This window comes from Cedecea sp. AS113, assembly GCF_037152415.1.
Lineage (GTDB): Bacteria > Pseudomonadota > Gammaproteobacteria > Enterobacterales > Enterobacteriaceae > Cedecea.
In genome coordinates this window covers 398,392-454,838 of the sequence record NZ_JBBCMI010000001.1, presented here as the reverse complement: position 1 = coordinate 454,838, position 56,447 = coordinate 398,392, and the positions used below count along the sequence as shown (strand labels likewise).

Below are 56,447 nucleotides of genomic sequence, written 5' to 3'. Positions count from 1 at the left end.
GCACGGCTGGGACGGAAGTCGCTGTCGTTCTCAAAATCGGTGGAGCTGCATGATAAAGTCATCGGGCATTATCTGAACATAAAACACTATCAATAAGTTGGAGTCATTACCGTCTTTTATTATAGTGTGTGGCTGACTTCAAAAAACTTTGTAAATAATCAACAGAGTGGAAACCACAAAAAGAGAATAAGATCAGATAATTCGCAATAAGTGTTATAAAACATCATGTTTTACTGTAAGATACACTACGAAAAATGGTAGGTTTTGGATGCCAGTAGCTGTGCCAACGACATGGCTTTGCCGGAAAATTAAAATATTTCCATTATTATTCAGCTGGTTGTGTGTTTTGGCCGGTTTAAGCCTGCCGCTGCACTCCAGCCCGTTAAATAATCATATAAAAGCTTATTAAAAGTCGTTTTTTGAAGCTGACTTACCTTTCTAACGCAGTTTTAAAATAGTCGACTGGTACGATGAGTTAGTGGTTTTTTTCTTATCCTGACCTGCTTAATATCCCGTTTGGGTGTGTTTTAGATTATTGGGACATGCCGGGGAATACAAAAATAACAAACAGAACCGTCGCTAACGTATGCGGCCAAGACTACCGGAGACATTCGGTAAAAGGAATTGCTTTATCTCTTTGATAAATCATAGCAATACAACCAGGGCAGACTCGAAAGAGCAACCTATTAGTGAATAAATTATGATTAACGCAAATCGTCCGATACTGAACCTCGACCTCGATCTGCTGAGGACATTCGTTGCGGTCGCCGATCTCAATACCTTTGCGGCAGCGGCGGCGGCAGTGTGCCGTACTCAATCCGCTGTAAGCCAACAGATGCAGCGCCTCGAGCAATTAGTTGGAAAAGAGCTTTTTGCCCGACATGGCCGCAATAAACTGCTCACCGAGCACGGCATTCAACTGCTGGGCTATGCGCGTAAAATCCTACGCTTTAATGATGAAGCGTGCTCTTCGCTGATGTTTAACAACCTGCAAGGGTCGCTTACCCTTGGCGCCTCCGATGAAACGGCGGACACCATCCTGCCGTTCCTGTTAAACCGCATCAGTTCGGTTTACCCCAAGCTTGCGCTGGATGTCAGGGTCAAACGCAACCCCTTTATGATCGAAATGCTTAATCAGCATGAGGTCGATTTGGTGGTGACGACATCAAACCCTTCTAACTTTGATGCCATTGTCCTGCGAACCTCGCCTACGCTGTGGTACTGCGCCGCTGATTATGTTTTTCAAAGTGGGGAAGCGCTGCCGCTGGTGATGCTGGACGATCCAAGCCCGTACCGCGATATGATGCTGGAACATCTTGATGCCAGCCAGACGCCATGGCGTATTTCTTATGTCGCCTCTACGCTTGCCGCGGTCAGGGCCGCCGTAAAAGCGGGATTAGGCGTAACGGCCAGGCCGGTTGAAATGATGAGTCCGGAACTTCGTGTGCTGGGGGCGTCAGAAGGACTGCCTATTTTACCTGAAACCCAATATCTGCTGTGTAAAAACCCCGAAAGTGGTAATGAGCTGGCGCAAGCGATCTTCAGTGCGCTGGCGACGCCGGAAAACCCATACCGTTATAACACCGTGGGAAGTGAAGGGGACGACACGTTGCTGGTTGAAGGGGATTTTGAGTAGCTGCAGGTCGACTAGTTAGTAACAAAATATTAAAGATACAAAATGGGTCGTTGGTGGTTTTTTTTACGCCAACGGCCCATTTTTTATACCTGATTTTCATTAAATCACATGGGTGCTCATCTTTTCTAACAAATTCAATATATTGGTTGCATGTTTATTTTCGCTCGTTTTATGCGCAAAAACTTCATGCAAAGGCCAGGTAATGTTAAAAAACGCATAACAATGTTGCTTCTTTTTGAAGTGGATTAACAAAAGCGTGTCTCAGATCAAGAAAATACTCCCTCTTGGGGGGAGGAATAGTTGTAATTTCCTGCCAAAATATAGGGGCTGTTTATTTTTTCACACGGAACGGACACGATTCACCCTCATCTAAATCTGGTCTTTACGCGAGTGTTGATGAGTTTTAACGCATTAAATGTTAATGAATTGCTGTCGGTGTAAATTAATGTGTGGATACTTTTGTTAAAGTTGACAAAAGGTTATAGAAAGGAGTAAAAAACCCCATCAATTGGCTGCCTACGTATTATTTCCGGTAGTTATTGTACGGTTGATTGTTCCTCCCCATGAATCGATGTGGCGTTCATCTGCCAACAAGAGCAGAGACTTTGGCGCCACTTTTGATGAGTAAGCAATGAGTATGTCAACATCCACTGAAGTTATCGCTCATCACTGGGCGTTCGCTGTCTTTCTTATTGTCGCCGTTGGCCTGTGTTGTTTGATGCTTGTCGGGGGCTGGTTCCTTGGCGGACGAGCTAAGGCACGGCACAAAAACACCCCCTTCGAGTCGGGCATCGACTCCGTTGGTACGGCGCGTCTACGTCTCTCCGCCAAGTTTTACCTGGTCGCCATGTTCTTCGTTATTTTTGACGTGGAAGCCTTGTATCTCTACGCGTGGTCAACTTCTATCCGTGAAAGCGGCTGGATTGGCTTCGTCGAGGCCGCAATTTTCATTTTAGTGCTACTGGCTGGTCTGGTTTATCTGGTGCGCGTTGGCGCTCTGGATTGGACTCCTGCGCGTTCGCGTCGTGAGAAAATCAACCCGGAAACAGACAGTCTCACTAACCGTCATACGCAGTAATAGCGAGGCAATAAGATGGACTATACGCTCACCCGCATAGACCCCAACGGTGAGAATGACCGTTACCCCCTGCAAAAGCAGGAGATCGTAACCGATCCCCTCGAACAAGAGATTAACCGCAGCGTTTACATGGGCAAGCTCGAGCATGCTATGCACGATGTGGTGAACTGGGGTCGCAAAAACTCAATCTGGCCATACAACTTTGGCCTTTCCTGCTGCTATGTAGAGATGGTGACCTCGTTTACCGCTGTACATGACGTGGCGCGTTTCGGTGCAGAAGTTTTACGTGCTTCTCCTCGTCAGGCTGACCTGATGGTGGTGGCCGGTACCTGCTTCACCAAAATGGCTCCGGTAATCCAGCGCCTTTACGATCAGATGCTGGAGCCGAAATGGGTCATTTCCATGGGCGCCTGCGCTAACTCTGGCGGCATGTACGACATCTATTCCGTTGTGCAAGGTGTCGATAAATTTATCCCGGTTGATGTGTACATCCCAGGTTGCCCGCCGCGTCCGGAGGCTTACATGCAGGCGTTGATGCTGTTGCAGGAGTCTATCGGTAAAGAGCGCCGCCCGCTGTCGTGGGTCGTTGGCGATCAGGGCGTTTACCGCGCCAACATGCAGTCCGAGCGTGAGCGTAAGCGCGGCGAGCGTATCGCGGTCACCAACCTGCGGACGCCGGACGAGATTTAATTAGCGCCTGCGGTCAGTGAGCGTCTTTGTATATCAATAATATAAAAACAAAGACACTGAACGCAGTCACCACAGAACCATTTGCAATGGTGAGAACTATGACCGATTTAACCGCGCAAGACGCCGCTATGCCAGCCTGGCAGACAAGGGATCACCTGGATGATCCGGTCATTGGCGAATTGCGTAACCGTTTTGGGCCGGATGCCTTTACCGTTCAGCCAACCCGCACCGGGGTGCCCGTCGTTTGGGTTAAGCGTGAACAGTTACTGGAAGTGGTCGATTTCCTAAAGAAATCACCAAAACCCTACGTTATGCTGTTCGACCTGCATGGCATGGATGAGCGTCTACGCACACACCGCAACGGTTTACCGGCTGCGGATTTTTCCGTTTTCTACCACCTGATTTCCATTGAACGCAATCGCGATATCATGCTCAAGGTGGCGTTGTCTGAAAACGATCTCAACCTGCCGACGCTGACAAAACTCTTCCCGAACGCCAACTGGTATGAGCGTGAAACCTGGGAGATGTTTGGCATCACCTTTAATGGTCACCCGCACCTGACGCGCATCATGATGCCGCCGACCTGGGAAGGCCACCCGCTGCGTAAAGACTACCCGGCGCGCGCCACCGAATTCGATCCGTTTATCCTGACTAAACAGAAAGAAGATCTGGAAATGGAAGCGCTGACCTTCAAGCCTGAAGAGTGGGGCATGAAGCGCAGCAGCGAACATGAAGACTTCATGTTCCTGAACCTGGGGCCGAACCACCCCTCCGCGCACGGTGCTTTCCGTATCATCCTGCAGCTGGACGGCGAAGAGATCGTCGACTGCGTGCCGGATATCGGCTACCACCATCGTGGTGCTGAGAAGATGGGTGAGCGTCAGTCCTGGCACAGCTACATTCCGTATACCGACCGTATTGAGTACCTCGGCGGTTGCGTCAACGAAATGCCTTACGTGCTGGCGGTTGAAAAGCTGGCTGGCATTGTCGTGCCGGAACGCGTTGAAGTTATCCGCGTTATGCTCTCTGAGCTGTTCCGTATCAACAGCCACCTGCTGTACATCTCCACCTTTATTCAGGACGTGGGCGCCATGACGCCGGTCTTCTTCGCGTTTACCGATCGTCAGAAAATCTACGATCTGGTGGAAGCAATTACCGGTTTCCGTATGCACCCGGCCTGGTTCCGTATTGGCGGCGTTGCACACGACCTGCCGAAGGGCTGGGAACGCCTGCTGAAAGAGTTCCTGGAGTGGATGCCGAAGCGCCTGGATTCTTATGAGAAAGCCGCGCTGCGCAACACCATTCTGAAAGGCCGTTCCCAGGGCGTTGCAGCCTATACCGCGAAAGAAGCGCTGGAGTGGGGCACCACCGGTGCTGGCCTGCGCGCCACCGGTATCGACTTCGACGTGCGTAAGGCTCGTCCTTACTCCGGCTACCAGAACTTCGATTTCGAAGTCCCGGTTGGCGGTGGCATCAGCGACTGCTACACCCGCGTTATGCTGAAAGTTGAAGAGCTGCGCCAGAGTCTGCGCATCCTTGAGCAGTGTCTGAAAAATATGCCAGCCGGCCCGTTCAAAGCGGATCATCCGCTGACTACGCCGCCGCCGAAAGAGCGCACGCTGCAGCATATCGAAACCCTGATCACTCACTTCCTGCAGGTTTCCTGGGGCCCGGTCATGCCGGCCAATGAATCCTTCCAGATGATTGAGGCAACGAAAGGGATTAACAGTTACTACCTGACCAGCGACGCTAGCACCATGAGCTATCGTACCCGTATTCGTACCCCGAGCTTTGCGCACCTGCAGCAAATTCCGGCGGCGATCCGCGGCAGCCTGGTTTCTGACCTGATTGTCTATCTGGGTAGTATCGATTTTGTAATGTCTGATGTGGATCGCTAACTATGCACGATAACCAACAAAACCAGGCTGAAGCTTTTGAGCTGAGTGCGGCAGAGCGTGAGGCGATTGAGCACGAGAAACACCATTACGAAGATGCCCGTGCGGCCTCTATCGAAGCGCTGAAAATCGTTCAGAAACAGCGCGGTTGGGTGCCAGATGGTGCCATCTACGCGATTGCTGACGTGCTGGGTATCCCGGCGAGCGATGTAGAAGGTGTGGCCACTTTCTATAGCCAAATATTCCGCCAGCCGGTTGGCCGCCACGTGATTCGCTACTGCGACAGCGTGGTTTGCCATATCACCGGTTACCAGGGCATTCAGTCGGCTATCGAAGCCAAACTGAACATCAAGCCGGGCCAGACTACGTTTGACGGCCGCTTTACCCTGTTGCCAACCTGCTGCCTGGGGAACTGCGACAAGGGGCCGACCATGATGATTGATGAGGACACTCACAGCCATCTGACGCCGGAAGCCATCCCTGACTTGCTGGAGCAGTATAAATGAAGACGATTATTCGTACTGCCGAAACCCATCCGCTGACCTGGCGTCTGCGCGATGACAAACAGCCGGTCTGGCTTGACGAATACCGTAGCAAAAACGGCTATGAAGGCGCGCGTAAAGCGCTGACCGGCATGGCGCCAGATGAAATCGTGACTGCGGTAAAAGACGCTGGCCTGAAAGGGCGCGGCGGCGCGGGCTTTTCCACCGGTTTGAAGTGGAGCCTGATGCCGAAAGACGAGTCCATGAACATCCGTTACCTGCTGTGTAACGCCGATGAAATGGAGCCAGGCACCTATAAAGACCGCCTGCTGATGGAGCAACTGCCTCACCTGCTGGTGGAAGGCATGCTGATTTCCGCTTTTGCGCTGAAAGCATACCGTGGATACATCTTCCTGCGTGGTGAGTACATCGAGGCGGCAGACCATCTGCGTCGCGCGATTGCCGAAGCCACCGAAGCGGGCCTGCTGGGTAAGAACATCCTGGGTTCCGGTTTCGATTTCGAACTGTTCGTACACACCGGAGCCGGGCGTTATATCTGCGGGGAAGAAACCGCGCTGATTAACTCCCTGGAAGGCCGTCGTGCGAACCCACGTTCTAAGCCACCGTTCCCGGCATCAAGCGGCGTTTGGGGTAAACCGACCTGTGTAAACAACGTCGAAACCCTGTGTAACGTCCCGGCTATTCTGGCTAACGGCGTGGAGTGGTATCAGGGCATTGGCGGCGGCATGAGTAAAGATGCCGGCACCAAACTGATGGGCTTCTCTGGCCGCGTGAAAAACCCTGGCGTCTGGGAATTGCCGTTCGGCACAACCGCTCGCGAAATCCTGGAAGAATACGCCGGCGGCATGCGTGATGGCCTGAAGTTTAAAGCCTGGCAGCCGGGTGGGGCGGGGACCGACTTCCTGACGGAAGCTCATCTCGACCTGCCGATGGAATTTGAAAGTATTGGTAAAGCAGGCAGCCGTCTCGGTACGGCGCTGGCAATGGCGGTTGACCATGAAATTGGTATGGTGCCGCTGGTGCGTAACCTGGAAGAGTTCTTTGCCCGTGAATCCTGCGGCTGGTGTACACCGTGCCGCGATGGTCTGCCGTGGAGCGTAAAAATCCTGCGCGCGCTTGAGCGCGGCGAAGGACAGCCGGGGGATATCGAAACCCTGGAGCAGCTTTGCCGCCATCTGGGTCCAGGTAAAACCTTCTGTGCCCACGCGCCGGGTGCCGTTGAGCCATTGCAGAGTGCGATTAAATATTTCCGCGACGAATTCGAAGCAGGCATTGCCAAACAGGATTACGGAAATCTGCGTGCCATTAATGGTATTCAGCCGAACCTGTTAAAAACGCGCTGGTGATAGACAGCTTTTCACCCTCACCCTAACCCTCTCCCTGAGGGAGAGGGGATAGACCGGTGATTTTCTCCCTCTCCTGGGGGAGAGGGCCGGGGTGAGGGCGAAGGTGGTTCGCACAAGAATTTTTGATTAACGCCTGAAGTTATTCAGGCCAACTGGAAGCATGCTGACTATGGCTACGATTCATGTAGACGGCAAAGAATACGAGGTCAACGGAGCAGACAACTTGCTGGAAGCTTGTCTCTCCCTCGGTCTTGATATTCCTTATTTTTGCTGGCATCCGGCGCTGGGCAGCGTCGGTGCTTGCCGCCAGTGTGCGGTGAAGCAATATCAGAACGCGGAAGACACTCGCGGTCGCCTGGTGATGTCCTGTATGACACCGGCCTCCGACGGGACCTTCATCTCTATTGATGATGGCGAAGCGAAACAGTTCCGTGAAAGCGTTGTGGAATGGTTGATGACTAACCACCCGCACGACTGTCCGGTCTGTGAAGAGGGCGGCAACTGCCACCTGCAGGATATGACCGTGATGACCGGTCATAGCTTCCGTCGCTACCGCTTTACCAAGCGTACTCACCGCAATCAGGATCTCGGTCCGTTCATCTCTCATGAAATGAACCGCTGTATCGCTTGCTACCGCTGCGTGCGTTACTACAAAGACTACGCAGACGGTAAAGACCTGGGCGTTTACGGCGCGCACGACAACGTCTACTTCGGTCGTCCGGAAGACGGCACGCTGGAAAGCGAGTTCTCCGGTAACCTGGTAGAAATTTGCCCGACCGGCGTATTCACCGACAAAACGCATTCCGAACGCTACAACCGTAAGTGGGATATGCAGTTCGCACCGAGCATCTGCCAGCAGTGCTCGCTGGGCTGTAACACCAGCCCGGGTGAACGTTACGGCGAACTTCGTCGTATCGAAAACCGCTACAACGGCACCGTGAACCACTACTTCCTGTGCGACCGCGGCCGTTTCGGTTATGGCTATGTGAACCTGAAAGACCGTCCGCGTCAGCCAATTCAGCGCCGTGGTGATGACCTCATTACCCTGAACGCCGAACAGGCAATGCAGGGTGCGGCGGATATCCTGCGTCAGTCGAAGAAAGTGATCGGCATCGGTTCTCCGCGCGCAAGCGTGGAAAGCAACTTTGCTCTGCGCGAGCTGGTTGGCGCTGAAAACTTCTACACCGGTATTGCGGCAGGTGAGCAGGCTCGCCTGCAGCTGATGCTGAAAGTGCTGCGTGACAGCGGCGTTCACACGCCTGCGCTGCGTGAAATCGAATCTTACGATGCGGTGCTGATCCTGGGCGAAGACGTTACCCAGACCGGCGCTCGTGCTGCTCTGGCTATCCGTCAGGCGGTCAAAGGCAAGGCGCGTGAAATGGCAGCGGCTCAGAAAGTGGCTGACTGGCAGATCGCCGCAATCCTGAACATCGGTCAGAACGCTAAGCATCCGCTGTTTGTCACCAACGTGGATAGCACTCGCCTGGATGATATCGCCGCATGGACTTACCGTGCGCCGGTTGAAGATCAGGCTCGCCTTGGTTTTGCGATTGCCAATGCGCTGGACATCAACTCTCCGGCGGTTGAACTGGATCGTGACCTGAAAAACAAAGTGGACGTTATCGTGCAGGCGTTGGCCGGTGCGAAGAAGCCCTTGATTGTTTCCGGGACGAACGCCGGTAGCGAAGCGGTGATTCAGGCGGCAGCCAACGTGGCTAAAGCGCTGAAGGGCCGCGGTGCAGACGTCGGCGTCACCATGATTGCTCGTGCGGTTAACAGCGTTGGCCTCGGCATGATCGGCGGTGGCTCTTTGGAAGAGGCTCTTAGCGAACTGGAAAGCGGCGCTGCCGATGCGGTAGTGGTGCTGGAAAACGACCTCCATCGCCATGCTTCCGCTGCCCGTGTAGATGCGGCGCTGAGTAAAGCCCCTCTGGTAATGGTTATTGACCATCAGCGCACGGCCATCATGGACAAAGCACACCTGGTACTTTCCGCGGCGAGCTTTGCAGAAAGCGACGGGACGGTGATCAACAACGAAGGTCGCGCCCAGCGTTTCTTCCAGGTTTATGACCCGGCTTACTACGACACCAGCGTGACGATGTTCGAAAGCTGGCGCTGGCTGCACTCGCTGCACAGCACCGTGCAGAGCCGTGACGTTGACTGGACGCAGCTTGACCATGTGATTGACGCCTGCGTGAAGGTATTGCCTCAGTTAGCCGGTATTAAAGATGCCGCGCCGGATGCTTCCTTCCGTATCAAAGGTCAGAAACTGTCCCGTTCTCCTATCCGTTCGAGCGGACGCACCGCTATGCGCGCCAATATCAGCGTGCACGAACCGCGTCAGCCGCAGGATAAAGACACGATGTTTGCCTTCTCAATGGAAGGGAACAACAGCCCGCTGGCCGACCGTCAGCAGATTCCGTTTGCCTGGGCTCCAGGCTGGAACTCCCCGCAAGCATGGAACAAATTCCAGGCCGAAGTGGGCGGTCATCTGCGCCACGGCGATCCGGGCGTGCGCCTGATCGAAGCCTCTGAAACGGGCCTGGACTACTTCACTTCCGTGCCGGATACCTTCCACGCGGAAGAGGGCAAATGGCGAATCGCGCCGTACTACCACCTGTTTGGTAGCGACGAGCTGTCCCAGCGTTCTCCTGTGTTCCAGAAGCGTATGGTTGAGCCTTACATCAAGCTGAACCCGGCCGATGCCGCGAAGCTTGGCGTTAACGCCGGAAGCCTGATCTCCTTCAGCTACGAAGGCCAGACGCTGAGTCTGCCGCTGCAGCTGTCCGAAGGTCTGGTTGCAGGGCAGGTTGGTTTGCCGATGGGGATGCCGGGGATTGCGCCAGTGCTTGCCGGTGCTCGTCTTGAAAATCTGCAGGAGGCTGCGCAATGAGCTGGCTGACACCGGAAGTTATCGACATTCTGCTGAGCATCCTCAAAGCGGTTGTCATTCTACTGGTCGTGGTGACCTGTGGGGCATTCATGAGTTTCGGCGAACGTCGTCTGCTCGGTCTGTTCCAGAACCGCTACGGACCGAACCGCGTAGGCTGGGGTGGTTCACTCCAGCTGGTTGCGGACATGATCAAGATGTTCTTTAAAGAGGACTGGATCCCTAAGTTTTCTGACCGCGTGATCTTTACGCTTGCACCCATGATCGCGTTCACCTCGCTGCTGCTGGCCTTTGCTATTGTGCCGGTCAGCCCAAGCTGGGTGGTGGCGGATTTGAACATCGGGATCCTGTTCTTCCTGATGCTGGCGGGCCTGGCGGTGTACGCCGTGCTGTTCGCTGGCTGGTCCAGTAACAACAAATACTCCCTGCTTGGTGCGATGCGTGCTTCCGCGCAGACCCTGAGTTATGAAGTGTTCCTGGGGCTTTCCCTGATGGGCGTGGTGGCGCAGGCCGGTTCCTTTAATATGGCCGACATCGTCAACAACCAGGCACATCTGTGGAACATCATCCCGCAGTTCTTCGGCTTCGTGACCTTTGCGATTGCCGGCGTTGCGGTTTGCCACCGTCACCCGTTTGACCAACCGGAAGCCGAGCAGGAACTGGCCGATGGTTATCACATCGAATATTCCGGTATGAAGTTCGGTCTGTTCTTCGTCGGGGAATACATCGGCATCGTCACCGTTTCTGCACTGATTGTGACGCTGTTCTTTGGTGGCTGGCATGGCCCGTGGTTACCACCGTTCATCTGGTTCGCGCTGAAAACCGCGTTCTTCATGATGATGTTCATTTTGATTCGCGCCGCACTGCCTCGTCCACGTTATGACCAGGTGATGTCCTTCGGCTGGAAAGTTTGCCTGCCGCTGACGCTAATCAACTTGCTGGTGACCGCCGCGGTCATTCTTTACCAGGCACCATAAGGGGTGAAAAAACCATGACATTGAAAGAGTTAGTGGTTGGTTTCGGCACCCAGGTACGCAGTATCTGGATGATCGGCATGCACGCTTTCGCCAAGCGCGAAACCCGCATGTATCCGGAAGAACCAGTGTATTTGCCGCCGCGCTACCGTGGCCGTATCGTGCTGACGCGCGACCCGGACGGTGAAGAGCGCTGCGTTGCCTGTAACCTGTGTGCGGTAGCCTGCCCGGTAGGCTGTATTTCCCTGCAGAAAGCCGAGATGAAAGACGGTCGTTGGTATCCGGAGTTCTTCCGCATCAACTTCTCACGCTGCATCTTCTGTGGCCTGTGCGAAGAAGCCTGTCCAACCACCGCGATTCAGCTTACCCCGGACTTTGAGCTGGGTGAGTATAAGCGCCAGGATCTGGTGTACGAGAAAGAGGATCTGCTGATCTCCGGTCCGGGCAAATACCCGGAATATAACTTCTATCGGATGGCAGGTATGGCAATCGACGGCAAAGATAAGGGCGAAGCGGAAAATGAAGCTAAGCCTATCGACGTCAAAGGCCTGTTACCTTAAGGAGTCAGGAATGGAATTCGCTTTTTATATCTGCGCCATTGTGGCCGTCCTGACGACCCTTCGGACGATCACTCACACCAATCCAGTGCATGCGCTGCTGTACCTGATCATCTCGCTGCTGGCGATCTCCGGGGTGTTTTTCTCCCTCGGAGCTTACTTCGCCGGTGCGCTGGAGATCATCGTGTACGCCGGGGCTATCATGGTGCTGTTCGTCTTCGTGGTGATGATGCTTAACCTCGGTAACGCGGTTCAGCAGCAGGAACGCGAGTGGCTGAAACCGCAGCTGTGGATTGGGCCTGGCGTCCTGTCTGCAGTCCTGCTGGTGGTTCTGATTTACGCCATCCGCACCGTTAACGACCAGGGTATTGATGGCACGTCCATCGATGCGAAGCAGGTCGGTATCGCGCTGTTCGGGCCTTACGTACTGGCGGTGGAGCTGGCCTCCATGCTGCTGCTGGCGGGTCTGGTCGTTGCGTTCCACCTGGGTCGTGAAGACCGTGCCGGTGAGGTGCTGAGCAATCGCCCTGCTGACATGGCCGTGAGAAGAAAAACGGAGGAGAACGTATGATCCCGCTGCAACATGGACTGATCCTCGCCGCCATTCTGTTCGTGCTGGGACTGACCGGGCTGGTCATCCGCCGCAACCTGCTGTTCATGCTGATCAGCCTGGAAGTGATGATTAACGCCGCCGCGCTGGCCTTCGTGGTTGCCGGCAGCTACTGGGGCCAGGCTGACGGTCAGGTGATGTATATACTCGCGATTAGCTTAGCTGCTGCCGAAGCCAGTATTGGCCTCGCGCTGTTACTGCAGCTCCATCGTCGTCGCCAGAATCTGAATATCGATTCAGTAAGTGAGATGCGTGGATGAACCTTCTCTGGTTAACCATTGTTCTGCCATTGATTGGCTTTTTACTGTTGGCATTTTCCCGCGGCCGCTGGTCAGAAAACCTGTCCGCAACCATCGGGATGGGCTCTGTAGGTCTGGCGGCGGTAGTCACCGCCATTGCTGGGGTTGATTTCTTTAACAACGGGCAGCAGGCGTTCACTCAGCCGCTGTGGACCTGGATGGCGGTCGGTGATTTTAACATCGGCTTCAACCTGGTGCTGGACGGCCTGTCCCTGACCATGCTTTCTGTGGTTACCGGTGTCGGCTTCCTGATCCACATGTTCGCTTCCTGGTACATGCGCGGTGAAGAGGGTTATTCCCGATTCTTCGCCTACACCAACCTGTTCATCGCCAGCATGGTGGTTCTGGTCCTTGCCGACAACCTGCTGCTGATGTATCTCGGCTGGGAAGGCGTGGGCCTCTGTTCTTACCTGCTGATCGGTTTCTACTACACCGATCCGAAGAACAACGCGGCGGCAATGAAAGCGTTCGTGGTGACTCGCGTCGGGGACGTGTTCCTGGCCTTCGGCCTGTTCATCCTCTACAACGAGCTGGGCACGCTGAACTTCCGCGAAATGGTTGAGCTGGCACCGCAGCACTTCGCTGCCGGCAACCAAATGCTGACCTGGGCAACCCTTATGCTGTTAGGCGGTGCGGTCGGTAAGTCTGCACAGCTTCCGCTGCAAACATGGCTTGCGGATGCGATGGCGGGCCCAACCCCGGTTTCTGCGCTGATTCACGCGGCTACCATGGTTACCGCGGGCGTCTACCTGATTGCCCGTACCCATGGCCTGTTCCTGATGACCCCGGAAATTCTGCATCTGGTGGGTATCGTAGGTGCGATCACGCTGGTGCTGGCAGGCTTTGCCGCGCTGGTACAGACCGACATCAAACGCGTACTCGCTTACTCCACCATGAGCCAGATTGGCTACATGTTCCTGGCGCTGGGCGTGCAGGCGTGGGATGCGGCAATCTTCCACCTGATGACCCACGCGTTCTTTAAAGCGTTGCTGTTCCTGTCATCCGGTTCGGTGATTCTGGCGTGCCATCACGAACAAAACATCTTCAAGATGGGTGGGCTGCGTAAGTCTATTCCGCTGGTGTATGTCTGCTTCCTGGTTGGGGGCGCGGCGCTGTCCGCTCTGCCGCTGATTACCGCAGGCTTCTTCAGTAAAGATGAAATTCTTGCCGGTGCGATGGCGAACGGCCACATCAACCTGATGGTTGCGGGCCTGGTCGGGGCGTTTATGACCTCGCTCTATACCTTCCGCATGATTTTCATTACGTTCCACGGTGAAGAAAAAATTCACGCTCACGCAGGGAAGGGGATTACCCACCACCTGCCGCTGGTTGTTCTGCTGGTGCTGTCCACCTTCGTTGGCGCAATGATTGTGCCACCGCTGCGCGGCGTACTGCCGGAAACCACTGAACTTGCGCACGGCAGCGTGCTGACCCTGGAGATCATCTCCGGCGTCGTCGCCATTGCCGGTATCCTGATTGCCGCCTTCCTGTGGCTGGGTAAACGTACTCTGGTGACGTCGCTTGCGAACAGCGCACTGGGGCGTTTCTTCGGTACCTGGTGGTTCAATGCCTGGGGCTTCGACTGGCTGTACGACATGATTTTCGTCAAGCCATTCCTCGGTATTGCGTGGCTGCTGCGCCGTGACCCGCTGAATGCTTTGATGAACATTCCGGCAGTTCTCTCCCGCTTTGCTGGCCGCGGCCTGCTGGTGAGCGAGAACGGTTATCTGCGCTGGTATGTTGCGTCCATGAGCATCGGTGCCGTTGTAGTTCTCGGCCTGCTGCTGGTTCTGCGTTAACAGGATTTCTTCCATCCCCCTCTCTCTGTTGAGAGAGGGTCGGAGTGGGGCTTAATACCTCCTCTGGCGCTGGGAAGTGAGCGATGTTTAAGAATTATTTTGACTTAGGGACTCAAACGCCATGCTATTACCCTGGCTAATACTAATCCCCTTTATCGGCGGCTTCTTCTGCTGGCAGACCGAACGCTTCGGCGTGAAAGTGCCTCGCTGGATTGCGCTGATCACCATGGGGCTGACACTGGCACTGTCTCTGCAATTGTGGTTGCAGGGTGGCTATTCTCTGACGCAGTCGGCGGGTTTGCCGCAGTGGCAGTCAGAGTACATTCTGAAATGGATCCCACGTTTTGGCATTGATATTCACCTGGCGCTCGACGGTCTGTCGCTGCTGATGGTGGTGCTGACCGGCCTGCTTGGCGTGCTGGCAGTGCTCTGTTCCTGGAATGAAATCGAAAAATATCAGGGCTTCTTCCACCTCAACCTGATGTGGATCCTCGGCGGCGTTATCGGCGTGTTCCTTGCCATCGACATGTTCCTGTTCTTCTTCTTCTGGGAAATGATGCTGGTGCCGATGTACTTCCTGATTGCGCTGTGGGGCCACAAAGCCTCCGACGGGAAGACGCGTATTACCGCCGCGACCAAGTTCTTCATCTATACCCAGGCGAGCGGCCTGGTGATGCTGATTGCTATCCTGGGTCTGGTGTTTGTGCACTACAATGCGACCGGCGTGTGGACCTTTAACTATGCGCTGCTGCTGAAAACGCCGATGTCCCACGGTGTACAGTGGCTGCTGATGCTGGGCTTCTTTATCGCCTTTGCGGTAAAAATGCCGGTGGTTCCTCTTCACGGCTGGCTGCCGGATGCGCACTCCCAGGCACCAACGGCGGGTTCCGTTGACCTGGCAGGTATCTTGCTCAAAACTGCGGCTTACGGCCTGCTGCGTTTCTCTCTGCCGCTGTTCCCTGAAGCGTCTGCTGAATTTGCACCAATCGCCATGTGGCTGGGTGTCATCGGCATCTTCTACGGCGCGTGGATGGCCTTTGCCCAGACCGACATTAAACGCCTGATTGCTTATACCTCCGTTTCCCACATGGGCTTCGTGCTGATTGCTATCTACACCGGCAACCAGCTGGCTTATCAGGGTGCGGTGATTCAGATGATCGCTCACGGTCTGTCCGCGGCGGGTATGTTCATCATCTGTGGTCAGCTTTACGAGCGTCTGCACACGCGTGACATGCGCATGATGGGCGGCCTGTGGAACAAAATTAAATGGCTGCCTGGCCTGTCGATGTTCTTCGCTGTTGCCACTCTGGGTATGCCCGGGACCGGTAACTTCGTCGGTGAATTCATGATCCTGTTCGGCAGCTTCCACGTTGTGCCGGTCATTACCGTGATTTCAACCTTCGGTCTGGTCTTTGCCTCTGTTTACTCTCTGGCGATGCTGCACCGCGCGTACTTCGGGAAAGCTAAGAGCGAAATCAGCGATAAACAGCTGCCTGGCATGTCCATGCGCGAGTTCTTTATCATTCTGTTGCTGGTGGTGCTGTTAGTTCTGCTGGGCTTCTTCCCGCAGCCGATTCTGGATACTTCGCATTCTGCGATGAGCAATATTCAGCAGTGGTTTACCAGTTCACTTTCTACTACAAGGCCGTAATTCGCCATGACAATAACTCCTCAACATTTGATCGCGCTGCTACCGCTGTTGATCGTCGGATTGACGGTGGTGGTTGTGATGCTCTCCATTGCGTGGCGACGCGACCATTTTCTGAATGCGACGCTGTCGGTTATCGGCCTTAACGCCGCGCTGATTTCACTGTGGTTTGTCGGTCAGGCAGGGGCGATGGATGTCACCCCGCTGATGCGCGTTGACGGCTACGCCATGCTCTACACCGGGCTGGTACTGCTGGCGAGCCTGGCAACCTGTACCTTTGCTTATCCGTGGCTGCAGGGCTACACCGACAACCGCGAAGAGTTCTATCTGCTGGTCCTGATTGCTGCCCTGGGCGGTATTCTGCTGGCTAATGCGAACCACCTCGCGGCGCTGTTCCTCGGCATTGAGCTGATCTCTCTGCCGCTGTTCGGTCTGGTTGGCTACGCCTTCCGCCAGAAGCGTTCTCTGGAAGCGAGCATCAAGTACACCATTCTGTCAGCGGCGGCATCGTCCTTCCTGCTGTTCGGTATGGCGCTGGTATACGCTGATTCCGGTAGCCTGTCGTTTGTTAGCCTCGGCAAGAGCCTGGCGGACAACATGCTGCACGAACCTCTGCTGCTGGCGGGCCTGGGTCTGATGATCGTCGGTCTTGGCTTCAAGCTTTCTTTGGTGCCGTTCCACCTGTGGACCCCAGACGTATACCAGGGCGCGCCTGCCCCGGTTTCCACCTTCCTGGCAACCGCCAGCAAAATCGCCATCTTTGGCGTGGTGATGCGTCTGTTCCTGTACGCCCCAGTGGGCAACAGCGAAGCGGTTCGCGTCGTGCTGGGTATTATCGCCTTCGCGTCAATCCTGTTCGGTAACCTGATGGCGCTGAACCAGTCCAACATCAAGCGTCTGCTGGGCTACTCTTCCATCGCGCACCTTGGTTACCTGTTAGTGGCACTGATTGCGCTGCAAACCGGCAATATGTCGATGGAAGCGGTAGGCGTTTACCTGGCGGGTTACCTGTTCAGCAGCCTGGGTGCATTCGGCGTGGTTAGCCTGATGTCCAGCCCGTACCGTGGCCCGGATGCCGACTCGCTGTTCTCCTACCGCGGTTTGTTCTGGCACAAGCCGGTGCTTTCTGCGGTGATGACCGTGATGATGCTTTCCCTGGCAGGTATCCCAATGACCCTGGGCTTCATCGGCAAGTTCTACATCATTGCCGTGGGCGTTCAGGCTCACCTGTGGTGGCTGACCGGCGCCGTGGTTCTGGGCAGCGCCATCGGCCTGTACTACTACCTGCGCGTGACCGTGAGTCTGTACCTGAGCGCACCTCAGCAGCTTAACCGCGACACCCCATCTAACTGGGCGTTGACTGCGGGCGGCGTGGTGGTGCTGATCTCCTCCCTGCTGGTGCTGTTGCTCGGTATTTATCCGCAGCCGCTTATCAGCCTGGTGCAGCTGGCGCAGCCGCTGATGTAATCGGGTTAACAAGACAGTTCAAAACCGCCACTTGCTGGCGGTTTTTTTATGGGCTTAGTTTTTGGCTAGCTCGAGGATAAAATCCAGAAAACAGCGGGTGCGTGCGGCGGGATTGATACGTGAAGGGTAGTAAGCATAAAGCGGAAAACGCTCGTCCGGCCAGTCGGGAAATAAATCCACCAACAGTCCCTGTTTCACAAGATCGTCAGAGCCAAACGTCATCATCTGGGCAATCGCGTGCCCGCTCAGGCAGGCCTCATGCAAAGTGCGGGCGTCGTTCAGCGTCAGGCGCCCGCTGACCGGGACTTTAATCACTTCTCCTTTACGATGAAACTCCCATTCAAACGGCCTGCCGGTTTCCGGATCGCGGAAATGAATGCAGGTATGCCCCAATAGCGCCTGTGGTGTTTCAGGCCTGCCGTGCCGCGCCAGATAGGCCGGGGTAGCAACCGTCATGATGCGAGTTTCCAGCAGCTTGCGTGCCACCAGCGTGCTATTTCGAGGGACGCCAAAACGAACAGCCAGATCGAAACCATCACCAATCATATCCCCCAGCCGATCGCTTGTGACCAGATCCAGTTCAAGATCGGGATAGCGGGACATAAACGTTTCCAGTTGAGGCCCCAGGATCAGGCTAGAGAAGAACGGATCGATGTTGACCCGAAGTCTGCCGGTAATGGCTTTAGTAGCGAGCGACGCGGTGCTGGTCACATCTTCCAGCGCGGCCAGCAGCGGCAGGATCTGACGATAAAACGCTTTGCCTTCAACGGTCAATGCCACTGCGCGGGTGGTGCGGTCAAAAAGGCGGATGCCGAGGCGTTTCTCCAGGCGGGCAATCGCCCGGCTGACCCCCGGCGGTGACATATTGATCACCTCCGCGGCGGCGGCAAATGTGCCGCTTTCCACTACGGCGGTAAACACGGACAGACCATCAAAGGTCCGATCGTTAAAAATCATATTAGTGCTCCGCAGTCATCAGTGAATTGTCTTAGGTGCTATCGATACAACATAGCTGCATCCGCATAATGCCGTCCACACCCTGCGGGGGATCTCAAACTGGAGAAACATTATGTTCGCAATTACAGGTATTACCGGACAAGTTGGCGGTGCGCTGGCAGAAGCATTGCTTGCTCAAGGGCATGAGATTCGGGCCGTCGTCCGCTCTGAAGCTAAGGGACAGCCCTGGGCACAGCAGAGCGCAGACGTTGCGCTGGCTGAAATGCACGATGGCGAAGCGCTGGCACAGGCCTTCAGCGGAGCCGAAGCGGTCTTTATCCTGCTGCCGCCGGTGTTCGATCCTTCCGGCGATTTTGCTGAGCCGCGTGCAAATATTGCGGCCATCAGGCACGCTCTGCAGGCGGCACGTCCACAGCACGTAGTTTGCCTTTCAACCATCGGGGCGCAGGCCACCCAGCCAAATCTGCTGAACGCATTAGGAATGATGGAAAAAGAGCTCACGGATGTTTGTGATTCCGTCGCGTTCCTCCGCGCGGGCTGGTTTATGGAGAACTTCCTCTGGGATGTAGAAAGTGCCAAAGAGACCGGGACTATCTACAGCCACCTGCAGCCGCTTGAGCGCGTTATCCCAATGATTGCGACAGTCGATATCGGCCAGCTTGCCGCCGAATTATTGACTCAGCCAGAATCAGGCACCCGGATTGTGGAACTGGAAGGACCGCAGCGCTACAGCCCGCAGCTGGCAGCCGAAGCGTTCTCTCAAGTTTTGGGGCGGCCGGTAACGGTAAAAGCCGTGCCGCGGGAAAACTGGGAGGCAGATTTCCTTGCTCAGGGCATGAAAAACCCGCTCCCACGCATGCAGATGCTGGACGGCTTTAACGAAGGCTGGATTGATTTCACCGGCGACACGGTGAAAGGTGCCACGCCTCTGGAAACTGTGCTAAAACAGTTGCTTGAGCGGCACCAGTAATCCGTCAGGTGGCGCCTGAATCAAAAGGAGTTTTTCAATGCTTAACTGGCAGGATTTACACCATTCTGAACTGAGCGCCACCGACCTTTATGCCCTTTTGGCCCTGCGCTGCGAAGTCTTTATTGTTGAGCAGCGTTGTGCATATCTGGATGTTGATGGTGAAGACTTGGTGGGAGAGAACCGCCATATCCTCGGCTGGCGGGACGGCAAACTGATTGCCTATGCCCGCATTCTAAAGAGTGACAACGAGCTGGAGCCGGTGGTCATTGGCCGGGTTATTGTTGATGCGTCGGTGCGCGGCGAAAAGCTTGGGCAACAGCTCATGACTCAGGCGCTTGCCGCCTGCCAGCGCCAATGGCCTGACCGTGTAATTTACCTGGGCGCTCAGGCGCATTTACAGGCGTTTTATGCCCAGTTCGGCTTCTACCCGGTCACCGAAGTGTATGACGAAGATGGTATCCCGCATATCGGGATGGCCAACGGCTAACGCAGGCGAAATCAGCTCCGGTTGTCTATAGTTAGCGGACGAGGAATTTTTTAACACGGAGAACAGTGATGCAACCGTATGAATCTCGTCTCGATGATGACCTCGCACTTTTAAGCGACACGCTTGAAGAAGTGCTTCGCGCCTCCGGCGACCCGGCTGACCAGAAGTACATTGAGCTAAAGGAAAAGGCCGAGCAGGCGCTGAATGACGTCAAAGCACGCATCAGCAACGCTTCCGACACTTACTATTACCGCACCAAAAAAGCGGTCTACCGCGCCGATGATTACGTGCATGAAAAGCCCTGGCAGGGTATTGGCATCGGGGCTGCAGTCGGGTTGGTGGTTGGGCTTTTGCTTCGCCGATAATCTTGACCGCGCCTGCAAATGGCAAATAAAAAATCTTACCCCCTGGGTAGGATTTTTTTTTGTGGGAACGACCACGTATAATCAGGGGTTTTTACGGGGCGTGAGGTAAACGTGAATTCAGTAGCCGTCGCACTGCAGCAAATGCAGCAGGAATTAGCAGGGGAATTTGCGGATAAGCCGGGCCTTCAGCGCCTGTGCGTGCCGGTCACGCTGAGTGACGCCTCCGATCCTCTCGCCTGGCTCACGGCTCAGTCACGTTATCCCCAATTTTACTGGCAGCAGCGTAACGGTAACGAAGAAGTGGCTGCCCTGGGGGCATTGCTGAGTTTTTCTGCGTTGGAAGACGCCCAGGCTTTTCTGCAGTCCTACCCGGAACAGCCTTTCCTGCGCGTCTGGGGATTAAATGCCTTTGATCCGTCCCACGGTTTTCTTTTTCTCTCGCGGCTGGAATGGCGGCGAGTAGGGGGGGAGGCGTTTCTTTGGCTGCATCTGTACAGCGAAACTTCCTTGAAGCAGGATGCGTTGGCGGCTGCGGCTTTTATTGAGCAGCTTCTGCCGGCGAAACTTCTCCCGCAGCTCAATCTCAAATGCCTGGGTGAAAGCCATCTGCCGGAGCAGCCCGAATGGAACCGCCTGGTGGATCAGGCCGTCAGCGCCATCAGCCAGAAAGCGCTGGATAAAGTCGTGCTCGCCCGGGCCACCGATCTGGCGTTTTCTTCCCCGGTTTCTGCCGCAGGATTCATGGCCGCCAGCCGCCGGGTGAACCTGAACTGCTACCATTTCCTGATGGCGTTTGATGCGAAAAATGCCTTTCTTGGCTCCAGCCCGGAACGCCTGTGGCGAAGAATCGACGATGCGCTGCGAACGGAGGCCCTGGCCGGAACGGTAGCTAACCACCCGGACGATGCTCAGGCCGCTACACTAGGCCAGTGGCTGCTGAAAGATGACAAAAACCAGCGTGAAAATATGCTGGTGGTCGAAGACATCTGCCAGCGCTTACAGGCTGCGGTTGGTGCACTGGATGTGCTGCCGCCGCAGGTTATGCGGCTGCGCAAAGTGCAGCATTTGCGTCGCTGCATCTGGACGCAGCTGAAGCGTCAGGACGATGCGCTTTGCCTTAAACAGCTGCAGCCTACCGCCGCCGTGGCGGGGTTACCGCGTGAGCTGGCTCGGGCATTTATTGCCGCGAATGAGCCTTTTGCGCGTGAATGGTACGCAGGTTCGGCGGGTTATCTGTCCCGCCATCAAACGGAGTTTTGTGTGGCGCTGCGCTCGGCAAAAGTGAGCCATACCGGCGTTCGTCTTTATGCCGGGGCGGGCATTGTCGCCGGCTCGGTTGCCGCAGAAGAGTGGCAGGAAATTGAAAACAAAGCGGCCGGTTTGAAGACGTTACTGATCGGCAGTGGTAACTGAATAAGCTATTCACGACGCAAATCAATTTAACCCTTGCCATAGTATTTATAATCGAAAGTCGAAATTGACTGCGGACAATATTATGTCGATAAGCTCATTTAACCGCCGCTGGGCGGGCGTCATACTCGAAGCATTAACCCGACATGGGGTGCGGCATGTGTGTATCGCGCCCGGCTCCCGCTCCACGCCGCTGACGCTCAGCGCGGCGGAAAACCGCAGTTTCATTTGCCATACTCACTTTGATGAACGGGGCCTGGGCCATCTGGCGCTTGGGCTGGCAAAGGCCAGCGGCGAGCCGGTGGCAATCATTGTCACCTCCGGCACCGCCGTGGCCAATCTTTATCCCGCCGTGATAGAAGCCGGATTGACCGGCGAAAAGCTGATTTTGCTGACGGCAGATCGCCCGCCCGAACTTATCGACTGTGGTGCGAACCAGGCGATTCGCCAGCCGGGACTGTTTAACTCCCATCCTTCCGCTGCACTCAATCTGCCTCGCCCAACGCATGATATTCACGCCAGCTGGCTGGTCTCTGCCATTGACAGCGCCGTCGGCCAGCTCAACGGGGGCGCACTGCATATCAATTGCCCCTTTGCTGAGCCACTTTATGGCGCGCCGGACGATACCGGCGTCGACTGGCAAAACCAGCTTGAAGGCTGGTGGGAAGGCAACACGCCCTGGCTGCGTGAAGTGCACGACAATGCCGTGCCGAAGCAAAGAGACTGGTTCTTCTGGCGGCAAAAACGCGGCGTGGTAGTGGCCGGACGGCTTTCTGCCAGCGAAGGTGAGCAGGTCGCGGCCTGGGCGCAAATGCTTGGCTGGCCGCTTATCGGCGATGTGCTTTCACAGACTGGACAGCCTCTGCCGTGTGCGGATCTGTGGCTAAGCAATAGCCAGGCCGTGACTTGTCTTGAACAGGCGCAAATTGTCATCCAGTTTGGCGGCAGTCTGACCGGAAAACGGGTTCTTCAGTGGCAGGCCGCCTGCAGGCCGGAAGAGTACTGGCTGGTGGACAAGCAGCCCGGGCGTCTCGATCCTGCCAACCACCGTGGCCGCCGTCTGGTTGCCAGCGTTGAAGCCTGGCTGGAAAAACATCCGGCAGAAAAACGCCTGCCCTGGGCCGAAGCGCTAACGTCTCTGGCCTGGCAGACGCTGGAAAAGGTTGAGCAAGGAACCCGAGAATTTGGTGAGGCACAGGTTGCACAGCGCCTGTCACAGCTGCTGCCGGAAGGCGGTCAGCTGTTTGTTGGCAACAGTTTAATTGTGCGTTTGATAGATGCTTTTGCCCAGCTTCCCGTGGGGTATCCGGTGTACAGCAATCGAGGGGCGAGCGGCATTGATGGCCTGCTGTCAACCGCCGCAGGCGTTCAGCGGGCAACGGCGCGCTCCACGCTCGCGATAGTCGGCGACATTTCGGCGCTCTATGATCTTAATGCCCTTGCACTGCTGCGTCACGCCTCGGCACCGTTTGTGCTGCTGGTGGTCAACAATAACGGTGGCCAGATCTTCTCACTTTTGCCGACGCCTGCCGAAGAGCGTGAGCGTTTTTACTGTATGCCGCAAAACGTGAACTTCTCCCACGCAGCCGCCATGTTTGAGTTGGGGTATCAGAACCCTGAAAACTGGCAGGCGCTTGAAGAGGCCGTTCGTCGGGCCTGGTTGCGCCCTGGCGCGACGGTGATTGAAATTAGCGTGCCGGAAACCGCCGGCGCTCAGACGCTGCAGCATTTGCTGGCCCTGGTTAGCCAGGCATGATCCTTCATGCCGCGGCGCATTCGGGCCACCGTTCAACTCTGCCACACATAGTCTGGCTGCACGGTTTTCTTGGTAGCCATCATGAGTGGCAGGCGCTTAAGCCGCACTTTTCCGACTGGCCGCAGCTGTGCGTGGACCTGCCCGGCCACGGTGGTTCCACCGATCTTCACGTGCAGAGTTTTGCCGAGGTTGATAACGCGTTACGAAATACCCTCAAACATCACGGTATAAATCACTATTGGCTCGTGGGCTACTCCCTGGGCGGGCGCATCGCGATGTATCACGCCAGTCGGGCTGAGTCGAAAGGGCTGCGTGGCCTGGTGGTAGAAGGCAGTCATCCTGGCCTGATAAGTGGGGCAGATCGCGAGGCGAGAGCGCTGAACGATGCCCGCTGGGCGCAGCGTTTGATGCACGAAGATATCCAGACCGTGTTGAACGACTGGTATCAGCAGCCTGTTTTCCGTTCCCTCAGCCGCGCGCAACGCACTGACTTAGTCGCCCTGCGTGCGCAAAACAATCCCGAGACGCTAGCCCGGATGCTTGAGGCAACGTCGCTTTCCCGACAGCCCGATTTACGTGAGCCACTTGGCCAGCTAGCCGCGCCGTTTCATTTTATTTGCGGTGAACGAGACGAAAAGTTTCGCGCCGTTGCCGCCGAGCTTAACTGTTCTCTGGCTATTATTTCCGGGGCAGGACACAACGCCCACCGTGAAGCTCCCGCCGCGTTTAGTTCCGCTCTGTTAACCCTCTTTCGTCAATATGACCTGTAAGGATCTTTCATGATTTATCCTGATGAACAAATGCTTTATGCCCCGATTGAATGGCTGGATTGCTCCGAAGGTTACACCGATATTCGCTACCACAAATCCAGCGACGGTATCGCCAAAATCACCATCAACCGCCCGGAAGTGCGTAATGCGTTTCGTCCGCTGACCGTCAAAGAGATGATCAATGCCCTGGCCGATGCGCGTTATGACGACAACATTGGCACCATTATTCTGACCGGCGAAGGAGAAAAAGCCTTCTGTGCGGGCGGTGACCAAAAAGTGCGTGGTGACTACGGCGGCTACCAGGACGCAAGCGGCGTACATCACCTGAACGTGCTCGACTTCCAGCGCCAAATTCGCACCTGCCCTAAGCCAGTTGTGGCGATGGTGGCGGGTTTCTCCATCGGCGGCGGCCATGTGCTGCACATGATGTGTGACCTGACTATCGCGGCGGAAAACGCCGTATTTGGCCAGACTGGCCCGAAAGTTGGTTCTTTCGACGGCGGCTGGGGCGCTTCCTACATGGCGCGTATTGTCGGCCAGAAAAAAGCTCGTGAAATTTGGTTCCTGTGCCGCCAGTACGATGCGAAAGAAGCGCTGGATATGGGCCTGGTGAATACCGTTGTACCGATTGCCGATCTGGAAAAAGAGACGGTTCGCTGGTGCCGTGAAATGCTGCAGAACAGTCCGATGGCGCTGCGTTGCCTGAAAGCGGCGCTGAATGCTGACTGCGACGGTCAGGCGGGGCTGCAAGAACTTGCCGGGAACGCCACGATGCTGTTCTACATGACCGAAGAAGGTCAGGAAGGGCGCAACGCGTTTAACCAGAAGCGTCAGCCGGACTTCAGCAAATTTAAACGGAATCCGTGATGCGGAGCGCGGCGCTGTGGCGCTTTCAAATCCCGATGGAGGCTGGCGTAGTGCTTCGCGACCAGCGTCTCAAATTTAGAGATGGGCTTCTGGTGCGCCTGACAGTGGGCGAACGCAGCGGATGGGGCGAAATTTCCCCTCTGCCGGGATTTAGCCAGGAAACACTCGTGGAGGCTCAGGCGCAGGTCGACCGCTGGCTTGAACAGTGGCTGGCAGATGAATCGACTCCGTTACCCGAGTTGCCGTCGGTCGCTTTTGGCTTGAGTTGTGCGCTGGCTGAGGCTGAAGGTACGCTGCCACAGGCCGCTGACTACCGCGCCGCCCCGCTGTGCACCGGCGACCCCGACGAGCTGATCCTGGCACTGGCAGAAATGTCGGGCGAAAAAATCGCGAAGGTGAAAGTGGGGCTGTACGAGGCCGTTCGCGATGGCATGGTGGTTAATTTATTGCTTGAAGCCGTGCCTGAACTTCGTCTGCGTCTGGATGCTAACCGCAGCTGGACCCCGCTCAAAGCGCAGCAGTTCGCTAAATACGTCAACCCGGATCATCGCTCGCGCATCGATTTTATTGAAGAGCCGTGCAAAACCCGCGAGCAGTCCCGAGAGTTCAGCCGGGATACGGGAATTGCAATTGCCTGGGACGAAAGCCTGCGGGAGGCTGATTTTACTTTCACCGCTGAGCCGGGCGTTTCAGCAGTGGTGATCAAACCGACGCTTACCGGTAGCCTGAACAAAGTGCGTGAGCAGGTTGCGGCGGCACATTGTCTGGGGCTGAAAGCGGTGATCAGTTCCTCCATTGAGTCCAGCCTCGGTTTGACTCAACTGGCCCGCATCGCCGCCTGGCTCACGCCGGGAACCCTGCCTGGGCTGGATACTTTATCCCTGATGCAATCTCAGCTTGAGCGCAGCTGGCCCGGCAGCCCTCTGCCGTGTGTTACCGTGGACGGACTCGAGCGTATTCGATGATCTTTCCCGACTGGCCGTGGCGTCACTGGGCCGATGCCAGGAGCACAAGTGTTGCGCTCCGTCTCGACGATGAACTATTAACCTGGCAAACGCTGTGCCAGCGCGTGGATACGCTGGCGGGAGGTTTTCGCCAGCAAGGAGTAAAAGAAGGCGATGGCGTTGCGCTTAAAGCGAAAAATGGCCCGCAAACGCTGCTTGCCTGGCTGGCGTTATGGCAGTGTGGGGCGCGCATTCTGCCGTTAAATCCTCAGTTGCCTGATAGTTTGCTGGCGCAGCTTTTACCGTCGATGACGCTGAGCTACGGGTTAACTTTGACCGACAGCGAACCTCTGCCGGATGTGGTTCCATTATCGCTGACTAGTGCACTTGCCTGGCACGAAAGCTGGCAGCCGATGCGTCTGGCTTCCATGACGCTGACTTCTGGTTCAACCGGGTTACCCAAAGCAGCGGTGCATACATTCTCGGCCCACCTTGCCAGCGCGGCGGGTGTCCTGGCGATGATGCATTACGGCCCCGACGATAGCTGGCTTTTATCTTTACCGCTGTTTCACGTTTCCGGGCAGGGGATCCTCTGGCGCTGGCTGTATGCCGGCGGCCAGTTGGCGATATCAAGCGCGCAATCGATAAACGAGGCGTTGCATGGCTGTACCCACGCTTCATTAGTGCCCACACAACTGTGGCGGCTGCTGGAAAAACAGGAACCTCTGGCGTTGCGTGAAGTGCTCCTTGGCGGGGCGGCTATCCCCGTTGAACTGACGCAGCAGGCGGAAGCACGAGGAGTGCGTTGCTGGTGTGGTTATGGGCTCACCGAGCTGGCCTCTACGGCTTGCGCCAAACGCGCCGACGGTCAGCCAGATGTGGGGGCTCCATTGCCAGGCCGGAAGGTAAAAATCGTCGATGAAGAAGTGTGGATACAGGCGAATAGCCTGGCCAGCGGCTACTGGCGGGACGGGCAACTTATTCCTCTGGTGAATGAACAGGGCTGGTTTGCTACCCGCGATAGGGGCGTTTTGCATTCGGGCCGCCTGACGATTGTCGGGCGTCTTGATAACCAGTTTTTCAGCGGCGGGGAGGGCATCCAGCCGGAGGAGGTTGAGCGGGTAATTGCCGCGCATCCAGCGGTTCAGCAGGTGTTTGTGGTGCCGGTGGACGACGTTGAATTTGGCCAGCGGCCCGTTGCCGTGGTTGAGATAAGTGCCGGATGTGAGTTTAACGACATTGCCGCCTGGCTTGACGGAAAACTGCCCCGTTTTCAGAGGCCTGTGCGCTGGCTGGCGCTGCCGCAGGAGTTAAAACAGGGCGGGATTAAAATCTCCCGCCGCAGGCTGACAGAGTGGGCAGCAGGGGCATAACCCCTGCAAGGTATTACTTATTGTTCTTCAGTGCCTGAAGTGCATTCGCTACCCCGGCACCGTATTCAGGATGTACCTGGCTGAACAGGCAAATCTGACGGTTCTGAATGCTTTCCGGGACATCTTTCATCTCACCCGCAATCCGCACAAACATACGCTGATGCTCTTCATCGCTCAGCAGGTTATACAGCGCGCGCGGCTGGCTGAAGTAGTCGCTATCTTCGCGATGGTTCCAGTGGTCGGCTGCGCCTTCCAGGCTCAACGGCGGCTCGCTGAAATCTGGCTGTTCCTGGAAAACGTTAAAGCTGTTTGGCTCGTAGGTTGCGCCATTGCCGCTGTTGCCGTCCACCCGCATGGCTCCGTCGCGGTGGTAGTTGTGGAACGGGCATTTTGGCGCGTTCACCGGAATTTGATGATGGTTCACGCCCAGGCGGTAGCGGTGTGCGTCACCGTAGGAGAACAGGCGACCCTGCAACATGCGATCGGGTGAGAAACCAATGCCCGGTACGACGTTGGCCGGGGACATCGCCACCTGTTCAACGTCAGAGAAGTAGTTTTCCGGGTTGCGGTTCAGTTCCAGCACGCCCACTTCTATCAGTGGATAGTCGCCGTGTGGCCAGACTTTGGTCAGATCAAACGGGTTGTATGGCGTTTGTGACGCTTCGGCTTCCGGCATAATTTGCACGAACAACGTCCAGCGAGGGAAATCACCAGCCTCAATGGATTCGTACAGATCGCGCTGGGAGCTTTCGCGGTCCTCTGCAATCAGGCGGCTGGCTTCATCATCCATCAGGTTCTCAATACCCTGCTGGGATTTGAGGTGGAACTTCACCCAGAAACGCTGATTGTCGCTATTGATAAAGCTGAAGGTATGGCTGCCAAAACCGTGAATGTGACGATAAGAGCGCGGTAAGCCACGGTCGCTGAAATCAATGGTCAACTGATGAAGGGCTTCCGGCAGGTGCGAGAAGAAATCCCATTTATACGTAGGGTTACGCAGGTTGGTGCGTGGATCGCGTTTGACGACGTGGTTCAGGTCGGGGAATTTCAGCGGGTCACGGAGATAGAACACCGGCGTGTTGTTGCCCACCAGGTCCCAATTGCCCTCCTCGGTATAGAATTTCATGGAAAAGCCGCGAATATCTCGTTCGGCATCCGCCGCGCCGCGCTCACCGGCCACGGTGGAAAAGCGCAGGAACAGCTCAGTTTTTTTGCCGATTTCTGAGAATAATTTTGCCCGGGTGTAGCGGGTGATGTCATGCGTCACGGTGAAATGACCAAACGCGCCGGAGCCTTTAGCGTGCATGCGGCGCTCAGGGATCACTTCGCGGTCAAAGTGGGCAAGTTTTTCAAGGAACCAGACGTCCTGAAGTAGCATCGGGCCTCTCGGGCCTGCGGTAGCAACATTGTTGTTGTTTACAACGGGAGCGCCTGCGCCGGTTGTTAATCCTTTCTTGCTCATTAATGCCTCCTTGGGAGCCAGGTTTCACAGTAAAAAAGCGTTTATTTAAATCCACTTTTTTACTGTGTTTATTATTCACCTGCTCAATGTGTCATTTCGCGCTACCCGGCTGCATTGATCTTGTCACACAAAAAGGCGTCTTTTCATTTTCTTACAATCAAGGAAATATTGGCATTTTCCAGCGCGTTAATAAGATAATGCGCCACGCCATCCAATGGCATTTTTAAGGGCAGCCCTTTTTCTTTTTCAGGAACCAAGGAATGAATAAATTACTTTTAGCCGGCGGCGCGGGTTTGCTGCTGGTTTCCGCAGGTGCCAGCGCAATTGGCGTGAGTGCTGAAGTCGGCAAAGAATACACTAACCTCGGCGTGGGTTTTGGCACCGAAAGCAGCGGCATCGCGGTAACCGGTAACTATGCGCATAACGACGACAACGGTGATACCGTAGGCCTTGGCCTCGGTTTTAATATTCCTCTGGGGCCGATGATGGCAACCGTAGGCGGTCGTGGCGTTTACCTGCACGCAAAAGATCGCAAAGAAGGTTATGCGCTTGCGGCGGGTGGCGGTTTGAGATGGCCAATCACTTCTGACATTGCCATTTTTGGCGATTACTACTATTCCCCGGACTCTCTGTCCAGCAGCGTGAAGGACTACAAAGAGGCCAGCGCCGGTGCAAGCTGGAACTTTATGCGTCCGTTTTCAGCGCAAGTGGGTTACCGCTATATTAGCCTTGGCGGCAAAGACGGCGATCGTACCGACACCGTGGCCGACGGTCCGTATGTGGGCGTGAGCGCCAGCTTCTAATCCATTAACGCGGCTTTTAGCCGCGTTAATGTTGCAGACAAAGAGGAAAAAAGCGTGGTTTTTCCCTCTTTGCGGTTATCAGCCGAAAATCAATGAATTGATTTTCCGTTTTTTGACGAATCCTTTGGCGTTTTTTCTATGCCCAGAGGTTGGTCAGTAGTCTAAGCGCGGCTTTTAGCCGCGTTTTTTATGTCTGCCGTTCTTTGGTGCCTGCGCTATAGTGGGGCGTTCCCCTGCTGCGGAGTAAAAGATGTTAAAAGTAGAAATGTTGTCCACCGGCGACGAAGTGCTGTACGGGCAAATTACCGATACCAATGCGGCCTGGCTTGCCGACTATTTCTTTCACCAGGGTTTACCCATGTCGCGCCGCAATACGGTCGGCGACAGTCTGCCTGACCTGGTTGCCGTGCTGAAAGAGCGCAGCCACGAAGCGGATGTGCTGATTGTTAACGGCGGCCTGGGACCAACCAGCGATGATTTAAGCGCGCTGGCGGCGGCGACGGCGGCGGGCGTTGAGCTGGTCGAGCACGCGGAATGGTTAACCTATATGGAGCAGTTTTTTGCCGAGCGCGGGCGAGTGATGGCGCCGAGTAACCGCAAGCAGGCGCAAATCCCGGCTAACAGTGAAATGATCGACAATCCCGTCGGCACCGCCTGCGGCTTTGCATTGACCTTAAACCGCTGCCTGATGTTTTTCACTCCCGGCGTACCGTCAGAGTTTAAGGCTATGGTGGACAAACAAATCATGCCCCGGCTGCGTGAACGTTTTACCCTCCCTGAACCGCCGATATGCCTGCGTTTAACGACTTTTGGACGCTCAGAGAGCGAGCTGGCGCAATCGCTTGATCCGCTGGCGCTGCCGCAGGGCGTGGTGATGGGCTATCGCTCATCGATGCCGATCATTGAGCTTAAACTTACCGGCCCGGCCGGCCAGCGTGAAGCGATGGAGGCCGTCTGGCCGGAAGTCCGCCGCGTGGCAGGTGAGAGTCTGATTTTTGAGGGCACCGAAGGGCTTCCAGCACAAATAGCGCGCCGCCTGGGCGAACGCTCCCTGACTCTGGCCGTGAGCGAACAGTTCACCGGAGGCCTGCTGACGCTGCAGTTAAACCGGGCGCAGGCCGTGCTCCGGGCGAGCCGCGTTTTACCGCAGGCACCTGAAACATTGGCTGAGGCATTAGCGTCCAGCGCAGAATGGCGCCTGAATCAACAGAGCGATCTGGCCCTGGTGATTTCGGGCGAAGAAGATCAGCAGATAAATTTTGCGATCTCCACGCCAGACGGCACTTTTGGCCTGGCCGTGAAGTTTGGCACCAGCCGCCACGCGCTGGCAATACGCCAGGAAGTTTGCGCCATGATGGCGCTGAACGTGCTGCGCCGCTGGTTCAACGGCCAGCCGCTGGAAAGCGAACACGGCTGGATTAAGGTCGTAGAGTCAGTCAGCCTTTAACCTTCAGGCGAGCGCCCGAGCAAGTAGCGTGATCGGGTGCTCGCAGCGTTTGCTGGTCGACATTTCTATCTGCCATTTACAGGTTTCGCAGTCCGTCACCACCAGGTCTACGCCACTCTCTTCTATTTGCTGGAACAGCGGGGCGCCAATTTGCTGGGAAGTCGGGTAATTTTCCTTTTTAAACCCATAGGTCCCGGCAATGCCGCAGCACTGGGAGTCCAGCATCACCAGTTCCACGCCGGGAATGCGGCGTAACAGCTCAATGGAATAGAGCGTCCAGCCCATTTTCTCCATATGGCAAGGCGTATGATAGGCGATACGCAGCGGCGTGTTTTTTAACGGCAGCGTTCTGCCATCCTCTTCCAGCAGTTTCCAGATATAACGCGTGGCGAGTTCAATCTGCTCGCGAACCGGGGCCGTGTCGATACCAAGAATATGCGGATATTCATCGCGCAGCGTGAAGGTACAGGTTGACGAGGTCGCAATGACCGGCAGCCCGCGCTGTATGACGGCCTCTTCCAGCGAGCTGGCGTTTACCCTTGCCTGTTTCTTTGCCTTTTCGATAAAGCCGTTGGCAATAAGCGGCACGCCGCAGCATTTTTCTCTTTGCAACAGCTGGACGCCGATGCCCATCGCGTTAAGCACTTTGACCATGTCTTTGCCGAGCTGCGGATGGTTGTAGTTCACGAAGCAGCCGTGGAAGAAAGCAACCTGCTGCGGGAAGCTGGCCTGGTGCGCGGCCTGGCGCCGATACCACTGGCGAAATGTGCCGAAGGAATATTTGGGCAACTCGCGGTGGGAATCAATTTTGAGGGTTTTATCCAGCAGCTTGCGTACGGGCTTCAAACCGGTCGTGGCGTTGATCAGCGGGGCGAAAGGCGTGGAGAGCGTACCGAGTAAATCCGTATGACTGAGAACAGCATCGCGCAGCGAAGGTTTATGTTCGCCATATCTGGCCCGCGCCCGCTGGATGATATCGCCAATGTTGACTTCGGACGGGCAGGAGACTTCGCAGCGCTTGCAGTTGGTGCAGTACTTCAGCGCGTCGTCGTACAGGGAGGGATCTTTCAGGCGCAACCTTTCTCCGTCGGGCCCGGCCTGTTTTGGCCCCGGATATTCCGGGCGAACGCGGCTTACCGGGCAAGCCGTGGTGCAGACCGTGCATTTAATACAGCTTTCAAAGCTGGTTTCATCAAGCAGGTTCATGGCAAGCCTCCGCGGCAACAAGGATTTGATTGGCCACACAGAGCGCCGTGAGCATCGATACGCCGGCTCCGCATCCCTGATGAATAGGATCAAAACCCCCCAGCACCGAGCCAATAGCGTAGAGATTTTTGGTGTATTCCCCGTGATGGAACGGCTGGAAGTGGTTATTCACGGTTAGCCCAAATTGCAGCCAGGGCTGCGGCGTAAAGAAATCTGTTTTGCTCCAGGCGGCTCGCTCGGCCTCGATGTTCACGTCCAGCCCGAAGATGGGCTCGATGACATGTTGCCGGGTAGCCTCCAGCCCGCCGCTGAAAAAGCTGCCGCTGGCCAGGATGACATGCCGGGTCCGCAGCGGCACTTCACGATGATTTTTGGTGAACAGGGCATTGATACGCCCTTGTTCAAGCTGAGCGCCGGTTACGGTATCTCCGGGCATAATAAGCCCGCCCTGGGTCTGAAAACGGCGGCGGAGCGCATTGTGTAGCCTCATCCCAAGCACCGAAGGCGGTAGCGTTGGCAGGAGTTTTACCGGCACGCCGAGGGCTTGCTCCACGGCGGCCACCGTTCGTGCTTCCAGGTTCAGGCAAGCGGGCAGAATCATAGCCTCGCCGCTGCCCAGCAGCAGCCTGAGTTCATCCACCAGCGCCGGAAGGTTTTCCGGCAGATCCAGCACCCGGGCGATGTTCACGGCGCGAAACTCGCTTGGGTTGTTACGTAAGACATCCAGTACGGGCAGGGTGAGCTCGGCGACGTGCACGTTACAGCCGGCGGCAGACAGTGAACCCGCCACCAGCTCTGCCTGAAAATCCAGGAAGCCAGCAATATTAATCACCGTCACTTTTTGCCAGGGCAACGGCGCCTGCGGCACTTCCGGCGGGCTGAGCCAGCTGGCTCTTTGCTTGCCCAGCGGCGTGATTCTGAGGTGATTTTGGCGATGATGACCCACCAGCGGAATGCCAGCCCTGGCCAGCAGTTGCTCACTCTCTGCAGCGAGCGCCAGCACGCGCTCTTTGCCCATCAGGCTGTAAGGATGCTGAGGCGCTTGCTCCGCCAGGTTTTCCAGCGCCGTCTCTGGCTGGTGAACGGGAGTGCCGTCCGGTAACGTTGAAAGCAAATCCAACGAACCAGAAGAGAAGTGCAGCGCGCTTTGCCCGCGGCTGACGATGGCGCAGCGCTGGCCGCTTTCCGCCAGCTTTATGCCGGCTGTCAGCCCGGCCAGGCCGCTGCCGATGATAATCGTGTCAAATTTCATCCCTGTTCTCCGTTGTCCAGACCGCCTAGTCCCTGATAAATCCAGGCGGTAAATTCGCTTTCTCGCAATGTATTTCCCCAGGCGACAGGGCGAACGCCCTTCCAGCGTTCGTTGAGGAAGTGAGAGAGTTGCTCCAGCGATTGTGCAGGCGTAGTGAGCTGGAAGCGTTGCAGGAGACCGGCTGCCCGGCAGGCGCACAGCTCGCCCTGGCAGGTGCCCATGCCAACGCGCGTTCTGCGGCGCAAATCTCCCAGGTTTTTTACGCCGAGGGCATCAATGGCATAGCGCACTTCGCCGGTGGTGACGGCTTCGCATTCGCACACCAGGCTGTTGCTGAGTCGGCTGTTATTCAGCAGCCGCGTTGCGCGGTCGCCATGCCGCCAGACGGCGGAACCGCGAATTGTCGGTGGCAAGGAGATAACTTTCCCCAGCGTTTGTTCTGCCGTATGTTCGGAGCCCGGCAGCGACGCCGAGGCGGTGGAGCAGGGGGTGGTATTCCCTAAACGCTCGCAAACCAGATCCGTTGCCCACTCCGCCATCAGACGATAGGTCATCAGTTTGCCGCCGGTAATGGTGATGAAGCCGTCCATGCCGTCGCGTTTCCCGTGATCCAGCAGCACAATTCCACGGCTGACGCTGCGCCCGGTGGGATCGTTGTCGCTGGCAACCAGAGGCCTGACGCCAGCGTAGGCCCGAAGAATACGGGTTCGGCCAAGCACCGGAGCCAGCTTTTCCCCTTCACGAATCAGCGTGTCCACTTCATCCGGTGTGACGCACATATTGTCGATTTGGTCGTAGTCGATATGCGTGGAGGTGGTGCCAATAAGCGAAATGGTATCGCCGGGGACCAGAATATCGGCGTCTGCTGGTTTACGGCAGCGGTTGATGACCATGTTGTTGATGCGGTGCCCGAGGATCAGTAACGCCCCTTTGGCCGGGAACATTTTTACGCTTAGATCGGCGTATTCTGCGATGTGCTGCCCCCAGATCCCTGCGGCGTTTACCACCATTGGTGCACTAAACTCGCCTGCCTGGCGGGTAAGGTGGTTGAAGACTCGCACGCCGCAAACGCGTGAGCCTTCGCGAATCAGCCCGGTGATCTCGCAGCCCGTCAGCACTTCTGCGCCGTGTTCTTTGGCATCAAGCATGTTAGCGGCGGTGAGGCGGAATGGGTCGACCGTGCCATCCGGGACACGAACCGCGCCGAGAAGCGATGGGTTGGCGGACGGCTCAAGCCGTAATGCCTCTCGGGGATCCAACGCTTCTGCAGGAATACCGGCCTGGCGACAGGCGGCGATAAACCCGCTTTGAAACGCCAGATCATCTTCCGGCAGGGTGATAAACAGGCCATCCGTGGGCTCGATACAGTGGCGGGCAATACGCCGCAGAATGCGGTTTTCTTCGATGCACTCTTTGGCGGATTCCCCGTCGGTGACCGCATAGCGTGAGCCGCTGTGAAGCAGGCCGTGATTGCGGCCTGTGGCACCGGTTGCGATGTCGTGACGCTCAAGCAGCAGTACTTTCAGCCCGCGGCGGGCGCAGTCTCGCGCTATGCCGGCACCGGTTGCCCCTCCACCGATGATAATCACGTCCGCTTCTCTGCTCACATGGTGCTCCTTTACCCCTTTTTATTTACCGTTATTCAGCCACAAAGAAAGTGTGTAATGTTTGATTGCGAGCAAATTCGAGCAATAAACGAAAATAATTAGTGAAAATATGCACCATTTCGCCTTTCTGTAATAAAAATGTAACATTGTGTGCGATGTTTCACAGTAAATACGCGCCCGGATAACTACCATGCGCTCGCAAAAGAACATTTGGCAGGAGCCGCTTGCTCCCGCTGAACATCAACGCCACGGAGGCTCGTATGTTAAGTATCTTCAAACCCGCCGCGCATAAGACGCGTTTGCCAGAGGAGCAGATAGATCCGACCTATCGCCGCCTGCGCTGGCAAATTTTCATGGGTATCTTCTTCGGTTATGCCGCTTACTATCTGGTAAGGAAAAACTTTACCCTTGCGATGCCGTATCTGGTGGAGCAGGGCTTCTCCCGAGGCGATCTCGGTTTTGCGCTTTCAGGGATTTCGATCGCCTACGGATTTTCGAAATTCATCATGGGCTCGGTCTCTGACCGCTCGAATCCGCGCGTATTTCTACCCGCCGGGCTGATTCTTGCCGCCGCCGTGATGCTGTTTATGGGCTTTGTGCCCTGGGCAACGTCCAGCATCGCAGTCATGTTTGTGCTGCTGTTCGCCTGCGGCTGGTTCCAGGGCATGGGATGGCCGCCGTGCGGGCGCACCATGGTGCACTGGTGGTCGCAGAAGGAGCGTGGAGGCATTGTTTCCGTCTGGAACTGCGCCCATAACGTCGGGGGCGGTATTCCTCCGCTGCTGTTCCTGCTGGGGATGGCGTGGTTTAACGACTGGCATGCGGCGCTATACATGCCCGCTTTCGCCGCCATTATTGTGGCCATTATTGCCTTCGGCTTGATGCGCGACACGCCTCAATCCTGCGGCCTGCCGCCGATTGAAGAGTACAAAAACGACTACCCGGACGATTACAGCGAGAAAGCGGAAGAAGAGCTGACGGCTAAGCAGATCTTCATGAAGTACGTCTTCCCGAACCGTCTGCTGTGGTACATCGCCATTGCCAACGTGTTTGTCTATTTGCTGCGTTACGGCATCCTGGACTGGTCGCCAACTTACCTGAAAGAAGTAAAACACTTCGCGCTGGATAAATCCTCGTGGGCCTACTTCCTTTATGAATACGCGGGTATTCCAGGCACGCTGCTGTGCGGCTGGATGTCGGACAAGGTATTTAAAGGTAACCGCGGCGCGACAGGCGTGTTCTTCATGGTGTTGGTGACGATTGCTACCGTGGTTTACTGGCTCAACCCGCCGGGTAATCCGGGTGTGGATATGGCCTGTATGATTGTTATCGGCTTCCTGATTTACGGCCCGGTAATGCTGATTGGCCTGCATGCGCTTGAGCTTGCACCTAAGAAAGCGGCAGGGACGGCAGCGGGCTTTACCGGCCTGTTTGGTTACCTGGGCGGCTCGGTCGCGGCCAGCGCGATTGTCGGCTACACCGTGGACTTCTTCGGCTGGGACGGCGGCTTTATCGTGATGATTGGCGGCAGTATTTTGGCCGTGCTGTTGCTGATTGTGGTGATGATTGGCGAGCGCAAACACCACGATGAAAAAATGCTGAAAAACGGCTAAGGAGAGCATCATGAAACTGATGGCAAAATCTTTACTGGCGGGCGTGGTGCTGGTGGCGACCAGCAGCGTCTTCGCCCAGACCACGGACAAAATCGTGATTGCCCACCGGGGCGCCAGCGGCTATCTGCCTGAGCATACGTTACCGGCAAAAGCGATGGCCTATGCCCAGGGCGCGGATTACCTTGAGCAAGACCTGGTGATGACCAAAGACGACAGGCTGGTGGTGCTGCATGACCACTATCTGGACAGGGTGACCGACGTCGCGAAGCGTTTCCCGGATCGGGCGCGCAAAGACGGGCGCTACTACGCCATCGACTTTACGCTGGCGGAAATTAAGTCCCTGAAGTTCACCGAGGGCTTCGACATCGTTAACGGCAAGCAGGTGCAAACTTATCCGGGGCGTTTTCCGATGGGCAAATCCGACTTCCGGGTGCACACCTTTGAAGAAGAGATCGAGTTTGTTCAGGGGCTGAATCATTCCACCGGGAAAAACATCGGTATCTATCCTGAGATAAAAGCGCCGTGGTTCCACCATCAGGAAGGCAAAGATATCGCGGCAAAAACCCTTGAGGTACTGAAGCAGTACGGCTACACCGGCAAGCAGGACAAGATCTATCTTCAGTGCTTTGACGCCGCCGAGCTGAAGCGCATTAAAAACGAGCTTGAGCCGAAGATGGGCATGAACCTTAACCTGGTCCAGCTTATCGCCTATACCGATTGGAATGAGACTCAGGAAAAACAGCCGGACGGCAAGTGGGTGAACTACAGTTACGACTGGATGTTTAAGCCTGGCGCGATGAAGCAGATTGCCCAGTATGCCGACGGCATTGGCCCGGACTACCATATGCTGGTGGAGAAGGCGTCAACCAAAGGAAACGTGAAGCTCACCGACATGGTGACCGAAGCACACGCCAACAAATTGACCGTGCATCCTTATACGGTGAGGGCGGACGCGTTGCCGGACTACGTGAGCGATGTGAATCAGCTGTACGACGTGCTGTATAACCAGGCGGGCGTAGATGGGCTGTTTACCGACTTCCCGGACAAAGCCGTACGGTTTCTTAATAAGCCGTAATCGCTAATGAAAAAGGCCGCATTTGCGGCCTTTTTTACATCACTACATCTCGAGTTCGATATCTCCCCGTGCTTTGCAGCAGCAGGGGAGAATTTCACCGGGCTGGATAAATGCCAGCGGCTCGGTCAGCCACTGAACTTCCCCCGCCAGCAGCTTAGTGCGGCATGAACCGCAATAGCCTTCCCGGCACTGATACTCTACACAGACTTTGTGTGACTCCAGCGCCGCCAGTAGCGAAGGGTGTTCTTCTTCGCTCATCAACTGCGCGCCGGTAATGCTGAGCGTAATGCGGCCCATTGTTTACAGCTGGAAGTTGCTCAGATCGTCGGTATCGACTTCCGAGTCAATCTGGCCCACCAGGTAGGAGCTGACTTCCACTTCCTGCGGCGCAACCTGGACGTTGTCGGACACCAGCCATGCGTTGATCCATGGAATCGGGTTGGAGCGAGTCTGGAACGGCAGGTCAAGGCCCACGGCCTGCATGCGGATGTTGGTGATGTACTCCACATACTGGCAAAGGATGTCTTTGTTCAGGCCAATCATCGAGCCGTCGCGGAACAGGTAGTCGGCCCACTCTTTTTCCTGCTGGGCGGCCAGCACGAACAGGTCGTAGCATTCCTGGCGGCATTCAACGGCGATTTCCGCCATTTCCGGATCGTCTTCACCGCTGCGCATCAGGTTCAGCATATGCTGGGTGCCGGTCAGGTGCAGGGCTTCGTCACGGGCGATCAGCTTGATGATTTTGGCGTTACCTTCCATCAGCTCGCGCTCGGCGAAGGCGAAGGAACAGGCGAAGCTCACATAGAAGCGAATCGCTTCCAGGGCGTTAACGCTCATCAGGCAGAGGTACAACTGACGCTTCAGCGCACGCAGGTTCACGGTGACGGTTTTGCCGTTCACGTTGTGTGTGCCTTCGCCCAACAGGTGCCAGTAGCTGGTCATCTCAATCAGGTCGTCATAGTAGCCAGAGATGTCTTTGGCGCGCTTGAGGATTTCCTGGTTAGTGACGATGTCGTCAAAGACGATCGCCGGATCGTTCACGATGTTGCGGATGATGTGGGTGTAAGAACGAGAGTGAATGGTCTCGCTAAACGCCCAGGTTTCAACCCACGTTTCCAGCTCAGGAATGGAGATCAGCGGCAACAGCGCGACGTTCGGGCTGCGGCCCTGGATGGAGTCCAGCAGCGTCTGGTACTTCAGGTTGCTGATGAAGATGTGTTTCTCATGCTCCGGCAGCGCCTGGAAGTCGATGCGGTCGCGGGAGACGTCCACTTCTTCCGGGCGCCAGAAGAAGGAGAGCTGCTTTTCAATCAGCTTTTCGAAGATGTCGTATTTCTGCTGGTCGTAGCGCGCCACGTTAACCGACTGGCCAAAGAACATAGGCTCGGCGAGCTGATCGTTTTTCGTCTGTGAAAAAGTAGTGTAAGCCATGAGGTTAAATCCTGTAATACGTCGGAAAAATCCCCTCGTAAGAGGGGATTAAGCGTTAAATCTTACATGCGCCGCTTTCGCAGCCATCGTCCTGGATGGAAGGCGCCAGGTCATCCTGAGAGTCTTCCGCGCCGTCACGGGTGTTTTGATAGTACAGGGTCTTCACGCCGAATTTATAGGCGGTGAGCAGATCCTTCAGCAGCTGCTGCATCGGCACTTTGCCTGATGGGAAGCGCGTTGGGTCGTAGTTGGTGTTGGCAGAGATCGACTGGTCGATAAACTTCTGCATCAGGCCAACCAGCTGCAGATAGCCATCGTTGCTCGGCATTTCCCACAGCAGCTCGTAGTTGTTTTTCAGCGCTTCATAATCCGGCACAACCTGGCGCAGGATCCCGTCTTTCGACGCTTTAATGCTGATGTGGCCGCGCGGTGGCTCGATGCCGTTGGTGGCGTTGGAGATCTGCGATGAGGTCTCAGACGGCATCAGGGCAGAAAGCGTGGAGTTGCGCAGGCCGTGAGTTTGGATGGACTCACGCAGGCCTTCCCAGTCCAGATGCAGCGGTTCGTTGCTGATAGCATCCAGGTCTTTCTTGTAGGTGTCGATTGGCAGAATGCCTTTTGCGTAGGTGGTTTCGTTGAACCACGGGCAGGCACCTTGCTCTTTCGCCAGTTCGTTTGACGCTTTCAGCAGGTAGTACTGAATGGCTTCGAAAGTCTTGTGCGTCAGGTTGTTTGCGCTGCCGTCGGAGTAACGCACGCCGTGCTTCGCCAGATAATAGGCAAAGTTAATCACGCCGATACCCAGGGTACGACGACCCATTGCGCCGCGTTTTGCCGCCAGAATTGGGTAATCCTGGTAGTCGAGCAGAGCGTCCAGTGCGCGCACAGCCAGCACAGCCATCTCTTCCAGATCGTCCAGGCTTTCAATCACGCCAAGGTTGAACGCAGACAGCGTACACAGGGCGATTTCGCCGTTTTCGTCGTTGACGTCGTCCAGCGGTTTGGTCGGCAGGGCGATTTCCAGGCACAGGTTGGACTGGCGCACCGGGGCAATCGTCGGGTCGAACGGGCTGTGGGTGTTGCAGTGGTCAACGTTCTGGATGTAGATACGGCCGGTGGAGGCGCGTTCCTGCATCATCAGGGAGAACAGTTCCACCGCTTTCACGCGCTGTTTACGGATGCTGTCGTCTTTCTCGTATTTGGTGTACAGGCGCTCAAACTCGTCCTGATCGGCGAAGAAAGCGTCATACAGTCCCGGCACGTCAGACGGGCTGAACAGGGTGATCTCTTCGCCCTTCAGCAGGCGGGTATACATCAGCTTGTTGATCTGTACGCCGTAGTCCATGTGGCGCACGCGGTTACCTTCCACGCCACGGTTGTTTTTTAGCACCAGCAGGCTTTCCACTTCCAGATGCCACATCGGGTAGAACAGCGTTGCAGCCCCGCCGCGCACGCCGCCCTGGGAGCAGGACTTCACTGCCGTCTGGAAGTGCTTATAGAAAGGGATACAGCCGGTGTGGAACGCTTCACCGCCGCGAATCGGGCTTCCCAGCGCACGAATGCGGCCGGCGTTGATGCCGATACCTGCGCGCTGGGAAACGTATTTCACGATCGCACTGGAGGTAGCGTTGATGGAATCCAGGCTGTCGCCGCACTCGATCAGTACGCAGGAGCTGAACTGACGGGTCGGGGTGCGCACGCCAGACATGATTGGCGTAGGCAGGGAAATCTTGAAGGTGGAAACCGCGTCGTAGAAACGTTTCACGTAGCTGAGGCGGGTTTCACGCGGGTAGCCGGAGAACAGGCAGGCGGCGACCAGAATATAGAGGAACTGCGCGCTTTCGTAGATCTCACCGGAAACGCGGTTCTGCACGAGATATTTGCCTTCGAGCTGCTTCACTGCCGCGTAAGAGAAGTTCATGTCACGCCAGTGATCGATGAAATCGTTCATCTGCTCGAACTCTTCTTCCGTGTAGTCTTCCAGCAGGTGACGATCGTATTTACCCATCTCAACCATTTTCACAACCTGATCGTAAAGCTTCGGCGGCTCAAACTGACCGTAGGCTTTTTTACGCAGGTGGAAAATTGCCAGGCGAGCGGCGAGATACTGATAATCCGGTGCGTCACGGGAGATCAGGTCAGCTGCGGCCTTGATGATGGTTTCATGAATGTCAGAGGTCTTGATGCCGTCGTAAAACTGGATATGGGAACGCAGTTCAACCTGGGAAACGGAGACGTTGTTCAGACCCTCAGCGGCCCAGTCGAGTACCCGATGAATTTTATCCAGATTGATGCGCTCTTTGCTGCCATCGCGTTTTGTAACCAGCAGACTCTGATTCATGTGAGTTTTACCTGTCCGTGAGATGAGTTTTCCCCTGATTTATACACATCCGCCAGCCTGTGACTAACTCTGTGGATAAATACTATATATAGGGGGTGGGTGACAAAATGGTCACTAGATGGTGAGTATTCTAGTAAGGAATCCGTTCAGTACAAGTATTGATTTCGTCAATAAAATGAGGTTCGGCGGAGCGCTTTTTTCGTAAGTCCACGTCACATAAGGCTTGAGGGAATTGTCAATGGGATGCAAAAAAAATGAAAATTTTGATCGGGTGCTGATTTCTTAAACTTCATCGATAATTGCGCAACGGTTCTGGCGCAATTATCGATAATCAATCCTTATACGATATGCCGATTTATGCTTCAGTATGCAGCATATAATTAACATCTACCCCTGGGCCCAGCTTGAATACGTTGGTGATCGGGTTGAAATGTAATCCGGTCATATGGCGCTCGCGCAGCGGGGTTTCATCCACCCAGCGTAAGAGTTCGGCGGGCTTGATAAACTTTTTAACATCGTGCGTGCCTTTCGGCACCATGCGCATCACATACTCAGCGCCGACGACGGCCATCAGCCAGGCTTTGCCGTTGCGGTTAATGGTAGAGAAGAAGACGTGGCCGCCGGGTTTGACTAAACGCGCGCAGGCGTGAACCACCGATTGTGGGTCAGGCACGTGCTCCAGCATTTCCATACAGGTTACGACGTCGTACTGCCCGGTGTGTTTGCTCGCGTGTTCTTCGACCGTCTCCTGGACATAGTCCACCTTAACGCCGCTTTCCAGTGCGTGAAGGCGGGCCACCTGCAGCGGTTCAAACCCCATATCCAGGCCGGTGACGTTGGCACCTTCACGAGCCATGCTTTCCGCCAGAATACCGCCGCCGCAGCCAACGTCGAGCACGGTTTTACCGAACAGCCCACCGGCGCGCTGGTTGATATAGCCCAAACGCAGCGGGTTGATGCGGTGCAGCGGCTTAAATTCACCTTCCAGATCCCACCAGCGGGAAGCGACAGCTTCAAATTTGGCGATTTCCTCGTGGTCGACGTTCTGCGCAACCGGTTGGTTTTCAGCATTCATTACAGCGGTGACTCCTTGCAGATGTTAAGGCTGGCAGTATATCAGGCTAACGGCGTGAATAAAGCGCCGACAATTGCGTTGAGGTTTCCCCACACAGGGCCGGATGTGTTATAATTTGCGACCTTTGAATCCGGGAAAACAGTAGAGGGATAGCGGTTACATGAGCGACCTTGCCAGAGAAATTACGCCGGTCAACATTGAGGAAGAGCTAAAGAGCTCGTATCTGGATTATGCGATGTCGGTTATTGTCGGCCGCGCACTGCCAGATGTCCGCGATGGACTTAAGCCGGTACACCGTCGCGTGCTTTACGCGATGAACGTATTGGGCAATGACTGGAACAAAGCATACAAAAAATCCGCCCGTGTTGTTGGTGACGTTATCGGTAAATATCACCCTCATGGTGATACCGCGGTTTATGACACCATCGTCCGTATGGCACAGCCATTTTCCCTGCGTTACATGCTGGTCGACGGCCAGGGTAACTTCGGTTCCGTAGACGGCGACTCCGCCGCGGCGATGCGTTATACGGAAATCCGTATGTCGAAAATCGCCCACGAGCTGATGGCAGACCTGGAAAAAGAGACGGTTGATTTCGTCGATAACTACGACGGCACCGAAAAAATTCCAGACGTCATGCCAACCAAAATTCCTAACCTGCTGGTAAACGGTTCATCCGGTATCGCAGTCGGGATGGCGACGAACATTCCGCCGCACAACATTACCGAAGTGATCAACGGCTGCCTCGCCTATATTGAAGACGAGAACATCAGCGTTGAAGGGCTGATGGAACACATTCCAGGCCCGGATTTCCCGACTGCCGCTATCATTAACGGCCGCCGCGGTATTGAAGAAGCGTATCGCACCGGCCGCGGTAAAATTTATATTCGCGCCCGTGCTGAAGTAGAAGCGGACGCGAAGACCGGCCGCGAGACCATCATCGTTCACGAAATTCCGTATCAGGTGAACAAAGCTCGCCTGATCGAGAAAATCGCCGAGCTGGTGAAAGACAAACGCGTGGAAGGCATCAGCGCCCTGCGCGATGAGTCTGATAAAGACGGTATGCGTATTGTTATTGAGATTAAACGCGACGCCGTGGGCGAAGTGGTGCTCAATAACCTGTATTCCCAGACTCAGCTGCAGGTTTCCTTCGGTATCAACATGGTGGCATTGCACCATGGTCAGCCGAAGATCATGACCCTGAAAGAGATCCTGTCTGCGTTCGTGCGCCACCGCCGCGAAGTGGTGACCCGTCGTACCATCTTCGAACTGCGCAAAGCCCGCGATCGCGCGCATATCCTTGAAGGGTTGGCTATCGCCCTGGCGAATATCGACCCGATCATTGAACTTATCCGTAACTCGCCAAATGCTGCCGAAGCGAAAGCGGGCCTGGTAGCCCGTTCCTGGGACCTGGGCAACGTTTCTGCAATGCTTGAGCGTGCGGGTGATGATGCCGCACGTCCTGAGTGGCTGGAGCCAGAGTTTGGCATCCGCGACGGTAAATATTTCCTCACCGAGCAGCAGGCTCAGGCGATTCTGGATCTGCGTCTGCAGAAACTGACCGGCCTTGAGCACGAAAAACTGCTCGACGAGTATAAAGAGCTGCTGGAGCAGATCGCTGAATTACTGCACATCCTGGGCAGCGCAGAGCGCCTGATGGAAGTGATTCGCGAAGAGCTGGAAGCGATGCGCGATCAGTTCGGCGACAACCGTCGCACCGAGATCACCGCCAACACCGCAGATATCAACATTGAAGATCTGATCAACCAGGAAGATGTGGTGGTCACCCTGTCTCACCAGGGCTATGTGAAGTATCAGCCGCTGACCGATTATGAAGCGCAGCGCCGCGGTGGCAAAGGCAAGTCGGCCGCCCGTATTAAAGAAGAAGACTTCATTGACCGCCTGCTGGTGGCCAACACCCACGACACGATCCTGCTGTTCTCCAGCCGTGGTCGCCTGTACTGGATGAAGGTTTATCAGCTGCCGGAAGCGAGCCGTGGCGCGCGTGGCCGTCCAATTGTGAACCTGCTGCCGCTTGAGCAGGACGAGCGTATTACTGCGATTCTGCCGGTGCGCGAGTACGCAGAAGGCATCAACGTGTTCATGGCGACCGCAAGCGGTACCGTGAAGAAAACTGCGCTGACCGACTTCAGCCGTCCGCGTTCAGCGGGCATCATCGCCGTTAACCTTAACGAGGGTGACGAGCTGATTGGCGTTGATTTAACTAACGGTAGCGACGAAGCCATGCTGTTCTCGGCGGCAGGTAAAGTGGTGCGCTTCAAAGAAGACGCCGTTCGTACCATGGGCCGTACCGCAACGGGCGTTCGCGGGATCAAGCTTGCCGGTGACGACAAAGTGGTGTCTCTGATCATTCCTCGCGGTGACGGCGCGATTCTGACCGTTACCCAGAATGGTTACGGTAAACGCACCGCGGCGGCCGAGTATCCAACCAAGTCTCGTGCAACGCAGGGCGTTATCTCTATCAAAGTCACCGAACGTAACGGCAGCGTCGTTGGGGCGGTGCAGGTGGAGGATACCGACCAGATCATGATGATCACCGATGCCGGTACGCTGGTGCGTACCCGCGTGTCTGAAGTCAGCGTGGTCGGGCGTAACACCCAGGGCGTTATTCTCATCCGTACTGCGGAAGACGAAAGCGTTGTGGGCCTGCAGCGCGTCGCCGAACCTGTGGATGACGAAGAGCTGGACAGCATCGACGGTAGCGTGGCGGAAGGGGACGATGATATCGCGCCTGAAGCGGATACCGATGATGATGTTGCCGATGAAGCGGACGAATAATCCAGAATAGTCGTAAATAAAGGGTCGCTTTGGCGGCCCTTTTTGTTTGCCGTTGCGGGACAAAGGTTTTGCGGCTACCTTAAGCGCATCTCCGTTCACTCGCTCGCGTACTTTCAGGCCCAATTTGAAATACTTCGTCTCTTTTCGCAGCACCCTTAAAATTTCGCGCTACCTGTTCAGGGCGCTGGCGCTTCTGCTCTGGCTGCTTATCGCGCTGTTTTCCGTGTTTTACATCGTCAACGCGCTGCACGATAAAGAGTCGGAGATTCGCCAGGAGTTTAACATCAGCTTTGACCAGGCCCAGCGCTACATCCAGCGCACTTCGGACGTGGTGAAAGAGCTGAAGTACATTGCTGAAAACCGTCTCACGGCGCCCAATGGCGTGCTTCCTCCGCTCGATCAAAGCGCGGATAAAACCGAGGCGCCAACGTTTATGCCGCTTTTCCCGGACTCTGACTGTTCGGCAGTGAGCGTGACCTGGCGAAGCTCGCTGCAGTCTCTCTCCTGGTTCCTGCGCTACTGGCGCGATAACTTCTCCGCGGCGTACGACCTCAACCGGGTGTTCCTGATTGGCGGCGATAATCTCTGCATGGCAGATTTTGGGCTGCGTGATATGCCGCTGGAACGGGAAAACGCGCTGAAAACGCTGCATGAACGCATCATGAAGTATCGTACCGCGCCGCAGGATGAACGGGCGAACAGCATTTACTGGATTGGGCAGGGGCCGCGCCCCGGCATTGGCTATTTCTACACGCTGACGCCGGTCTATCTGGCGAACCGCCTCCAGGCGCTGCTGGGGATTGAGCAAACGGTGCGTATGGAGAATTTCCTGACGCCGGGCACGCTGCCTATTGGCGTCACTATCCTGGATGAAAACGGGCACCCGCTGATATCGCTGACCGGCCCGGAATCGCGCATTGAACCGGAAAGTCGCTGGATTCAGGATCGCTCCTGGTTCGGCTATACCTCTGGCTTTAAGGCGCTGGTACTAAAGAAAAACCTGCCGCCGTCCTCGCTGAGCGTGATTTACTCTGTGCCTGTCGATTTGGTGCTGGAAAGCATCAGAATGCTTATCCTCAATGCGGTTTTACTCAACGTCCTGGTAGGCATTGTGCTGTTTACCCTGGCGCGAATGTATGAGCGCCGGATATTTATTCCGGCCGAGAGCGATGCCCAGCGGCTGGAGGAGCACGAGCAGTTCAACCGGAAGATCGTCGCGTCTGCACCCGTGGGTATCTGTATTTTGCGCACCCAGGACGGCACTAATATTCTGAGTAACGAACTGGCGCACAATTACCTCAATATGCTGACGCACGAGGACAGGCAGCGGCTGACGCAGATTATTTGTGGCCAGCAGGTCAACTTTGTCGATGTCATGACCAGCAACCACACCAATCTGCAGATCAGCTTTGTGCATTCGCGCTACCGCAATGAGAACGTGGCAATTTGCGTGTTGGTTGACGTCAGTGCCCGCGTGAAGATGGAGGAGTCCCTGCAGGAAATGGCTCAGGCCTCGGAGCAGGCGAGCCAGTCTAAATCTATGTTCCTCGCCACTGTCAGCCATGAACTGCGTACGCCGCTGTACGGCATCATAGGTAACCTGGATCTCCTGCAGACCAAAGAGCTGCCGAAGGGCGTGGACAGGCTGGTCACGGCGATGAACAACTCATCCAGCCTGCTGCTGAAAATCATCAGCGACATTCTCGACTTCTCGAAAATCGAGTCAGAGCAGTTGAAAATTGAGCCGCGTGAGTTTTCTCCGCGCGAGGTGATGAGCCACATTACCGCCAACTATCTGCCGCTGGTGGTTCGCAAGCAGCTGGGGCTGTACTGCTTTATCGACGATGATGTACCGCTCACGCTGCAGGGTGACCCTATGCGCTTGCAGCAGGTTATCTCCAACTTACTGAGTAATGCGATTAAGTTCACCGATATTGGCTGTATTATCCTGCATGTTTCTATCAACGGCGATTACCTGAGCTTCCGGGTGCGCGACACCGGGGTAGGGATCCCGACCAAAGAAGTGACCCGGCTTTTTGACCCGTTCTTCCAGGTGGGGACCGGCGTGCAGCGTAATTTCCAGGGAACCGGGCTGGGGCTGGCGATTTGCGAAAAGCTAATCAGCATGATGGATGGCGATATTTCGGTGGATACCGAGTCGGGAATGGGCAGCCAGTTTACGGTGCGTATCCCGCTGTATAAAGCGCAGTTTGCGCCGAAGAATAATGTTGAAGGGCTGGCGGACAAGCGCTGCTGGCTGGCTATTCGCAATGATTATCTCAGTAGCTACCTGGAATCTTTGCTGATCAAAAACGGGCTACAGGCGCAGTCCTGGTCGGGTGAAACGCCGGGCAGCGACGATATTCTGATTACCGATGATAATCTGGTGGCGCCGTGGGGCGGCCGGGCGGCAATTGTCTTCTGCCGCCGCCATATCGGTATTCCCGTTGAATTTGAACCTGGCCGTTGGGTGCACAGCGTCGCAGCACCGCACGAGTTGCTGCCGCTGCTGGGGAGGATTTACAGCATTACTGTGGATGTGCCTGGCAGTTCTCCGGCGCTGACGGCGGCCAGTGAGATAAGCGAGCGAAACGATGACATGATGATCCTGGTGGTGGATGACCATCCGATCAACCGTCGCTTGCTGGCCGATCAGCTCGGATCGCTCGGCTATCAGTGCAAAACGGCGAATGACGGGATTGATGCGCTGAACGTGCTCAGCAAAAATCATATCGATATCGTACTCAGTGACGTCAACATGCCGAACATGGACGGCTATCGCCTGACGCAACGCATTCGCCAACTGGGGCTGACGCTGCCGGTCATCGGCGTGACGGCAAACGCGCTGGCGGAAGAGAAGCAGCGCTGTCTGGAATCCGGTATGGACAGCTGCTTGTCTAAACCGGTCACGCTGGATGTGATTAAACAGACGCTGGCGGTTTATGCTGCCCGAGTGCGAAGTACACGCGATGCCTCGTAAACTAAGCTCATAAAAAAGCCCCGCATTTTCATGCGGGGCTTTTTCTTGGTGGCCGTGGCGGAGATTACTCTTTGTCCGCCGGCGTCAGGCTCACTGAGGAAAGGTAATTCAGCAGGGCAATGTCGTTCTCGACGCCCAGCTTCATCATCGCTGATTTCTTTTGGCTACTGATAGTTTTGATGCTGCGGTTCAGCTTACGGGCTATCTCGGTCACCAGGAAACCTTCGGCGAACAGGCGCAGAACTTCGCTTTCTTTCGGCGACAGGCGCTTATCGCCGTAGCCACCTGCGCTGATTTTTTCCAGCAGGCGGGAAACGCTCTCAGGGGTGAATTTCTTGCCTTTCTGCAACGCGGCGAGCGCTTTTGGCAGATCGGTTGGCGCACCCTGTTTCAGCACAATCCCCTCAATGTCGAGATCCAACACCGCGCTGAGGATTGCCGGGTTGTTGTTCATGGTTAGCACGATGATCGACAGGTTAGGGAAGTGGCGCTTGATGTATTTGATCAGTGTGATGCCATCGCCATATTTATCGCCTGGCATGGACAGATCGGTTATCAGTACGTTGGCTTCAAGCTTTGGTAAATTATTGATCAGTGCCGTGGAGTCTTCGAATTCACCGACAACATTCACCCATTCGATCTGCTCAAGAGATTTGCGAATGCCGAACAGAACAATCGGATGGTCGTCAGCAATAATTACGTTCATGTTGTTCATGTAATAGGCTACCTTGCTACAGCAGACTTTTGACGTAAGCATCAATGTCGCTGATATATTTTTGTATGTTTGAAGCATCACTTTCACGAATGTGGTGCTCCAACGTTTCACATAACTGTTTGCCGGGCACCAGATTCAGCATCGCAAACACGCCCTTCAGGCGGTGCGCAGTCTGCGCCAGAGCGGCAAAGTCGCCCGCTGCAGATTCAGTATACAGTCTGGTGACATCTTCCGGTACCGTGTCGACAAACAGCGCGTAATAACCGCTGGCGTGCAGCTGAGCGTTTTCGTCGCCGCCCAGAGGCGAATCGGGTGTGTCTTCCTCCGCCAGTTGGTTTTCAATCAGCTGCAGAACGGCGTCCTGCATCGCATTGCTGATATTAAAGTTTACCCGGAACTGGCCAGGTGCAATCTTCCGCATCCCGTTTTCATCATCGCTTAAAAGCAAGCCCGAAGCAGTAAGATTAGACGGATTATCAGTGAGGAAGATATCAAAGTCTTGACTCGCGAGTCTTTCGTCCGGGGAAATGCAGTTCGCGCCCCAGTTTTCCAGCATGCGGGTCACAATCGTTCGGACCTCGTTGGAGGTGATATCCAGCATCGCCACAACGTCATCCAGCAGTCTCTCATCCCGCGAATCTGCCTGTGATTCTGCGGCCATCCTGATATGTAAATTATAGCGTGTGCCGATGTCCGGGCGCGTTTTGATGTTCAGATGCCCGCCGAGCTTACGAGCAAGGCGATCGCAAAGGTAGAAAGCCAGCCCGTTGGCCTGCCCATAGCGGTCTTCGCTGGTTTCGTTGAGGAACGGGAAGTGCAGGTTATCAATTTCACCGCCGCCGATACCGTTACCGGTATCCAGGACGCGGAACAAGAGGCGATCTGGCCCGGCTTCTTCCTCGCTAATATCAAGCGTGATCTTGCCAATCTGCGTAGTGGTCACGGAATAGTGCAGCAGCAGCTCAAGGATTTTGCGCAGCACGTCTTTGTCGCCGTGGCGTTTTTCATCGGCCGGGAGGTTATTGTTGATGAGCAGCTGCAGCCCTTTACGCTTGATAATCGGCAGCATCGACAGGGCAACTTCATCAATCAGGGACTGAATAGAAAACTCGCTGACGCTGGTTTTCCAGCTGTCGGCTTCCAGCATGTTGAGGAGCTGGATCTCGTCGACCAGACGGACAATGACCTGGGCATCATTTGCCAGCTGCAGATGTTTGCTGTCGTTAATTTCTGCGGCATGTTCCGCCAGTTGCTTAACCGGAAGCTGCAGGGCTTCGCCGATATGCTGCATGAAGGCGGCCCGGCCCTGCTGGTTTTTCTCATACAGACGCTGGGCCTGTTTGAGTTTTTTGTTCACCAGAATTTCGCGATCCTGATCGCGGATCACAAAAATCTGCGTGCGCGGGGCTATCTGGCTGCGGAACTGGCGAATCTCATACAGCTCGTTGTTGACCGTGGCCTGAATGACCCCCTGATGCTGGTCCGCCATCGAAATAATATTTTGCAAATTCAGGTGGGGGAGCAGGTGATCGGCAATTTTATTGCTGATCACGGTACGGTTCGTGTCGAGGTCGTGAACCAGCAGGCCAAGGGGCAGGATCGCGACGATCTCTTCATTTAGCGCACGCAGTATTTGCAGCTCGCCATTCCCCGAATTGCTTTCCGCCTGCCGCTGAGGCTGCTGGCGGAAGGTTGCAAAGCCAAAAACGGCCAGACCGAGCAGCGCGATGTTCAGCAACAGCGGCAGAAGAATATTTTGCAGCGTGTCCATCATCAGCGTCCCAAACGGAACTTGCCACACCAGCTGGAGCTGCGTCGTCGCTACCGGAGCCGTAATTTCAATTCGTGCACTATTAAAGTTAATGCTGACGCTGTCCGGATCGTCTTTATCCGTTGAAGTTGTCGCGGCTGTCCGCTGGCGTTCGTCAGGATCCAACTGGAAGCTGTCCAGGGACATAGTAGGCGGGATAAGATCGTTAATCGGCAGATCGAATGCGACCACGGTTGCCAGATGCCCAGGCTGGTTAAAGGTGGTTCTCAGCGTGAAATAATGGCCGTTTTGCCAGTTAAGTTTGCGCAGAGGCGAGAAGCTTTCCCGCTCATCGAGGGCATTAGCCTGCTGCAGCATCTCCGCGCGGCGTGAATCCACGATGGTGCCGACGCCGGAGTCTTTGAAACCAGATGACAGGTCCTTGAGCGGCAGCGTTGAGACCAGAATCATGCTGTTGTCCTGGCCGTTAAGGTAGTACATCGACCAGGGGCTGCTTTCCGCTCCCCACAGCGTGTCCAGGTAGCCGGATATTCGCTGCGTCATTTCCAGCGTGGAGCTGTCATGGGAGCCAAAAATCAGCGCCTCGGTTTTGCTTCGCGGTTTATCGAGGTAATAGACGTCCTGACGCAGCCGGGTTTCCTGGAGATTTTCGCCAGAGGCTGTCGGGGCTGTCGCGATGTTGTCGTAGATTTGCCATGTGGCGTAGCGGTAAGTTTCTACACGCTTATGCAGAGCATGGGTGATATCGACAATCTGGTAGCTTTTGTCCTTTAGCCAGGCATTAACGGCGCTTTGCACTAGGACGCCCATCGAGACGAGCAGAACGACGATCAGCAGCAAAAAGAAGCGGGTAATGTTGCCGGGGAACAGTGAAAACTTATTTAGCGGCGTATTTTCAGACTGGCTCATTGTATGTATGCAACCCGGCGAAGCCTCGCCAATCCTGGATGATAGGTAGCCCAACTGCTTGAGTGAGCCGTTTCGCCTTAGCGGTTTAGCGCTTGCAGATGCTAAGAATACCTTTATATGGCGGTGTCGTCAGCAATCTGACGCAGTATAAGGTGTTCTCTGTTTTTTTTCAGGTGACTGATTATTAGGAAAAATCCTTAAATAATAATTTACCTTAAGTCTTGTTGGTAATTTGTACAGCTGGGCGAGATTTGTACAAATATTTTCTGAGGGTATGTTGGGCGTGGGAAATAGAATTGTTTAAGAAAAATCCGCATTCTGTATGAAATATGGAGAAAAAAAGCAGGCTGATTAATTAACAGACGTTACAAATTGCATAGCTAGCACACAGATATTAAATTTGTGTAAAGATGAGTAAAAAAAAACCGGATGCAAGCATCCGGTATTAATAGGGGTAAACGGACATTCAGATTCGAATGACGGTAATAAATAAAGTTAATGATGATAGCGATAATGATTCTATCGCCTAAGTTAATAAAAAAATTATCATTGAGTGCTACTTTTTTATTTTAGATGTAACCTATTGATTTAATTGTGCTGTTATTATTTTTTGATTATTAATGCTTATATTTTTAGCTATTCGTGCTAAAAAAAGTTCCCTCTAATTTACATTTTGATACATCTATATTGATAAATGAAACATCTATATAGTTTTCGTATCATATTCTCGTTGGATTATTCAGTATTTGTTTTGGACAATGAATTTGCCGACTGATTAGAGGGTTAATCAGTAAGCAGTGGTAAATAAAATAAGGCATATAACAGAGGGTTAATAAGATGAAAGTTAAAGCACTGTCCCTTCTGGTACCGGCTCTGCTGGTAGCAGGCGCTGCAAATGCAGCCGAAATTTACAACAAAGACGGCAATAAATTAGACCTGTACGGTAAAGTTGATGGTCTGCACTATTTCTCCAACGATAAAGGTAATGACGGCGACAAAACCTACGTTCGTTTTGGCTTCAAGGGCGAAACTCAGATCAACGACCAGCTGACCGGTTACGGCCAGTGGGAATACAACGTTCAGGCGAACAACACTGAAAACTCCAGCAACCAATCCTGGACTCGTCTGGGCTTTGCTGGTCTGAAGTTCGGTGATGCGGGTTCTTTCGACTACGGTCGTAACTACGGCGTTGTTTACGATGTCACTTCCTGGACTGACGTTCTGCCAGAATTTGGTGGCGATACTTACGGTGCAGATAACTTCCTGCAGTCTCGTGCTAACGGCGTGGCAACCTACCGTAACACTGACTTCTTCGGTCTGGTTGATGGCCTGAACTTTGCTCTGCAGTACCAGGGTAAAAACGGTAGCCAGTCTGGCGAAGCTAAATCCGAAGGCGGTCGTGGTATTGTAAACCAAAACGGTGACGGCTTCGGCGGCTCCCTGACCTATGCACTGGGCGAAGGCTTCAGCGTTGGTTCTGCAATTTCCAGCTCTAAACGTACCGCAGATCAGAACGCTGCCGGCGTGCTGGGTCACGGTGATGATGCAACCACCTACACCGGTGGTCTGAAATACGACGCGAACAACATCTATCTGGCAACACAGTACACTCAGAGCTATAACGCTACTGCTATCAACAAATCTGGCTTTGCAAACAAAGCACAGAACTTTGAAGTGGTTGCTCAGTACCAGTTCGATTTCGGCCTGCGTCCATCCATCGCTTACCTGCAGTCTAAAGGTAAAAACATCGAAGGTTACGGCAGCCAGGATATCCTGAAATACGTTGATGTGGGCGCGACTTACTACTTCAACAAAAACATGTCTACCTACGTTGACTACAAAATCAACCTGCTGGACAAAAATGCCTTCACTCAGGCAACCGGCATCGGTACCGATGACGTTGTGGGTGTAGGCCTGGTTTACCAGTTCTAATTTAGCTCAAGCTAACAAAGGCGCCGCAAGGCGCCTTTTTTATGTCTCAAACCTCAATGGCTCGCTGCTTGCCCCCTCTCCTGGCTGTTTTTGCTGTACCCTTACGCTCCCGAAACTGGAGACTGACACCATGGATTTACGCATTATTCGTTACGGCTGGCTTGCCGTCGCTCTTTTCGCTCTCTCAGGCTGCGATAACGCTCAGCCTGACGCCACAAAGGCCATGGTGCTTGAGGGGAAAACCATGGGAACTTACTGGCGCGTGAGCCTGGCGGACGTTGATGATGCACAGAAAGCCTCACTGCAGAAAAAAATTCAGGATCAGCTGGATGCCGACGATCGGCTGATGTCGACCTGGAAAAAAGACTCGGCGCTTTCCCTTTTTAACCAGTCCGCCAGCACTGAGCCGTATCCGGTGAGTGAGGCGATGAGTGATATTGTCACGATGTCGCTGCGCATCGGTGCGAAAACCTATGGGGCGATGGACATTACAGTCGGGCCTTTGGTCAATCTGTGGGGCTTCGGGCCCGATAAACAGCCGCTGCACACGCCGAATCAGGCACAAATCGATGCCGCCAAAGCCTTAACTGGTTTGCAGCATCTGAAGGTGGTGAATGCTGCCGGTAAGCAATGGCTGCAAAAAGATCTTCCCGGCCTGTATGTCGATCTGTCGACCATCGGGGAGGGTTACGCTGCCGACCATCTGGCCCGCCTGATGGAGCAAAATGGCATTAGCCGCTATCTTGTTTCTGTCGGAGGCGCGGTCACCACCCGCGGCACTAATCCGGCGGGAAAAGCCTGGCGGGTGGCTATTCAGAAACCGACCGATCGGGAGAATGCCGTGCAGGCAATGGTGGATATCAACGGCCACGGGATCAGTACCTCAGGCAGTTACCGCAACTATTACGAGCTGGACGGTAAGCGTATTTCCCACATCATTAACCCACAGACCGGGCGGCCTATTGAACATAAATTAGTTTCCGCTACCGTCATTGCACCAACGGCGATGGAAGCAGATGGCTGGGACACGGGGTTGATGGTCTTAGGGGAAGAAAAAGCCAAACAGGTTGCGGAGAAAGAAGGCCTGGCCGTTTATCTTATCAGCAAAGAAGGGGACGGATTCCGGAGCTGGATGTCGCCTCAGTTCAAAACCTTCTTGCTTGACGAAAAAAATTAAAAAGCAAGAACCCGAGTTTTTCATCCGGCCTGTGCTGCCATGATGGTATCGTTAAATTAAGCATGAGGTCGCGATGATGAAGCAGACAAACGGGTATATTACAGAGCAGCAGCGCTGGCAGGCGGTGGAACAGCGCGACACGCAGGCCGACGGGCAATTCGTTTTTGCCGTCAAAACCACCGGTATTTTCTGCCGGCCTTCCTGCAGCGCTCGCCGTCCGCTACGTGAAAATACCGCTTTCTACGCCACACCCGAAGCGGCGCTAGAAGCCGGGTTTCGCGCCTGCAAGCGCTGTCAGCCGGATAAGCTTGCCCCTGAGCGCCAGCGAGTGGCGCGCATTGAAGAAGCTTGCCGGATTATTGAATCCAGCGAAGTGCCGCTGACCCTGGATGAGCTAGCCGGGCGGGTCGCCATGAGCAGCTTTCATTTCCACCGCCTCTTTAAAAGCGTCACGGGCCTGACGCCAAACGCATGGCAAAAAGCGCATCGCGCTCGTCGTTTACGTGCTGGCCTGGCACAAGGGAAAGGGGTGACAAACGCCATTTTTGATGCGGGTTTTCAGTCAGGGAGCGCGTATTACCATCAGGCGGATGCTGCGTTGGGCATGACGGCAAGCCAGTATCGTAAAGGTGGTGCCCGTGCTCATGTCCAATTTGTAGTTGGCACCTGCCAACTGGGGGAATTCCTGGTGGCGGAAAGCGAGCGCGGTATTTGTGCAATCCTGTTGGGTGAGAACGCCGAAACGCTTATCGGTGAGCTGGAAACTGAATTTCCTTCGTCACAACTTACTCCGGGCGATGAGGCATTCGCTTCACGCGTGGCACAGGTCATTGGTTTTATCGAATCGCCTACGGCTGAGTTTTCGCTGCCGCTGGACATTCGCGGGACGGCATTTCAGCAACAGGTATGGCAGGCGTTACGATCCGTTCCGCCAGGAACTACCGTTAGCTATAGCGAACTGGCGGAACGTATCGGTAAACCTGCTGCCGTACGGGCGGTGGCCGGAGCCTGCGCGGCTAATACGCTTGCAGTCGCCATTCCCTGCCACAGGGTGATCCGCAGCGACGGTGGTTTGTCCGGCTATCGCTGGGGCGTGGAGCGCAAGCGTCAGCTGCTGGAAAACGAAACGAGAAGGCAGAAAGAATAATGCTGGATTTGTTTGCTGATGAATCTCCGTGGGAAGAGCCGCTTGCCGAGGGCGCGACAATTCTGCGGCGCTTTGCCCGGGAAGAGGCCGCCGCGCTGCTGGCCGGTGTTGGGCAGGTTTCTCAGCAGGCGCCTTTCCGCCATATGGTGACGCCTGGCGGCTACACCATGTCGGTGGCTATGACCAACTGCGGCGCATTAGGCTGGAGCACCAATCAGAATGGTTACCTCTATTCGCCACAGGATCCGCTGACCGGGCAGGGCTGGCCATTGATTCCGGAAGTATTTCTGTCCATTTGCCACCGAGCCTCGCTCGCGGCGGGTTATCTGGATTTTGAACCCGATGCCTGCCTGATCAACCGCTATGCCGCAGGCACCAAACTCTCTCTTCATCAGGATAAAGACGAGCCTAATTTG

44 protein-coding genes and 1 pseudogene (1 of these 45 running past the window's edge) are annotated in these 56,447 nt (G+C 55.2%); 34 read left to right on the top strand and 11 right to left on the bottom strand.

Features of this window, described 5'->3' with window-relative positions; genetic code table 11:
• From WFN87_RS02125 to nuoN, 15 genes are all read left to right on the top strand, one after another.
• Window positions 1-96 (top strand): IS1 family transposase (locus WFN87_RS02125; protein WP_000851394.1); only part of this gene is annotated, 96 nt, incomplete at its 5' end.
• 604 nt (window positions 97-700) lie between these two features.
• Window positions 701-1,636 (top strand): transcriptional regulator LrhA, encoded by a 936-nt coding sequence (gene lrhA, locus WFN87_RS02120; RefSeq protein ID WP_008459771.1) that lies wholly within the window; start codon window positions 701-703, stop codon window positions 1,634-1,636.
• 631 nt (window positions 1,637-2,267) lie between these two features.
• A complete protein-coding gene (gene nuoA / locus WFN87_RS02115; protein ID WP_008459773.1) occupies window positions 2,268-2,714 on the top strand; it encodes an NADH-quinone oxidoreductase subunit NuoA in 447 nt (148 codons plus the stop codon).
• A 15-nt stretch (window positions 2,715-2,729) separates the two neighbouring features.
• On the top strand, window positions 2,730-3,404 hold the full coding sequence (nuoB, locus tag WFN87_RS02110; RefSeq protein WP_008459774.1) for an NADH-quinone oxidoreductase subunit NuoB: 675 nt from the start codon (window positions 2,730-2,732) through the stop codon (window positions 3,402-3,404).
• A gap of 86 nt (window positions 3,405-3,490) precedes the next feature.
• Entirely contained in the window at window positions 3,491-5,302 is a 1,812-nt protein-coding gene (nuoC, locus tag WFN87_RS02105; RefSeq protein WP_008459775.1) for an NADH-quinone oxidoreductase subunit C/D, read from the top strand.
• A 2-nt stretch (window positions 5,303-5,304) separates the two neighbouring features.
• Entirely contained in the window at window positions 5,305-5,805 is a 501-nt protein-coding gene (gene nuoE, locus WFN87_RS02100) for an NADH-quinone oxidoreductase subunit NuoE (RefSeq protein WP_008459776.1), read from the top strand.
• Window positions 5,802-7,148 carry an NADH-quinone oxidoreductase subunit NuoF gene (gene nuoF, locus WFN87_RS02095; protein WP_039305072.1) on the top strand — a complete coding sequence of 449 codons (1,347 nt, stop codon included), beginning with the start codon at window positions 5,802-5,804 and terminating at the stop codon, window positions 7,146-7,148. The genes nuoE and nuoF overlap by 4 nt, the downstream gene beginning before the upstream one ends.
• A 169-nt stretch (window positions 7,149-7,317) precedes the next feature.
• Entirely contained in the window at window positions 7,318-10,041 is a 2,724-nt protein-coding gene (gene nuoG, locus WFN87_RS02090; protein ID WP_008459778.1) for an NADH-quinone oxidoreductase subunit NuoG, read from the top strand.
• Window positions 10,038-11,015 (top strand): NADH-quinone oxidoreductase subunit NuoH, encoded by a 978-nt coding sequence (gene nuoH / locus WFN87_RS02085; protein ID WP_008459779.1) that lies wholly within the window; start codon window positions 10,038-10,040, stop codon window positions 11,013-11,015. Before nuoG ends, nuoH begins: the two co-directional genes overlap by 4 nt.
• Window positions 11,016-11,029: 14 nt before the next feature.
• Window positions 11,030-11,572 (top strand): NADH-quinone oxidoreductase subunit NuoI, encoded by a 543-nt coding sequence (gene nuoI / locus WFN87_RS02080; RefSeq protein WP_008459780.1) that lies wholly within the window; start codon window positions 11,030-11,032, stop codon window positions 11,570-11,572.
• A gap of 10 nt (window positions 11,573-11,582) precedes the next feature.
• Window positions 11,583-12,140, top strand: coding sequence for an NADH-quinone oxidoreductase subunit J (nuoJ, locus tag WFN87_RS02075; RefSeq protein ID WP_008459782.1), 558 nt, complete (start codon window positions 11,583-11,585; stop codon window positions 12,138-12,140).
• Window positions 12,137-12,439 (top strand): NADH-quinone oxidoreductase subunit NuoK, encoded by a 303-nt coding sequence (gene nuoK / locus WFN87_RS02070; RefSeq protein ID WP_008459783.1) that lies wholly within the window; start codon window positions 12,137-12,139, stop codon window positions 12,437-12,439. Before nuoJ ends, nuoK begins: the two co-directional genes overlap by 4 nt.
• On the top strand, window positions 12,436-14,277 hold the full coding sequence (nuoL, locus tag WFN87_RS02065; protein WP_008459786.1) for an NADH-quinone oxidoreductase subunit L: 1,842 nt from the start codon (window positions 12,436-12,438) through the stop codon (window positions 14,275-14,277). Before nuoK ends, nuoL begins: the two co-directional genes overlap by 4 nt.
• 121 nt (window positions 14,278-14,398) lie before the next feature.
• Window positions 14,399-15,928, top strand: a complete 1,530-nt coding sequence (gene nuoM, locus WFN87_RS02060) for an NADH-quinone oxidoreductase subunit M (RefSeq protein ID WP_166872195.1) — start codon at window positions 14,399-14,401, stop codon at window positions 15,926-15,928.
• Window positions 15,929-15,934: 6 nt separating this feature from the next.
• Window positions 15,935-17,392 (top strand): NADH-quinone oxidoreductase subunit NuoN, encoded by a 1,458-nt coding sequence (nuoN, locus tag WFN87_RS02055; protein WP_166990937.1) that lies wholly within the window; start codon window positions 15,935-15,937, stop codon window positions 17,390-17,392.
• A 54-nt stretch (window positions 17,393-17,446) separates the two neighbouring features.
• Here the strand turns inward: nuoN and WFN87_RS02050 are convergent, their stop codons facing one another.
• Complete coding sequence (locus WFN87_RS02050; protein ID WP_336981711.1) at window positions 17,447-18,349, bottom strand: LysR family transcriptional regulator; 903 nt, start codon at window positions 18,347-18,349, stop codon at window positions 17,447-17,449.
• Window positions 18,350-18,461: 112 nt separating this feature from the next.
• On the opposite strand from WFN87_RS02050, the gene WFN87_RS02045 reads away from it, so the two are divergent.
• The 9 genes from WFN87_RS02045 to menE all read left to right on the top strand — a co-directional run bounded on the left by WFN87_RS02045 (window position 18,462) and on the right by menE (window position 27,291).
• On the top strand, window positions 18,462-19,319 hold the full coding sequence (locus tag WFN87_RS02045; protein ID WP_336981709.1) for an NmrA family NAD(P)-binding protein: 858 nt from the start codon (window positions 18,462-18,464) through the stop codon (window positions 19,317-19,319).
• A gap of 37 nt (window positions 19,320-19,356) precedes the next feature.
• On the top strand, window positions 19,357-19,806 hold the full coding sequence (locus WFN87_RS02040) for a GNAT family N-acetyltransferase (RefSeq protein WP_166990946.1): 450 nt from the start codon (window positions 19,357-19,359) through the stop codon (window positions 19,804-19,806).
• A 68-nt stretch (window positions 19,807-19,874) separates the two neighbouring features.
• Entirely contained in the window at window positions 19,875-20,171 is a 297-nt protein-coding gene (gene elaB / locus WFN87_RS02035; protein ID WP_166872207.1) for a stress response protein ElaB, read from the top strand.
• Between the two features lie 111 nt (window positions 20,172-20,282).
• Window positions 20,283-21,584: an isochorismate synthase MenF gene (menF, locus tag WFN87_RS02030; RefSeq protein WP_336981706.1), complete on the top strand. Its 1,302-nt coding sequence runs from the start codon at window positions 20,283-20,285 to the stop codon at window positions 21,582-21,584.
• Between the two features lie 82 nt (window positions 21,585-21,666).
• On the top strand, window positions 21,667-23,337 hold the full coding sequence (menD, locus tag WFN87_RS02025; protein WP_008459800.1) for a 2-succinyl-5-enolpyruvyl-6-hydroxy-3-cyclohexene-1-carboxylic-acid synthase: 1,671 nt from the start codon (window positions 21,667-21,669) through the stop codon (window positions 23,335-23,337).
• Window positions 23,334-24,107, top strand: coding sequence for a 2-succinyl-6-hydroxy-2,4-cyclohexadiene-1-carboxylate synthase (gene menH, locus WFN87_RS02020; protein WP_336981703.1), 774 nt, complete (start codon window positions 23,334-23,336; stop codon window positions 24,105-24,107). Before menD ends, menH begins: the two co-directional genes overlap by 4 nt.
• A 9-nt stretch (window positions 24,108-24,116) precedes the next feature.
• Window positions 24,117-24,974 (top strand): 1,4-dihydroxy-2-naphthoyl-CoA synthase, encoded by an 858-nt coding sequence (gene menB, locus WFN87_RS02015; RefSeq protein ID WP_008459804.1) that lies wholly within the window; start codon window positions 24,117-24,119, stop codon window positions 24,972-24,974.
• Window positions 24,974-25,939 carry an o-succinylbenzoate synthase gene (gene menC, locus WFN87_RS02010; protein ID WP_336981701.1) on the top strand — a complete coding sequence of 322 codons (966 nt, stop codon included), beginning with the start codon at window positions 24,974-24,976 and terminating at the stop codon, window positions 25,937-25,939. The genes menB and menC overlap by 1 nt, the downstream gene beginning before the upstream one ends.
• Window positions 25,936-27,291 (top strand): o-succinylbenzoate--CoA ligase, encoded by a 1,356-nt coding sequence (menE, locus tag WFN87_RS02005; protein ID WP_336981699.1) that lies wholly within the window; start codon window positions 25,936-25,938, stop codon window positions 27,289-27,291. The genes menC and menE overlap by 4 nt, the downstream gene beginning before the upstream one ends.
• Window positions 27,292-27,304: 13 nt before the next feature.
• On the opposite strand, the gene katA is transcribed toward menE, so the two are convergent.
• Window positions 27,305-28,753: a catalase KatA gene (gene katA / locus WFN87_RS02000; RefSeq protein ID WP_336981697.1), complete on the bottom strand. Its 1,449-nt coding sequence runs from the start codon at window positions 28,751-28,753 to the stop codon at window positions 27,305-27,307.
• A 260-nt stretch (window positions 28,754-29,013) separates the two neighbouring features.
• Between katA and WFN87_RS01995 the strand changes: the two genes are divergently transcribed.
• Window positions 29,014-29,556 (top strand): YfaZ family outer membrane protein, encoded by a 543-nt coding sequence (locus WFN87_RS01995; RefSeq protein WP_008459823.1) that lies wholly within the window; start codon window positions 29,014-29,016, stop codon window positions 29,554-29,556.
• A 250-nt stretch (window positions 29,557-29,806) separates the two neighbouring features.
• Window positions 29,807-31,003: a nicotinamide mononucleotide deamidase-related protein YfaY gene (locus tag WFN87_RS01990; protein WP_336981694.1), complete on the top strand. Its 1,197-nt coding sequence runs from the start codon at window positions 29,807-29,809 to the stop codon at window positions 31,001-31,003.
• A 3-nt stretch (window positions 31,004-31,006) separates the two neighbouring features.
• On the opposite strand, the gene glpC is transcribed toward WFN87_RS01990, so the two are convergent.
• From glpC to glpA, 3 genes and pseudogenes are all read right to left on the bottom strand, one after another.
• Window positions 31,007-32,209 carry an anaerobic glycerol-3-phosphate dehydrogenase subunit GlpC gene (glpC, locus tag WFN87_RS01985; RefSeq protein ID WP_336706936.1) on the bottom strand — a complete coding sequence of 401 codons (1,203 nt, stop codon included), beginning with the start codon at window positions 32,207-32,209 and terminating at the stop codon, window positions 31,007-31,009.
• Complete coding sequence (glpB, locus tag WFN87_RS01980) at window positions 32,196-33,461, bottom strand: glycerol-3-phosphate dehydrogenase subunit GlpB (RefSeq protein ID WP_336981692.1); 1,266 nt, start codon at window positions 33,459-33,461, stop codon at window positions 32,196-32,198. Before glpB ends, glpC begins: the two co-directional genes overlap by 14 nt.
• Window positions 33,451-35,068, bottom strand: a pseudogene (gene glpA / locus WFN87_RS01975) (anaerobic glycerol-3-phosphate dehydrogenase subunit A). The gene glpB and the pseudogene glpA overlap by 11 nt, the downstream one beginning before the upstream one ends.
• A 260-nt stretch (window positions 35,069-35,328) precedes the next feature.
• On the opposite strand from glpA, the gene glpT reads away from it, so the two are divergent.
• Window positions 35,329-36,681, top strand: a complete 1,353-nt coding sequence (glpT, locus tag WFN87_RS01970; protein ID WP_166990981.1) for a glycerol-3-phosphate transporter — start codon at window positions 35,329-35,331, stop codon at window positions 36,679-36,681.
• Window positions 36,682-36,691: 10 nt separating this feature from the next.
• Entirely contained in the window at window positions 36,692-37,756 is a 1,065-nt protein-coding gene (gene glpQ, locus WFN87_RS01965) for a glycerophosphodiester phosphodiesterase (RefSeq protein WP_336981690.1), read from the top strand.
• A 42-nt stretch (window positions 37,757-37,798) separates the two neighbouring features.
• Here the strand turns inward: glpQ and yfaE are convergent, their stop codons facing one another.
• The 4 genes from yfaE to ubiG form a co-directional block, all read right to left on the bottom strand.
• A complete protein-coding gene (gene yfaE, locus WFN87_RS01960) occupies window positions 37,799-38,053 on the bottom strand; it encodes a class I ribonucleotide reductase maintenance protein YfaE (protein ID WP_008459838.1) in 255 nt (84 codons plus the stop codon).
• Between the two features lie 3 nt (window positions 38,054-38,056).
• Window positions 38,057-39,187, bottom strand: a complete 1,131-nt coding sequence (nrdB, locus tag WFN87_RS01955; RefSeq protein ID WP_008459840.1) for a class Ia ribonucleoside-diphosphate reductase subunit beta — start codon at window positions 39,185-39,187, stop codon at window positions 38,057-38,059.
• Between the two features lie 55 nt (window positions 39,188-39,242).
• Complete coding sequence (gene nrdA, locus WFN87_RS01950) at window positions 39,243-41,528, bottom strand: class 1a ribonucleoside-diphosphate reductase subunit alpha (protein WP_336981688.1); 2,286 nt, start codon at window positions 41,526-41,528, stop codon at window positions 39,243-39,245.
• 355 nt (window positions 41,529-41,883) lie between these two features.
• Entirely contained in the window at window positions 41,884-42,603 is a 720-nt protein-coding gene (gene ubiG / locus WFN87_RS01945; RefSeq protein ID WP_336981686.1) for a bifunctional 2-polyprenyl-6-hydroxyphenol methylase/3-demethylubiquinol 3-O-methyltransferase UbiG, read from the bottom strand.
• Between the two features lie 160 nt (window positions 42,604-42,763).
• On the opposite strand from ubiG, the gene gyrA reads away from it, so the two are divergent.
• Both gyrA and rcsC read left to right on the top strand, forming a co-directional pair.
• Window positions 42,764-45,400, top strand: coding sequence for a DNA topoisomerase (ATP-hydrolyzing) subunit A (gene gyrA, locus WFN87_RS01940; protein ID WP_336981683.1), 2,637 nt, complete (start codon window positions 42,764-42,766; stop codon window positions 45,398-45,400).
• 124 nt (window positions 45,401-45,524) lie between these two features.
• On the top strand, window positions 45,525-48,380 hold the full coding sequence (gene rcsC, locus WFN87_RS01935; RefSeq protein ID WP_008459848.1) for a two-component system sensor histidine kinase RcsC: 2,856 nt from the start codon (window positions 45,525-45,527) through the stop codon (window positions 48,378-48,380).
• Window positions 48,381-48,444: 64 nt separating this feature from the next.
• On the opposite strand, the gene rcsB is transcribed toward rcsC, so the two are convergent.
• On the bottom strand, window positions 48,445-49,095 hold the full coding sequence (rcsB, locus tag WFN87_RS01930; protein WP_008459849.1) for a response regulator transcription factor RcsB: 651 nt from the start codon (window positions 49,093-49,095) through the stop codon (window positions 48,445-48,447).
• Window positions 49,096-49,111: 16 nt separating this feature from the next.
• Complete coding sequence (rcsD, locus tag WFN87_RS01925) at window positions 49,112-51,775, bottom strand: phosphotransferase RcsD (protein WP_336981681.1); 2,664 nt, start codon at window positions 51,773-51,775, stop codon at window positions 49,112-49,114.
• Between the two features lie 837 nt (window positions 51,776-52,612).
• Here rcsD and WFN87_RS01920 point away from each other — a divergent pair.
• From WFN87_RS01920 to alkB, 4 genes are all read left to right on the top strand, one after another.
• A complete protein-coding gene (locus WFN87_RS01920) occupies window positions 52,613-53,707 on the top strand; it encodes a porin OmpC (protein WP_213712754.1) in 1,095 nt (364 codons plus the stop codon).
• Between the two features lie 130 nt (window positions 53,708-53,837).
• On the top strand, window positions 53,838-54,884 hold the full coding sequence (gene apbE / locus WFN87_RS01915) for an FAD:protein FMN transferase ApbE (protein ID WP_336981679.1): 1,047 nt from the start codon (window positions 53,838-53,840) through the stop codon (window positions 54,882-54,884).
• A gap of 76 nt (window positions 54,885-54,960) precedes the next feature.
• Entirely contained in the window at window positions 54,961-56,031 is a 1,071-nt protein-coding gene (gene ada, locus WFN87_RS01910; RefSeq protein WP_034809645.1) for a bifunctional DNA-binding transcriptional regulator/O6-methylguanine-DNA methyltransferase Ada, read from the top strand.
• Window positions 56,031-56,447 carry the 5' portion of a DNA oxidative demethylase AlkB gene (alkB, locus tag WFN87_RS01905; RefSeq protein WP_336981677.1) on the top strand. It continues 225 nt past the right edge of the window, so 417 of the gene's 642 nt are visible here — the first part of the coding sequence; the start codon lies at window positions 56,031-56,033; the stop codon falls past the right edge of the window. The genes ada and alkB overlap by 1 nt, the downstream gene beginning before the upstream one ends.

Bases quoted from the DNA above. Each gene is read 5' to 3' on its own strand.
- WFN87_RS02040 (WP_166990946.1), top strand. From the start codon at position 19,357: ATGCTTAACTGGCAGGATTTACACCATTCTGAACTGAGCGCCACCGAC.
- katA (WP_336981697.1), bottom strand. From the start codon at position 28,753: ATGAGCAAGAAAGGATTAACAACCGGCGCAGGCGCTCCCGTTGTAAAC.
- WFN87_RS02050 (WP_336981711.1), bottom strand. From the start codon at position 18,349: ATGATTTTTAACGATCGGACCTTTGATGGTCTGTCCGTGTTTACCGCC.
- menD (WP_008459800.1), top strand. From the start codon at position 21,667: ATGTCGATAAGCTCATTTAACCGCCGCTGGGCGGGCGTCATACTCGAA.
- nuoH (WP_008459779.1), top strand. From the start codon at position 10,038: ATGAGCTGGCTGACACCGGAAGTTATCGACATTCTGCTGAGCATCCTC.
- nuoL (WP_008459786.1), top strand. From the start codon at position 12,436: ATGAACCTTCTCTGGTTAACCATTGTTCTGCCATTGATTGGCTTTTTA.
- nuoI (WP_008459780.1), top strand. From the start codon at position 11,030: ATGACATTGAAAGAGTTAGTGGTTGGTTTCGGCACCCAGGTACGCAGT.
- rcsD (WP_336981681.1), bottom strand. From the start codon at position 51,775: ATGAGCCAGTCTGAAAATACGCCGCTAAATAAGTTTTCACTGTTCCCC.
- WFN87_RS01995 (WP_008459823.1), top strand. From the start codon at position 29,014: ATGAATAAATTACTTTTAGCCGGCGGCGCGGGTTTGCTGCTGGTTTCC.
- nuoK (WP_008459783.1), top strand. From the start codon at position 12,137: ATGATCCCGCTGCAACATGGACTGATCCTCGCCGCCATTCTGTTCGTG.
- menH (WP_336981703.1), top strand. From the start codon at position 23,334: ATGATCCTTCATGCCGCGGCGCATTCGGGCCACCGTTCAACTCTGCCA.
- glpT (WP_166990981.1), top strand. From the start codon at position 35,329: ATGTTAAGTATCTTCAAACCCGCCGCGCATAAGACGCGTTTGCCAGAG.
- glpB (WP_336981692.1), bottom strand. From the start codon at position 33,461: ATGAAATTTGACACGATTATCATCGGCAGCGGCCTGGCCGGGCTGACA.
- nuoM (WP_166872195.1), top strand. From the start codon at position 14,399: ATGCTATTACCCTGGCTAATACTAATCCCCTTTATCGGCGGCTTCTTC.
- ada (WP_034809645.1), top strand. From the start codon at position 54,961: ATGAAGCAGACAAACGGGTATATTACAGAGCAGCAGCGCTGGCAGGCG.
- glpQ (WP_336981690.1), top strand. From the start codon at position 36,692: ATGAAACTGATGGCAAAATCTTTACTGGCGGGCGTGGTGCTGGTGGCG.
- nuoJ (WP_008459782.1), top strand. From the start codon at position 11,583: ATGGAATTCGCTTTTTATATCTGCGCCATTGTGGCCGTCCTGACGACC.
- WFN87_RS02045 (WP_336981709.1), top strand. From the start codon at position 18,462: ATGTTCGCAATTACAGGTATTACCGGACAAGTTGGCGGTGCGCTGGCA.
- menB (WP_008459804.1), top strand. From the start codon at position 24,117: ATGATTTATCCTGATGAACAAATGCTTTATGCCCCGATTGAATGGCTG.
- nuoG (WP_008459778.1), top strand. From the start codon at position 7,318: ATGGCTACGATTCATGTAGACGGCAAAGAATACGAGGTCAACGGAGCA.
- nuoB (WP_008459774.1), top strand. From the start codon at position 2,730: ATGGACTATACGCTCACCCGCATAGACCCCAACGGTGAGAATGACCGT.
- gyrA (WP_336981683.1), top strand. From the start codon at position 42,764: ATGAGCGACCTTGCCAGAGAAATTACGCCGGTCAACATTGAGGAAGAG.
- glpC (WP_336706936.1), bottom strand. From the start codon at position 32,209: ATGAACCTGCTTGATGAAACCAGCTTTGAAAGCTGTATTAAATGCACG.
- nuoA (WP_008459773.1), top strand. From the start codon at position 2,268: ATGAGTATGTCAACATCCACTGAAGTTATCGCTCATCACTGGGCGTTC.
- WFN87_RS01920 (WP_213712754.1), top strand. From the start codon at position 52,613: ATGAAAGTTAAAGCACTGTCCCTTCTGGTACCGGCTCTGCTGGTAGCA.
- nuoF (WP_039305072.1), top strand. From the start codon at position 5,802: ATGAAGACGATTATTCGTACTGCCGAAACCCATCCGCTGACCTGGCGT.
- lrhA (WP_008459771.1), top strand. From the start codon at position 701: ATGATTAACGCAAATCGTCCGATACTGAACCTCGACCTCGATCTGCTG.
- yfaE (WP_008459838.1), bottom strand. From the start codon at position 38,053: ATGGGCCGCATTACGCTCAGCATTACCGGCGCGCAGTTGATGAGCGAA.
- nuoE (WP_008459776.1), top strand. From the start codon at position 5,305: ATGCACGATAACCAACAAAACCAGGCTGAAGCTTTTGAGCTGAGTGCG.
- menC (WP_336981701.1), top strand. From the start codon at position 24,974: ATGCGGAGCGCGGCGCTGTGGCGCTTTCAAATCCCGATGGAGGCTGGC.
- elaB (WP_166872207.1), top strand. From the start codon at position 19,875: ATGCAACCGTATGAATCTCGTCTCGATGATGACCTCGCACTTTTAAGC.
- ubiG (WP_336981686.1), bottom strand. From the start codon at position 42,603: ATGAATGCTGAAAACCAACCGGTTGCGCAGAACGTCGACCACGAGGAA.
- WFN87_RS01990 (WP_336981694.1), top strand. From the start codon at position 29,807: ATGTTAAAAGTAGAAATGTTGTCCACCGGCGACGAAGTGCTGTACGGG.
- nrdA (WP_336981688.1), bottom strand. From the start codon at position 41,528: ATGAATCAGAGTCTGCTGGTTACAAAACGCGATGGCAGCAAAGAGCGC.
- rcsB (WP_008459849.1), bottom strand. From the start codon at position 49,095: ATGAACAACATGAACGTAATTATTGCTGACGACCATCCGATTGTTCTG.
- apbE (WP_336981679.1), top strand. From the start codon at position 53,838: ATGGATTTACGCATTATTCGTTACGGCTGGCTTGCCGTCGCTCTTTTC.
- nuoN (WP_166990937.1), top strand. From the start codon at position 15,935: ATGACAATAACTCCTCAACATTTGATCGCGCTGCTACCGCTGTTGATC.
- menE (WP_336981699.1), top strand. From the start codon at position 25,936: ATGATCTTTCCCGACTGGCCGTGGCGTCACTGGGCCGATGCCAGGAGC.
- nuoC (WP_008459775.1), top strand. From the start codon at position 3,491: ATGGTGAGAACTATGACCGATTTAACCGCGCAAGACGCCGCTATGCCA.
- nrdB (WP_008459840.1), bottom strand. From the start codon at position 39,187: ATGGCTTACACTACTTTTTCACAGACGAAAAACGATCAGCTCGCCGAG.